Genomic DNA, 55,335 nt, shown 5'->3' with positions numbered 1-55,335 from the left:
CCGCCCCCGATCACCAGCGACGCCAGCAGCAACGCCCCGCCCAACGGCACCCACGCGTGCAGACCGCCGCCCCAGCCCGTACGCACCGCCTCGTCCGTACCCGGCTTCACCACCACCGGCAGCGTCTGCCCCTTCGCGGCCGCCACCGAGCGCTCGATCGTCACCGCGCTCCGCCGCGACCCCGGATCCGCCGGCACGTACCGGCCGCTGCACAGCTCGTCCGTGCACCCCGTCACCGTCAGCGTGCCGTGCTCCCGCCCCTTGGACAGCAGTACATGCTGCGCGGACCCCCATGACGACCACGTCCCCGCCACCACGAGCAGCAGGGCCACCAGCGTCATGGCGGCGCGACGGGAGTGCCGGAGGAGGACGGTGCGCTTCATGGGGCGGGATCGTACAGGCGTACCCCTACGAGCCGGCCACCCCTACGCGTTGTACGCCGACTGCGCCCGCTCCAGGCCCTCCGCCACCAGGCACTCCACCGAATCCGCCGCCCGGTCCACGAAGTAGTCCAGCTCCTTGCGCTCCGACGACGAGAAATCCTTCAGCACGAAATCCGCCACCTGCATCCGCCCCGGCGGCCGCCCGATCCCGAACCGCACCCGGTGGTACTCCGCACCGAACGCCTTCGTCATCGACTTCAGCCCGTTGTGCCCGTTGTCCCCGCCGCCCAGCTTCAGCCGCAGCGTCCCGTAGTCGATGTCCAGCTCGTCATGGACCGCCACCACATGCGCCACCGGCACCTTGTAGAAGTCCCGCAACGCCGACACCGGACCGCCCGACAGATTCATGTACGACATCGGCTTCGCCAGGATCACCCGCCGGTTCTCCGGCCCCGGCGGACCCATCCGGCCTTCCACGACCTGCGCCTGCGCCTTCTGCGCCCGCTTGAACTTCCCGCCGATCCGCTCCGCCAGCAGATCCACCGCCATGAAGCCCACGTTGTGCCGGTTGGCCGCGTACTCCGGCCCCGGATTGCCGAGGCCGACGATCAGCCAGGGGGCGTTCGCGTCGTCCGTCATCTGCGTCTCCAAAAGAAAACTGGACAGAAAGAAACGGGGTGACCGGCCGTGGCCCGTCACCCCGTCACGTCAAGCAGAGCCTACGGCTCAGGCCTCGGCGCCCTCGGCGGCCTCGCCCTCGGCGGCCTCGGCAGCCGGCTCCTCGGCCTGCGCGGCCAGGACCTGCAGCACGACGGCGTCGGCCTCGGTCACCAGGGTGACGCCCTTGGGCAGGACGATGTCCTGCGCCAGGATGGACGAGCCGGCCTCCAGGCCCTCGACGGAGACCGTCACGGCCTCCGGCAGGTGGGTGGCCTCGGCCTCGACGGAGAGCGTGTTGAGCACGTGCTCCAGCAGGTTGCCACCGGCCTTCAGCTCGCCCTCGGCGACGACCGGAACCTCGACGGTGACCTTCTCGCCGCGCTTCACCAGAAGCAGGTCGACGTGCTCCAGGAAGCCCTTCAGCGGGTCGCGCTGCGTGGACTTCGGGATCGCCAGCTCCTGGCCCTTGCCGTCGATGTCCAGCGTCAGCAGGACGTTCGGGGTACGCAGGGCGAGCTGCAGCTCGTGGCCCGGCAGGCTCAGGTGGATCGGGTCCGAGCCGTGGCCGTACAGGACACCGGGGACCTGGCCGTCGCGGCGGATCTTGCGGGCCGCGCCCTTGCCGAACTCGGTGCGGACGGCGGCGGCGAGCTTCACCTCGGACATATGGCACTCCTCGTAGTAAGTGACGGAAAACGACGGTCACCCGGCCACGACTGGCGATGGCCTGCTACGAAGAGCGCGTCGATAACGGACCGCCGAACCGCGCACACGCGGACGGCCTCCCTCGCCGAGCAACCTCAGCAGTCTACCGGTCGACGCCCGCCCCACCCAATTGGATCAGCCAGGGGTACGCGTAAGGGCCGCCCTCCATAGGAGAGCGGCCCTTACAGAACTCATGTCGACGGCCGAAAGTAATCGGCCTTCGCCGTGGCTCAGTGCTCCTCGAAGAGGCTCGTCACCGAACCGTCCTCGAACACCTCACGCACCGCACGCGCGATCGTCGGCGCGATCGACAGCACCGTGATCTTGTCGATGTCCAGCGAACCCGGCACCGGCAGCGTGTCCGTGAACACGAACTCGCTCACCTTCGAGTTCTTCAGACGGTCCGCCGCCGGACCCGACAGGATGCCGTGCGTCGCCGTCACGATGACGTCCTCCGCGCCGTGCGCGAACAGCGCCTCGGCCGCGGCGCAGATCGTGCCGCCGGTGTCCACCATGTCGTCGACCAGGACACAGACCCGGCCCTTCACGTCACCGACGACCTCGTGCACCGTCACCTGGTTGGCGACGTCCTTGTCGCGGCGCTTGTGCACGATCGCCAGCGGCGCGTCCAGACGGTCGCACCAGCGGTCCGCGACCCGGACCCGGCCGGCGTCCGGGGACACGATCGTCAGCTTCTCGCGGTCGACCTTGCCGCCCACGTAGTCCGCCAGGACCGGAAGGGCGGACAGGTGGTCCACCGGACCGTCGAAGAAGCCCTGGATCTGGTCCGTGTGCAGGTCCACGGTCAGGATCCGGTCCGCACCCGCCGTCTTCATCAGGTCCGCGACCAGACGGGCCGAGATCGGCTCTCGGCCACGGTGCTTCTTGTCCTGACGGGCATAGCCGTACGACGGGACGATCACGGTGATGCTCCGGGCGGAAGCCCGCTTCAGAGCATCGATCATGATCAGCTGCTCCATGATCCACTTGTTGATCGGAGCCGTGTGGCTCTGGATCAGGAAGCAGTCCGCGCCACGCGCCGACTCCTGGAAGCGGACGTAGATCTCACCGTTCGCGAAGTCGAAGGCCTTGGTCGGAACGAGACCGACGCCCAGCTGGTGCGCGACCTCCTCGGCCAGCTCGGGGTGGGCGCGGCCGGAGAAGAGCATCAGCTTCTTCTCGCCGGTCGTCTTGATCCCGGTCACAGCACTGTCTCCTCAGACGTCTTCTCCGGCCGCGAAACACGAGCGTCCCTTGCGCGTGAGCGAGCCGGCCGAATTTGTGTGCACGTATCACGGTACGCCGAGTTCGACGCACCCGTTTCCGGTCAGCTTTCGCCGTCGGACACCTCGGCAGCCGCCTGAGCGGCCTGAGCCGCCGCGCTGCCCGGACGCTTCCGCGCCACCCAACCCTCGATATTCCGCTGCTGGCCACGGGCGACGGCCAGCGCGCCCGCCGGCACGTCCTTCGTGATGACGGAGCCGGCGGCGGTGTACGCACCGTCCCCGACCGTGACGGGAGCCACAAACATGTTGTCCGAACCGGTACGGCAGTGAGAGCCGATCGTCGTGTGGTGCTTCTTCTCGCCGTCGTAGTTCACGAACACGCTCGCGGCGCCGATGTTCGAGTACTCGCCGATCGTCGCATCGCCCACGTACGACAGGTGCGGCACCTTCGTGCCCTCGCCGATCACCGCGTTCTTCGTCTCGACGTACGTGCCGATCTTGCCCTTCACGCCCAGCTTCGTGCCCGGGCGGAGATACGCGAACGGCCCGACGGAGGCGCGGTCCCCGATCACGGCGGAATCGGCGACCGTGTTGTCCACCCGCGCGCCGGCGCCCACCGTGGTGTCGTTCAGGCGCGTGTTCGGCCCCACCTCGGCGTCCTCGCCGAGGTGCGTGGCGCCGGTCAGCTGCGTACCCGGGTGCACGATCGCGTCCCGCTCGAAGGTCACCGTCACGTCGACGAGCACGGAGGACGGGTCGACGATCGTGACGCCCGCCGTCATCGCGCGCTCCAGGAGCCGCCGGTTCAGCAGGGCACGGGCCTCGGCGAGCTGCACACGGTTGTTGATGCCCAGGATCTCCCGGTGGTCGCCCGCGACCGACGCGCCGACCCGGTGACCCGCCTCGCGCAGGATCGACAGCACGTCGGTGAGGTACTCCTCGCCCTGGCTGTTGTCCGTGCGGACCTTGCCCAGCGCGTCGGCGAGCAGCCGCCCGTCGAAGGCGAACACCCCGGAGTTGATCTCCTTGATCGCCCGCTGCTCGTCGGAGGCGTCCTTGTGCTCCACGATGGCGGTGACGGCGCCGGTCCCCGCGTCCCGCACGATCCGCCCGTACCCGGTCGAGTCCGGCACCTCGGCGGTCAGCACGGTCACCGCGTTGCCGTCGGCGGCGTGGGTCGCGGCCAGCGCGGTCAGCGTCTCGCCGGACAGCAGCGGGGTGTCGCCGCAGACCACGACGACGGTCCCGTCCGGGGCCTCGCCCAGCTCCTGCAGCGCCATGCGCACGGCGTGCCCGGTGCCGTTCTGCTCGTACTGCACGGCGGTACGGGTCCCGGCGTAGTGGGCGTCCAGATGGGCGGACACCTGCTCGCGGGCGTGCCCCACGACGACGACGAGGTTCTCGGGGTCCAGTTCGCGAGCCGCGGAGACGACGTGTCCGACGAGCGAACGCCCGCAGATCTCGTGCAGGACCTTGGGAGTCTTCGACTTCATGCGGGTGCCTTCGCCCGCTGCGAGTACGACGACGACCGGGCGGTTGGCGCTCACAGGTATGCCCTTCGGCTTCGGGTGGTGGACGTCCGAAGGATACCGGGGGGTACTCACCCGGAAATGGGCACGGGTCCCGACCGGGGAGGTCGGGACCCGAATTGCTTGGCTCCCCCATCAGGATTCGAACCTGAACATACGGGACCAAAACCCGCAGTGCTGCCTGATTACACCATGGGGGATGGAACCTCAGCGAACCGGACATTTTGCTAGATCGTCGAGTCGGCAGCCCCTACTATGCCGCACCAGACCCCTTCGATGCGACGGTACAGATCCGCGACGGACTCGCCGGTTCGAGTGACAGATGAGCTGCCGGAAATTCGGTCGCCCCCGCCCGTAGTCTGGGATGCATGACCGCAACGGGGGCACATCAGGTCGCGGCGGGTGGGTCCGCGCGGGGCTGGTGGTGGTGGGGGAGACGCCGCAGTGCGGTGTTGGACATCGGTTTGGGGCTGGCGTCCGCGCTGGAGTGCGCGATCGAGGGGATACCGTTCGCCGCCGAGGCGGGCGTGCCGGTGCCGGTGGGGGTGCTGTTCGGGCTGGTCGCCGGGGCGGTGCTGATCCTGCGGCGGCGGTGGCCGATCGCCGTGGTGCTGGTGTCGATCGCGACGACGCCGGCGGAGATGGGCTTCCTGATGGGGCTCGTCGGTCTGTACACGCTCGCCGCCTCCGATGTGCCGCGGCGGATCACCGTGCTGCTGGCGGGGATGTCGACGGCCGCGGTGTTCCTGGTGACCGTGGTGCGGCTGCGGCAGGACGTCATGCAGGCGGACGTCAACCAGCAGGACTTCGATCCGAGCGGCTGGTACGTCCCACTGCTCTCGCTCGTCCTGACCCTGGGCATGAACGCTCCGCCGGTGCTGCTGGGGCTGTACGTCGGGGCGCGGCGGCGGCTCATGGAATCGCTGCGGGAGCGGGCGGACAGTCTGGAGCAGGAGCTGTCGCTGCTGGCGGACCGGGCCGAGGAGCGGGCCCAGTGGGCGCGTCAGGAGGAGCGCACCCGGATCGCCCGCGAGATGCATGACGTGGTGGCGCACCGGGTGTCGCTGATGGTGGTGCACGCGGCGGCGCTGCAGGCGGTGGCGCTGAAGGATCCGCAGAAGGCGGTGAAGAACGCGGCGCTGGTGGGTGACATGGGCCGGCAGGCGCTGACGGAGCTGCGCGGGATGCTGGGCGTGCTCCGCGAGGAGGCCCCGGCCCGGGCCCCCGAGCCCGTACCGCTGGCGGCGGTGGGTCTGGCCGCGGCGGCGGCCGCCGCGGAGGCGGCGGCGGAGGACGGGCCGTGTCTGGACGCCCTGGAGGAGCTGGTGGAGCAGTCCCGGCTGGCAGGGGTGGTCGTGGAGCTGGCGGTGATGGGCGAGGCCCGCTCGTACGCGGCGGAGGTGGAGCGGACTGCGTATCGGGTGGTGCAGGAGGCGTTGACGAACGTGCACAAGCATGCGGCGGGCGCGCGGGTCGTGGTGCGTCTGGCGCATCGGGAGGCCGAGGTCGCGATGCAGGTGGAGAACGGTCCGTCGGACGCGGGGGCGGCGGACGCCCAGTTGCCGAGCGGCGGGAACGGGCTGGTGGGGATGCGGGAGCGGGTGAACCGGCTGGGCGGGGTGTTCGTGTCGGGGCCGACGGACGCGGGCGGGTTCCGGGTCTCGGCGGTGCTGCCGGTGGCGCAGGGGGCGGTGGCGTAGTACGGCCCACGCCGGGGCGGCGCGGGGGCCGGTCGGCCTCTGCGTGGCGTCAGCGGTCCGTCGTCAGCCGTCCGTCGTCAGCCTCGTCGGCCGGGTGCCGGTGATCAGGCCGGTGAGCGCCGTGTCGATGTCACGGCCGAGGTACCAGTCACCGGTGTGGTCGAGGCTGTACACCCGGCCTTCGGAGTCGATGGCGAGTACGGCGTGGTGCTCGCCCTCCTCGCCGAGGGGGGCGAGTTCGGTGTCCAGCGCGCGGCCGAGGTCGCCGAGGGTGCGGGCGAGGTGCAGTCCGGCGAGCGGGTCGAGGCGTACGGCGGCGGGGGCGATGTGCCGGCCGGGTCCGGGGCCGGTGACGCCGAGGCCGCCGAACTCCGCCCAGGCTTCGACGGCGGCCGGGAAGACGGCGTGCCGGTGGCCGGCCGGGGAGACATGGGCGCGCAGGGCGTCGGCCCATTCCTCGGCCTGCTTGATGTCCCATCGGCCGGGCTGCCAGCCCGCCTCGCGGAGGGCCGCGTCGACGTTGACGGGGAAGCGGGTGGTGTTCAGATCGGGCATACGGTGCGGGTCAGCCGTTCTGGGCGGTGGGGTCGACGGGGCGTACGCCGAAGTGGGCGAGCATCGCCGTGCAGGAGCGGCAGGGGGCCGCGTAGCTGCCGTGGAGGGGGTCGCCGTCCTCGCGGATGCGGCGGGCGGTGAGTTTGGCCTGCTTCAGCGAGCGCCGGGCTTCCGACTGGGTGAGGGGTTTGCGCTGGGCGCGTCGGGAGCGGCCGTTCTCGGCGGCGGTGAGGTGGCGGGAGAGCAGGATGGCTTCGGGGCAGCGGCCGGTGAAGCGTTCCCGCTGGCCGCTGGTGAGGGTGTCGAGGAAGTCCTGGACGAGCGGGTGGAGGGCGGGGGCCTGGTCGCCGCGTCCGGCGGTGCAGGTCAGGGTTTCGCCGCGGACGGACAGCGCGGCGCCGACGGTGGGCAGGATGCCGTCGCGGCGGAGGCGCAGTACGGGTGCGCGGGTGGTGTCGGTGGCGCTCCAGCTGAGGCGTGGGTCACCCTGCGTGGGCATCGGCGCCGGTGGGCGTGCTGTGTGCATTGTGCTCGCTTCCCCTCCTGCAATCCCCCGAGTTGCGTGCACAGCCTGCCAAATGGGTTGCCCGGTGTGGAAGCTGGGTGGACAAAAGTGCCGTTCGGTGTGTCGCACTCATGACGGCTGCGTCATGCCGTCGTGACAGTTGGTCACGGAGGGGCGGCCGGTGGTTCCGGCCGGGGCGTCCGCCGGTGCCACCGCATAGGCTGTGCGGAATCAGCCAGCAGCCAGCTCAGGGGGCAACCGCCATGACGACAGGTCGGCTCGGGCAGGATGCCGCGCCACCGAACGCGGCCTACGCCGGGCAGGTCGTGCATTTCCCGGATCCGGTCCGGGCCTCCCGGCATCCTCGTGGGGTGCGGGTGGACGAGCACGGCTACCCGGACTTCTCTCCGTACGCCCGTGCGGCCGCGGAGATCGCGGAGCCGCCCGAGGGCTTCGGCGTGGACGAGCTGCGGCTGACGGACTACGTGTCCGCGAACGCGGCGCTGGCGGCGTCGGGGCACGAACTGTGGGACACGATCCCGGCGGTGGCGACTCCGCACGGCTGGACGTGGCATCACGTGGCGCGCTCCCGGCGGATGGAGCTGGTGCCGGTCGAGGTGAAGGCGTTGCTGCGGCACCACGCCGGTGTGGCGACGGCGGCTGTGGATCACGGCAAGCGCGGCACGCGGCCGCTGCAGGAGACCCGGCCGGCGCACTTCGGGCTGCCGAAGGCGCGGGTGTCGGTGTCGGAACAGCAGTTGCAGGGCGTGGAGGAGGACCTGGGGTACCGCCTGCCGGGCGCGTACCGGTCGTTCCTGAAGGCGGCGGGCGGCTGCGCGCCGCTCGGCGCGGCGCTCGACGCGGAGCTGGGCCTGCTCGTGGACCAGCCGTTCTTCACGGTGCGTGAAGAGGCCGGGGCCAACGACCTGGTGTACGTGAACAAGTGTCTGCGGGACCATCTGACGAAGGACTACCTGGGCGTCGCGTTCGTGCAGGGCGGCATCCTCGCGGTGAAGGTGCGCGGCGAGGGCGTCGGTTCGGTGTGGTTCTGCGCGTACGACGACGCCCGGGACCGGGACGGCCTGGGTGTGCAGGAGCGGGCGGAGCGGCTGCTGTTGCCGTGCGGCAGTGATTTCGACGATTTCCTGCAGCGGCTCGCGGGCAATCCGCCGGAGCTTGAGACGGTGGCGAACCTGATGGTCGACGGCGGCTTCGCGCAGGTCGTCGCGGTGGGGGTGTGAGCTCGATGGTGACGTTCGCCCAGGCGCAGGAGCGCGCCGAGGAGTGGATCAACGGCGACCTGCCCGCGTATCAGCACCGTGAGGTGCGGGTGCGGGAGTTCGAGCTGGGTTTCGTGGTGTGGGCGGAGGACCGTGAGGACGGTCCGACGTCGGACGGGGGCCGGCAGCGGCTGGTGATCGCCCGGGACAGCGGCGAGGCGACGTTGTGGCCGGGGTTGCCGGTGGGTGAGGTGATCCGCCGGTACGAGGAGGAGTACGGCGTGCCGGCCGAGGCGCCCGAGGCGGCGCCGGCGCCGCCGCAGCGGATCGATCTGAACCAGACGTCGTTCCTGCTCACTCCGCCGGAGTGGCTGCAGGAGGCGGCGGACCGGGCGGGGATTCCGGACGCGCGGAGCACGGGCGGCGGTGCGTCGCCGGCCGAGCCGGCGGCTGCCCCGGCACCGGCCGCGGTGCCGGCGCCTGCGCCTGCGCCTGTTCCCGCGCCCGCGCCTGCTCCGGTGCCTGCGCCTGTGGCCAGTACGCCGCCTCCGGCGCCGATGCCCCCGTCGGCGACGCCGCCGCCCGCTCCGTCGGCCGGCGGCAGCGGTGCGTGGGCGGACGTCAGCCCGACCGGCGGCGACGACGTGTCGGTGCCGCTGCCGGCGACGGTGTTCGCACCGCCGCTGTCGGGTGCTGACGACGACGACACCCCGCCGCCGGTGACCGGCGCGGACACGCCGACGGCGCTGATGTCGGGCGGCAGCCAGCTGCCGAGGACGCAGATCCACCAGCCGGGACTGCTGCCGGACGCGCCCCCGCCGAGCGCGCCGCAGGGTGCTCCTCAGGGCGTGCCGCAGGGCGTCGTGCCGCCGGGCGTGCCTCAGGGCGTGCCTCACGGCGCACCGACCCCGCCGCCCGTGCCCGGAGCGCCGGGCGTTCCCGGTGCGCCGGGAGCCGACGCGTACGTACCGACGCAACTGGTGTCGCAGCTCGGGCCCGACGGCCCGACGCCGCCCGGGCAGCCGAGTCCGCCCCCGCCGCCCGCGCAGCCGGTGCATCATGCGGCGACGATGCTGGCGAGCCCCAGCCAGGGTGGTCCCGGCACGCCGCTGCCGCCGGGTCCGCCCGGTGCTCCGGGTGCCCCGGGCACGCCTCCGCCGCCGGCGCCTCCGGGTGTCCCGGGCGGTGGCGGGACTCCGGCGCAGCCGGTGCACTACGCGGCGACGATGCTGGCGCACCCGAACCAGAGCGGGGGCGGGGCGACGCCGCCTCCGCCGCCGGGCCCGCCCGGCGCTCCGGGTGCCCCGGGCACGCCTCCGCCGCCGGCGCCTCCGGGTGTCCCGGGTGGCGGCGGTACTCCGGCGCAGCCGGTGCATCACGCGGCGACGATGCTGGCGAGCCCGAGTCAGGGCGGTCCCGGCACGCCTCCGCCGCCCGCTCCTCCGCCGGGCGTGCCCGGTGCTCCCGGCATGCCCGGGCCGGCCGGCGCCGCTCCGTTCCCGCCGCAGCCGACCGGTCAGCCGACCGTCGGCCCCGGCTACCAGGCGGTGCTGCGCTACCGCGCGCCCGACGGCTCGGAGGCGCAGATCATCCGGCGCTCCGCGCCCGGCACCCCGCACCCGGAGTGGCAGATCCTGCACGAGCTGCGGGCGATGAACGTGCCGCCGCAGCAGGTGCTCGAGCTGCACACGGAGCTGGAGTCCTGCGAGCTGCCCGGCGGTTACTGCGCGCGGATGATCCGTGAGACCTGGCCGCAGGCGCGGATCACCAACATCGCCCCGTACGGCCGTGACCACGCGGGCCGGCAGCAGGGCATGCAGCAACTGCTGACCCACCAGGGCGAGCTGCACCAGGTGGCGGACGGTCCGGCGCGCCCCGCGCCGGTGCGCGCGCCGCTGCAGCAGGTGCCGGCGGCGCCGCCGGTTCCGCCGGAGGGCGTGGCGCAGGAGCTGGCGGGCGCGTTCGGGCCGGCGATCTGCCGGTTCGACCAGCGGGCGGTGTCCCGTCAGGGCGTGCCCGAGGTGGTGGCGGTGACGCTGGTGTGGGCGGGTCTGCCGGCGGACTTCGGTCCGTTCTTCTGGGCGCAGCCGGCGCAGCCCGTGGTGCCGACGCTGGCGGAGCTGGCGGCGCAGCGGCAGATCCAGCCGCCGTCGGACGCGGGCTCGTACCTGGTGCTCGGTTCGGACTTCGGCAAGGCGATCTGTGTCCAGTACGGCACGGCGCACATCGTGGCGGTGCCGGTGGAGCCGGGTCCGGACGGGCGGTGCCTGCCGCCGCAGTTCGTGAACACGGGGCTGCCGGAGTTCACCCGCTCGATGGCGCTGCTGGGCCGGATGTGGCGGCTGCGGTTCGGTCTGACGCCGGAACAGGCGGGCCGGTGGACGGTCGACTTCCAGGCGCAGCTGGCGATGCTGGACCCGGCGGCGCTGGCGTCGCCGGAGAACTGGTGGTCGGTGCTGCTGGAGCAGATGTGGGATGGGCTGCTGTGAGGTGTGCCCGTTCGTGAGCGTGTGATTCGCGAGCATGTGATTCATGAGCGTGTGAAGGGCCCGGTCCGGTTGCGGACCGGGCCCTTCGGGTTGTCCGGCGGCGGTGTTCGCGTTGCCCCGAGTGTCGGGCCGTGAACGGTTCCGTGCGATCCCGCAAGATCGGAGCAGGGGGTTCCGCTCACGAGAGGGGCTCCGCCGATGAGGAAGCCGCACGCGAAGCCGCAGGCCTTCGCCGTCGTCCGAGGAGGGCGCGGATACCGGCCCGCGCAGGTGGACCGTTTCCTCGCCGCGCTCTGCGACGACCGGGACGCCGCCTGGGAACGGGCCGCCCGACTGACGGTGCTGGCGCGGGAGACGGAGGAGGAGGCGGCGCGGCTGCGCGAGCGCGCCGACGGGCTCGGACCGCAGCGGTACGCCGCGCTGGGCGAGCGGGCCCGGCAGCTGCTGGTCCTGGCGGAGGAGGAGGCGGCCGTACTGGTCGCGGCGGCGACCGAGGAGGCGCGGGCGCTGCGGGACGAGGCCGGGGCGGCGGCGGAGCACTGTGCGGACGCCGTCCGGGAGGAGGCGGACGAGGCGGTCGCGGCGGCGGACCTGGCCGCGGAGGAGCTGCTGCGGGTCGCGCACGGCGAGGCGGCGGCGGTACGGGCGGGGGCCCGCGGCGACGCGGCCGCGCTGCGGGAGGAGGCGCGTACGGCGGTCGGGGACGCGCGGCTGCGGGCGGCGGCGCTGGTGGATGCCCGGGAGCAGGAGCAGGCGACCCGGCGGGCGGAGGAGGAAGGGGCGGCGGGGGCGCGCGAGGAGGAGCGGGCCGCGCGGCACAGCGAGCGGGTCGCGGCGGCGCAGGCCGAACTCGCGGAGGCGGAGCGGGCCTTCGCGGAGGCGGAGGCGAGCGCGCGGCGCCGCCAGGAGGCCGCCGAGGTCCGCGCCGGGGAGCTGCTCGCCGGGGCCCGGGCGACCTGCGAGCGCGTGGAGTGCGAGACGGACCGCATCCTCGCCGAGCACACCACGGCCCGCGAGGCCACCCAGGCGCACATGACCCACGTCCGCAACAGCCTGGCGTCCCTGACGGGCCGGGTCCTGCGGGAGGAGGCCCCCGAGGACGCCGGGGGCGCAGGGGACGCGGGTGCGCCGGAGCCGGCGGAGGAGGCGGAGTAGCCGTACGAGCCGGGGTGGCCGTACGAGCCGTACCAGCCGGGGTGGCCGTACGAGCCAGGTGCCGTTACGCGGCCGGTTCCTCGGCCGGCTTGTCCGCCGCCGCTCCCTCCGTGGCCTCCTTCAGGACCGGGAAGCGGCGCGGGGCCAGGGTGAGGAGGGCCAGCAGGGACAGGGCGGCGGCGATGGCTGCGCCGATGTGGACGTAGTCGACGGCCGCGTCGACCGCGCGGCGCAGGTGGTCGGCGGCGGAGGCGGTGAGCGCGCCGGGGGTGTCGAGGGCGCGGGCCAGGGAGTCGAGGTCGCCGGCGCTGCCGAGGCGGGCGGCGAGGACCCCGTTGGCGATCGCGCCGAACAGGGCCGCGCCCACGCTCTGCCCGACCTGGCGGCAGAACAGCACGGACGCGGTGGTGGTGCCGCGTTCCCCGTACGGGACGGTCGCCTGCACGCCGACGATCAGCGGCAGCTGGAAGAAGCCGAGAGACGCGCCGAGCAGCAGCATCAGCAGCGCGGGCTGCCAGGGCTCGCCGGGGAACGGCAGCAGCGGGAAGGCGAGCAGGACGAGCAGCGCGGACGTCATGCCGAGGACGGCGGTGAGACGGAAGCCGATGCGGCTGTAGACGCGGTTGGCGAAGGCGGCGGTGACCGGCCAGCTCAGGGTCATCGCGGAGAGCACGAACCCGGCGGCGATCGGGCCGAGGCCGAGGACGGCCTGGGCGTACGTGGGCAGGAAGACGGTCGGCGCGACCATGAGCAGCCCGAGCGCGCCGAGCGCGAGATTGACCGCGGCGATGGTGCGCCGGCGCCACACCCAGCCGGGGATGATCGGCTCGGCGGCGCGCCGTTCGATGACGACGGTGACCGCGCCGAGGACGAGCGCGCCGGCGAACAGGCCCAGGGAGGGGGCGGAGAGCCATGGCCAGGCGACGCCGCCCTGGACGAGCGCGGTGAGCAGCAGCGCGCCGGTGGCGAAGACGGCGAGGGCGCCGGGCCAGTCGACGACGGTCCGGCGGGGCTCGGCGCCGTCGGCGGGCTTGGGTCGGGCGGGTTCGACGAGATGGCGGGCGACGAGCCAGAGCGCGAGGAGCCCGACGGGGATGTTGACGAGGAAGATCCACCGCCAGTCGGCGTATCCGGCGAGCAGACCGCCGGCGGCCGGTCCGGCGACGGAGGAGGTCGCCCACACGGTGGAGAGCCTCGCCTGGATCCTGGGCCGTTCCTTCAGCGGGTACAGGTCGGCGGCGATCGTCTGGACGGTGCCCTGGAGGGCGCCGCCGCCGAGGCCCTGCACGATGCGGAAGGCGATGAGGGAGGCCATGTTCCAGGCGGCCGCGCACAGCAGCGAGCCGATGAGGAAGAGGACGATGCCGGTGATGAGGACCGGCTTGCGGCCGAAGGTGTCGGAGAGCTTGCCGTACACGGGCAGGGTGACGGTGACGGCGAGCAGGTAGCCGGAGAACAGCCAGGAGAAGACGGAGAGTCCGCCGAGGTCGCCGACGATCTGCGGGACGGCGGTGGCGACGACGGTGCCGTCGAGGGCGGCCAGGCCCATGCCGAGCATGAGCGCGGCGACGACGGGGCCGCGGCCGCGCGGGGCCGTGGCGGTCGTGGTCGCGCTGGCGGTCGTGGTCGTCGGCTCGGCCACCGGAAGCTCCCCCTGCTCTGTCCGCGGGCAGCCGCCCGCATGCATTCCCTATGCATCTATTTCGTCGGGGGACACCCTCTCACTTGCACCTGACGCTGCGGGAGGGGGCAGGGTCGGGGAAAGCGCCCCCGAGACGTTCTCCGCCGAAGGGTGGAGAACCCCTAAGGGAGACTCCCCCGTTGCGCCCAGGGGGTGTTCGTCCCGGCGGAGGACGTGCCGGAGGCGGTCCGGTTCTTAACTTGTTCTTACGGGGGCGGCCTGAGGAAAACCGCAGGGCGAGTGTGCGGGGAACCTCAGCGCGCCGGGGGCGGGCGCTCGACAGACTCGAATCAGCGCAGAGATACGTACGCGAACCCACCGATAGTGCGACTCACCGATATACGCGACTCACTCATATAGGAGACATACCGTGACTTCGGCTGTGACCATTCCCAGGCACGGGGGTACTGGAGAACGAACGGCCGTCGCCGCGCGGGCGCGGCAGGTCGTGAAGGCGTACGGGCTGGGCGAGACCCGGGTCGTCGCGCTGGACGAGGTCGACGTCGACATCCACCGGGGGCAGTTCACCGCGATCATGGGCCCGTCCGGGTCCGGCAAGTCGACGCTGATGCACTGCCTGGCCGGCCTGGACACGGTGACGAGCGGTCGGATCTTCCTCGACGAGACCGAGATCACCGGTCTGAAGGAGAAGAAGCTGACGCAGCTGCGGCGGGACCGGATCGGCTTCATCTTCCAGGCGTTCAACCTGCTGCCGACCTTGGACGCGCTGGAGAACATCACGCTGCCCATGGACATAGCGGGCCGCAGGCCGGACCGGGAGTGGCTGGACCGGGTGGTCACCACGGTGGGGCTCGCCGAGCGGCTGGGGCACCGGCCGAACCAGCTCTCCGGCGGTCAGCAGCAGCGCGTCGCCGTGGCCCGGGCCCTGGCGGCCCGCCCGGAGATCATCTTCGGCGACGAGCCGACCGGCAACCTCGACTCGCGGGCCGGCGCCGAGGTGCTGGGCTTCCTGCGCCAGTCGGTCGACGAGTTGGGGCAGACGATCGTCATGGTCACCCACGACCCGGTGGCCGCCTCGTACGCGGACCGGGTGCTGTACCTCGCGGACGGCCGGATCGTCGACGAGATGCACAAGCCGACCGCCGACGCCGTCCTGGACCGCATGAAGGCATTCGACGCCCGGGGGCGTACGTCATGACCGTCCTGAAGACCTCGCTGCGCAACTTCTTCGCGCACAAGGGCCGCATGGCGCTCTCCGCCGTCGCCGTCCTGCTGTCCGTGGCGTTCGTCAGCGGCACGCTGGTGTTCACGGACACCATGAACACCACCTTCGACAAGCTGTTCGCCTCGACCGCCTCCGACGTCACGCTCAGCGCCCGCGCCGCCGACGGCGACGAGATGCCGGGCGCCGGGCGGCCCGAGGGCTTCCCCGCCGCGCTGGTGGACAAGGTCCGCCGGACCGAGGGCGTGCGGGAGGCGACGGGCTCGGTGATCTCGCTGAGCGTCACCGTCGTCGACAAGGACAACAAGAACCTGGGCCCCACCAGCGGCGCGCCGACCATCGCCGTCAGCTGGAACCGCAACGAGCTGCGGTCGGTCGACCTCACCTCCGGGCGGACGCCCAGCGGACCCGGCGACGTGCTGATCGACGGCACGACGGCGCAGAAGCACAAACTGAAGCTCGGCGACGAGGTGCGCACCATCGCCGCCACCGGAGACTTCCGGGCACGGATCTCCGGCATCGTCGACTTCAAGGTGACCAACCCGGGCGCGACCGTCGTCTACTTCGACGCCGCCACCGCGCAGCGTGAACTCCTCGGCAAGGAGGGTCTGTTCACGCAGATCGCAGCCGAGGCGAAGCCCGGCGTCTCCGACGGGCAGCTGAAGCGGAACATCGCGGCGGCCGTCGGCGACGGGTACAAGCTGCAGACCGCGGCCGAGGCCGCCGACGAGGGCCGCAAGGACGTCGCCGGGTTCCTCGACGTGATGAAGTACGCGATGCTCGGCTTCGCCGGGGTCGCCTTCCTCGTCGGCATCTTCCTCATCGTCAACACCTTCTCGATGCTGGTCGCCCAGCGCACCCGCGAGATCGGTCTGATGCGGGCCATCGGCTCCAGCCGCCGGCAGGTCAACCGGTCGGTGCTCGTCGAGGCGCTGCTGCTCGGCGTGGTCGGCTCGGTCGCCGGCGTCGGCGCGGGCGTCGGACTGGCCGTGGGGCTGATGGAGCTCATGTCCTCGATGGGGATGAACCTGTCCACGCAGGACCTGACGGTGAAGTGGACCACCCCGGCCGTGGGTCTGGTCCTCGGCATCGTGGTCACCGTCCTCGCCGCGTACATACCGGCACGGCGGGCCGGCAAGGTCTCCCCGATGGCGGCGCTGCGCGACGCGGGCACCCCCGCCGACGGGCGGGCCGGGACGCTCCGCGGGGTGCTGGGGCTGCTGCTGACCGCGGGCGGCGGGGCCGCGCTGTGGGCGGCGACGCAGGCCGACGAGGCCGGCACCGGCTCGCTGTGGCTGGGCGCGGGGATCGTGCTTTCGCTGATCGGCTTCATCGTGATCGGGCCGCTGCTGGCCGGCGGGCTCGTGCGGGGGATCAGCGTGGTCGTGCTGCGGGCCTTCGGGCCGGTGGGCCGGATGGCCGAGCGCAACGCGCTGCGCAATCCGCGCCGTACCGGGGCGACCGGCGCGGCCCTGATGATCGGCCTGGCGCTGGTGGCCTGTCTGTCCGTGGTCGGCTCCTCGATGGTCGCCTCGGCGACCGACGAGCTGGACCGTTCGGTGGGCGCCGACTTCATCGTCCAGTCGCCGACCGGTCAGCGCGTCGTGCCGCAGGCGCAGGCCGCCCTGGAGAAGACCCCGGGCCTGGACCACGTCACCCAGTACAAGACGGTCCCGGCGGTGATCACCGCGCCGGACGGGAAGAAGTTCGACAAGCGGGTGGTCGCCGCCGACCCCACGTACGCGCAGGACGTGCGCCGCGAGGTCACCTCCGGCCGGCTCGCCGACGCCTACCGCACGGACTCCCTGTCCATCGGCAGCGACGACGCCGCGGAGCACGGCGTGCGGGTCGGCGACGTGCTGACCGTCGCCTTCAAGGGCGGGAAGGCGGCGAAGCTGAAGGTCGCGGCGATCACCTCGGACGCCGGCAACGTCGACAAGGGAGCGATGTACACGGGCATAGGCACCGCGGCCCGCTACCTGCCGGCCGACCGGCTGCCGCAGAACCTGATCGTGTTCGCGACGGCGCAGGACGGCAAGGAGGCCGAGGCGTACACGGCCCTGAAGGCGGCGCTCGCCGACTATCCGCAGTACAAGGTGAGCAACCAGGCCGACTACAAGAAGGACCTTCAGAACCAGGTCGGCCAACTGCTGAACATCGTCTACGGGCTGCTCGCCCTGGCGATCATCGTCGCGATCCTCGGCGTGGTGAACACCCTCGCCCTGTCGGTGGTCGAGCGGACCCGGGAGATCGGCCTGATGCGGGCCATCGGGCTCTCCCGCCGCCAGCTGCGCCGCATGATCCGCCTGGAGTCGGTGGTGATCGCCCTCTTCGGTGCGCTGCTCGGTCTCGGGCTCGGCATGGGCTGGGGCACGGCGGCGCAGAAGCTGCTGGCCCTGGAGGGTCTGGGCGTCCTGGAGATCCCCTGGGCGACGATCCTGACGGTGTTCGTCGGGTCGGCGTTCGTGGGCCTGTTCGCGGCGCTGGTTCCGGCCTTCCGGGCCGGCCGGATGAACGTGCTGAACGCCATCGCCAGCGAGTAGCGGGTAGGCGCGGTGCGGCCGGGACGGGGCCGCTAGGTTGGTTCGCGACGGTCCCGGTGGATGTCCTCCATCCCACCGGGACCGTCGCGCGTGCGGCTGTGGGCGTCGGACCCACGTCGTACTCTGGAACCCCCGGCCCGTGAGACGTGTCGGGCTGTTCGCGTTGCCCGCCCCCGTAGTCCAACCGGGATGGAACCTCCTGATGAGCCTGCACGGTCTGCTCGACGCCGTCGTACGAGACGCGGCCCTCGCCGAGGCGGTCAAGGCCGCCCAGGACGGCAACCGCATGCACGTGGACCTGGTCGGCCCGCCCGCCGCCCGCCCCTTCGCGGTGGCCGCGCTGGCCCGCGAGGCCGGCCGTCCCGTGCTCGCCGTCACCGCCACCGGCCGGGAGGCCGAGGACCTGGCGGCCGCGCTGCGCAGCCTCCTCGACCCGGACACGGTCGTCGACTACCCCTCCTGGGAGACCCTGCCGCACGAGCGGCTCTCGCCCCGCTCCGACACCGTCGGCCGCCGGCTCGCCGTGCTGCGCCGGCTCGCCCACCCCTCGCCCGACGACCCGGCCGCAGGAAAGGTGTCCGTGGTCGTCGCCCCCATCCGCTCGGTGCTCCAGCCGCAGGTCAAGGGCCTGGGCGACCTGGAGCCGGTGGCGCTGCGGACCGGGCAGCAGGCGGACCTGAACGAGATCGTCGAGGGCCTGGCGGCGGCCGCGTACGCGCGCGTGGAGCTGGTGGAGAAGCGCGGCGAGTTCGCCGTGCGCGGCGGCATCCTGGACGTCTTCCCGCCCACCGAGGAGCACCCGCTCCGCATCGAGTTCTGGGGCGACGACGTCGAGGAGATCCGCTACTTCAAGGTCGCCGACCAGCGCTCCCTGGAGGTCGCCGAGCACGGACTGTGGGCCCCGCCCTGCCGTGAGCTGCTGCTCACCGACGAGGTGAAGCGCCGCGCCGCCGCCCTCGCCGAGGAGCACCCGGAGCTCGGCGAACTGCTCGGCAAGATCGCCGAGGGCATCGCGGTGGAGGGCATGGAGTCCCTCGCCCCGGTCCTCGTCGACGACATGGAGCTGCTGCTCGACGTGCTGCCGGCCGGCAGCATGGCCGTGGTCTGCGACCCGGAGCGGGTCCGCACCCGCGCCGCCGACCTGGTGGCGACCTCCCAGGAGTTCCTGCAGGCATCCTGGGCGGCGACCGCCGGCGGCGGGGAGGCCCCGATCGACGTCGGCGCGGCCTCGCTGTGGGGGATCGCCGACGTACGGGACCGGGCGCGCGAGCTCGGCGTGATGTGGTGGTCGGTCTCCCCGTTCGCCGCCGACGAGACCCTCGACGCGGACACCCTCAAGCTCGGCATGCACGCCCCGGAGACGTACCGCGGCGACACCGCCCGGGCGCTCGCCGACACCAAGGGCTGGCTGGCCGACGGCTGGCGCACGGTGTACGTGACGGAGGCGCACGGCCCGGCGGCCCGTACGGTCGAGGTGCTCGGCGGCGAGGGCATCGCCGCCCGCCTGGACGCCGACCTGGCCGACATCTCCCCGGCCGTCGTCCATGTGTCGACCGGCTCCATCGACTACGGCTTCGTCGACCCGGCGCTGAAGCTGGCCGTGCTGACCGAGACGGACCTGTCCGGGCAGAAGGCGGCCGGCAAGGACGGCCAGCGGATGCCCGCCAAGCGCCGCAAGACCATCGACCCGCTGACCCTGGAGGTCGGCGACTACATCGTGCACGAGCAGCACGGCGTCGGCCGGTACATCGAGATGGTGCAGCGCACGGTACAGGGCGCGACCCGCGAGTACCTGCTCGTCGAGTACGCGCCGGCCAAGCGCGGCCAGCCCGGCGACCGGCTGTACATCCCGACCGACCAGCTGGAGCAGGTCACCAAGTACGTCGGCGGCGAGGCCCCGACGCTGCACCGGCTCGGCGGCGCGGACTGGACGAAGACGAAGGCGCGTGCGAAGAAGGCGGTCAAGGAGATCGCCGCCGACCTGATCAAGCTGTACAGCGCGCGGATGGCGGCCCCCGGCCACGCCTTCGGCGGGGACACGCCCTGGCAGCGGGAGCTGGAGGACGCCTTCCCGTACGCGGAGACGCCCGACCAGCTGTCCACCATCGCCGAGGTCAAGGAGGACATGGAGAAGTCCATCCCCATGGACCGCCTGATCTGCGGCGACGTCGGCTACGGCAAGACGGAGATCGCGGTCCGGGCGGCGTTCAAGGCGGTCCAGGACGGCAAGCAGGTCGCCGTGCTCGTGCCCACCACGCTGCTGGTGCAGCAGCACTTCGGCACGTTCACCGAGCGGTACTCGCAGTTCCCCGTCGCCACCCGGGCGCTCAGCCGCTTCCAGTCGGACACCGAGTCGAAGGCGACGCTGGAGGGGCTGAAGGACGGTTCGGTCGACATCGTCATCGGCACCCACCGGCTGTTCTCCTCCGAGACCAAGTTCAAGGACCTCGGTCTGGTCATCGTCGACGAGGAGCAGCGGTTCGGCGTCGAGCACAAGGAGCAGCTGAAGAAGCTCCGCGCCAACGTCGACGTGCTGACCATGTCGGCCACCCCGATCCCGCGGACCCTCGAGATGGCGGTGACCGGCATCCGCGAGATGTCGACGATCACCACCCCGCCGGAGGAGCGGCACCCGGTGCTGACCTTCGTCGGCCCGTACGAGGAGAAGCAGATCGGCGCGGCGATCCGCCGCGAACTGCTGCGCGAGGGCCAGGTCTTCTACATCCACAACCGGGTCGAGTCGATCGACCGGGCCGCCGCCCGGCTGCGCGAGATCGTCCCCGAGGCGCGGATCGCGACGGCGCACGGCCAGATGTCCGAGTCGGCCCTGGAGCAGGTCGTCGTGGACTTCTGGGAGAAGAAGTTCGACGTGCTGGTGTCGACGACGATCGTCGAGTCCGGCATCGACATCTCCAACGCCAACACGCTGATCGTGGAGCGCGGCGACAACTTCGGCCTGAGCCAGCTGCACCAGCTGCGCGGCCGGGTCGGCCGCGGCCGCGAGCGCGGCTACGCGTACTTCCTGTACCCGCCGGAGAAGCCGCTGACCGAGACCGCGCACGAACGCCTCGCGACCATCGCCCAGCACACGGAGATGGGCGCGGGCATGTACGTGGCGATGAAGGACCTGGAGATCCGCGGCGCGGGCAATCTGCTCGGCGGCGAGCAGTCCGGCCACATCGCGGGCGTCGGCTTCGACCTGTACGTGCGGATGGTCGGCGAGGCGGTCGCGGACTACCGGGCGTCCCTGGAGGGCGGGGCGGAGGAGGAGCCGCCGCTGGAGGTCAAGATCGAGCTGCCGGTCGACGCGCACGTCCCGCACGACTACGCGCCGGGCGAGCGGCTGCGCCTCCAGGCGTACCGGGCGATCGCCTCGGCGAACTCGGAGGAGGACATCAAGGCCGTCCGGGAGGAGCTGACGGACCGCTACGGCAAGCTGCCCGAGCCGGTCGAGAACCTGCTCCTCGTGGCCGGGCTGCGGATGCTGGCGCGGGCCTGCGGCGTCGGCGAGATCGTGCTCCAGGGCCCGAACATCCGCTTCGCGCCGGTGGAGTTGCGCGAGTCGCAGGAGCTGCGGCTCAAGCGGCTGTACCCGCGGACGGTCATCAAGGCCCCGACCCAGCAGATCCTGGTGCCCCGCCCGACCACGGGCACGATCGGCGGCAAGCCGGTCGTCGGCCGCGAACTGCTCGCGTGGACCGGCGAGTTCCTGACGTCGATCCTCGGCTAGGCCGACGCGGTGGGCCGTCCGCCCGGGTACGCGCCCGGGCGGACGGCCTTGCTCGGCGGTGGACGGCCCTGCTCGGCGGTTACAGCTCGTCGAGGTCGAGCGCCGCGGCCATCGCGCGGTAGCCGGCGTCGTTCGGGTGGATGTGGTCCTTCGAGTCGTACGCGGGCAGGATCCGGTCGGGGTCCTGCGGGTCGCGGACGACGCGGTCGAAGTCGACCACGGCGTCGTACGCGCCGGAGGTGCGGACCCAGGCGTTGAACGCGTCCCGCTTGGCCTCGTTCACCTTCTGCGCGTCGTCGTAGAAGGAGCCCTTGATCGGGGTGAGCGTCGCCCCGACCACCTTGATGCCCTTGGCGTGCGCCTGCCGGATCAGCGCGCGGTGACCGGCGATGAGCCGCTCGACCGAGACCTCGGGCGTCGGCTGCCCGGGCACGCCCGCGCCGCTGCCGCCGATGTCGTTGATGCCTTCGAGGACGATGACGGTGCCCACGTTCGGCTCGCTCAGCACGTCCTCGGAGAACCGCTTCACGCCCTTCTCGCCCGCCCAGGACCAGTCGTTGGTGACCTGGTTGCCGGCGATGCCGTGGTTGAGGACGCTGCGCGGCCGGCCGGCGGCGGCGAAGCGCTCGGCCAGCTCGTCGGGGTAGCGGTTGTCGGCGTTCGCGGCGGAGCCGACGCCGTCGGTGATGGAGTCGCCGAAGGTGACGATGCCGTCCCGGCGGGCGGGCGCGCCGCCCGCGACCTCGACGCCGGTGAGGAAGTACCAGGAGTCGCCGGACTCGGTGAACGCCGCCCCGTCCCGGTCGGCGCGGTGGTCGCCGTCCGCGCGGTAGCTGGTGGCACTGGAGAACGTGTGGAAGGTGGCCGGGCCGGTCGGCTCGGCCAGGTAGAGGGTGACCGTCACCGACTCCAGCGCGCGGACCGTGAACGGCGCGCCGTCGCTGCGGACCGAGCCGCCGGCCGGGATCGTCACGGAGCGGCCCTTGCCGAAGGTGAGGTGGCGGACCGTGCCGGCCTTCACGGACGCGCCCTTGTCGGTCAGGGCGACGGTCGCGCCGGTGATCCGCAGCGGGCCGGTGCCGTACCGGTTGGAGAGCTCGATCCGGGCCTTGGCGCCGCCGGTGGTGACCCGGACGACCTGGCGGACGGTGTGGTTCGCGAAGCCCGACTGCGACCAGTTGGGGCCGAAGGGCGCCGACGGCATCTGCGGCGAAGTGGCCCAACCGCCGTGCCACGGGCTGCCCTTGTGCGCCGCGGAGGTGGTGGCGGTGGTGGCGGTGTCGGCTGCGGTCGCGGTGGCCGCGTGGGGGAGCGTGGCGAGGGTGAGGCCCGCGACGAGGGCAATACCGGCGCGCTGCAAGGTGCTTGAGGTGCTCATGAGTGTCCGCCCGTTCTGACGTTGCGTTGTCGGACGGCTCAAGTGGAGGCGGACTCCGGAAATTCCCCCGGTTCGCGGAATCGGTCAGAGAGTGGCCGGAAAAAGCACTCCGGTACAGAGCTCCGGCCGCGGGGTGCTCGAAGCACTCCGCGGCCGGGGTCGTCGGGGCTGCGGACGGCAGCCGCACGCGGGAGGTCAGGTCGGCGGCTGCTCCGGCCGGTCCGACATGCCGAGCGAACCCTCCACCTTCCGCTGGCCCTGATCGACCTGGGAGGTGTACTTGTCTCCGGTCCGCTCGTTGATCTTCTTCTCCGCGGCGTCGGACACCTGCCGGGCCTTGTCCTCGTGCTGGCCCATCAGGCCCTTCAGCTTGTCCATGATCCCCATGTGTGACTCCTTAGGAAGGGGACATACAGCGCAATCGACGCTACCCCCGCCCGCTCCGATGCGCGCGCCGGGCGCTTCGGATCCCGCACCCCGCCGGGTTTCACGGCGGGGCGCCCCGCCTAGGATCCCGGCGTGCACACCCACCGGAAGCCCCTGACCGCCGCGGCGCTCGCCGCCGCCCTGCTCCTGACCACCGCCTGCACCACGGACGGCGGCGGACGGAAGGACCGCGACTCCGGCCGGGAGCGGCCCGGGCGTTCGGAGCGGTCGGAGCGCGGCGCCGGCGGCCCCGCGCTCGCCGCCGTCGGTGAACTCGCCGTCAAGGGCCGCGCCCCCAGGACCGGGTACGAGCGCGCCGCGTTCGGCCGCGCCTGGGCCGACGTCGACCGCAACGGCTGCGGCACCCGTGACGACATACTCAAGCGCGACCTCACCGGGGTCGCGTTCAAGGACGGCGACTGCAAGGTCGCCTCCGGCACCCTCGTCGACGACCCCTACACCGGCCGCCGTGTCGCGTTCGTGCGCGGCCGCAGCAAGGTCGACGTCGACCATGTGGTCGCGCTCTCCGACGCCTGGCAGAAGGGCGCGCAGAAGTGGGGCGAGGGGAAGCGGCTCCGGTTCGCCAACGACCCGCTGAACCTGCTGGCCGTCGACTCCGTGACCAACCGCCGCAAGGGCGACGGCGACGCCGCGACCTGGCTGCCGCCGAACAAGGAGTACCGCTGCGCCTACGTCGCCCGGCAGGTCGCGGTGAAGCGCAAGTACGGGCTCTGGGTCACCCGTGGCGAGCAGGACGCCATGCGCCGCGTCCTCGGCCGCTGCCCCGAGCAGCGCCTGCCCTAGCGGGTGCCTCGGGTCTGACGTCCAGGCGGCCTGCAAAAACGATTGGTCCCGTCCCTGGACCCGTGGCTAGCCTGCGCCCCATGGAACTCACGATCACGACCCTCGCCGAACGCCCCGAACTCGAGGGGCCGATGTGGCAGATGAAGGATCTGTGGCCGGAGTTCATGATGTACGACCCGGTCGGCTGGGCGAACATGGGCCGCATCGTCCGCGATCTGCCCGAGTACGTCCTCGTCGCCACCGACGCGGACGGCAAGGTGGTCGCCCGGGCGTTCAGCGTGCCGTTCCAGCTGCACGCCGACGGCCGCGGCGAACTGCCCGACACCGGCTGGGACCAGATGCTGCTCTGGGCCTTCTCCGACCTCCGGCAGGGCCGCACGCCCGACACCGTCAGCGCGATAGAGGTCTGCGTGGACACCGCCGCCCTCGGCCGGGGCCTGTCGGCCACCATGCTCGGCGCGATGCGCGACAACGCCCGCCGGCTCGGTTTCTCCGAGGTCGTCGCCCCGGTCCGCCCCAACGGCAAGCACCTGGAGGCGGCGAGCTCCATCCACGAGTACGCCTTCCGCACCCGGGAGTCCGACGGTCTGCCGCACGACCCCTGGCTGCGGGTCCACGTCCGGGCGGGCGCGGTGATCGAGAAGGTCGCCCCGGCCTCCATGACCGTCGCGTCCTCCGTCGAGCGCTGGCGCGAGTGGACCGGCCTCCCCTTCGACGCGGACGGCCCGGTCGAGGTCGACGGCGCCCTGGTCCCGGTCCACTGCGAGGTCTCGCGCGGGTACGCGGTGTACGTCGAACCCAACGTCTGGGTCCGCCACCGGCTCTGAGCCCGTACCGGCACGGGGCCGGCACGCACATGCGAACGGGCCGGTGAGCCGCCCCCCTCCGGCGGCCCTCCCGGCCCGTTCGCCTGCCCGCGGGGCGCGGCCCGCGCCCCGCGATCCGCGGCCCGCGCCTCGCGTCAGTCCTCCATCTCGAAGACGTCCTTCGCGGCGGGCTGCCGGGCCGGCACCGGCTTGTCGTACGAGGAGAAGGCGATCGTCCCGGGCTCCTCCCCGCCCTTGGTGACGATCTTCAGCAGGTGCGGGGCGCCCTCGGTGGCCACGTACAGCGTGGTGCTCTCCGCGCCCGCGCCCTCGGTGAGCCGCAGCGCCCTACGGCCGTTCACGGTCGTCTCCCCGCCGGTGGTGGCGAAGTTGACGCCCTGCTCGAAGTCGGCGAGCAGCGCGTCCAGATCGCACAGCTCCAGGCTGTCCTTGGTCTCCGGGTCGGAGGCGTCGGACTTCACCCACTTGCCCTTGAGCTGCTTCAGGATCGCCACCTGCTGCTCGGCCGGCTCGCCCTTGCCCTGCTCCCGCAGGAACGCCTCGTCGAAGCGCATGTAGGCGGCGTTTCCGGTCTTGATCAGCTCCGCGGTGCCCGTCGCGCCGAGGGTCATGGTGCCGGCGCATCTGCCCTGCCGGTCGATGGCCAGGTACGCCTTCGTCGGGCCGTCGGCGGACGTGATGGCCAGGTCGAGCGTGAGGGACTTCGCGGTCTTCGTCGCGGCTATCGACTTGTTGAGGATCTGCGGACCCGTCAGGCCCTTGAAGGGGCCCGAGGCCTCCTGCTCGAAGGGCCCGCAGGCCGTGCCGCCGAACGCGACGGCCGTGACGACGAGGGCGGCGAGGGCGGCGCGGCGGCGGGGGGACGAGTGGCGGCGGCCGAGGGCAGACATGGGTCTCTCCGGTGGGACAGGCGCGATCGGGGGTGCGCCGGGGTTCGGGGGGAGGGTCGGCCGCCCGGGGGTGGCGGCCAAGCTCACGAGGTGGTGCTCAGAGGTGGGGGACCGGCGGCCACGGGGCCGTGGCCGGGGGGCGCGTCGTGCGGGGATCAGAGCTTCAGTTCCCACTGGGCGGCCTCGTGGTCGATGCCGGGGCTCACCTCGACGGTGAGGTCCTTGGCGTCGGCGGGGGCGTCGAAGCCGTAGACGACGGTGGCCTTCTTGCCGGGCAGGATCGAGCCGGTGAAGCCGGTGCCGACCTTGTCGTCGTAGAGCTGTTCGGCGGCGACGCCGTCCTTGCCGGCGCGGGCGCCCACGGTGACCAGCGCGGCGTCGAACTTCTTCGTGCCGCCGTTCTCGATGACCACGGTGACCTGGTAGGCCTTGTTGCCCTCGGTGTGCCCGGCGAACTCGCTCGGCTTGAACGTCTTCGGCGCGGAGACGGTGACCTTCAGCTTGTCGTCGTAGACGGAGGAGTCATCGGCGGCCAGTCCCTTTCCCTTGGCCGCGCTCCCGCCCTTGCCGCTCTTGTCGGCGCCCGGCGTCTTGGGTGCGGAGTCCTTGATCGTCTTGTCGAGCTCGTCCACCGCGTCGCTGACGGCCGCGAACGTGATGTACGCGCCGACCACGGAGAGGATCATCGCCACGAGGCCCAGGACCGCGCCCGTCGTCGCGACGCCCTTGTTGTTCGCCTCGCCGCGCTTGACGCGGCCGCGGCCGGACAGGCCCAGGATCAGGGCGATCAGGCCGAGGAGGCCGGCGAGCCAGAACATCAGCGGGATCACTCCGGAGAGTGCGCCGATGATGCCGAGGATCAGCGCGGTGGTGCCGAGCCCGTTGCGCAGGGCGCGGGGAGCGGGGGTCTGCGGCGCGTACTGGTGCGTGTCGTGCGACATGGAACTGCCCTCCTGGACATGGACGTGACGCGGTGTGCAACCGGCTCTCACGGAGTCCCGTGGAGCGATGAATCAATAACAACAGAAGCTGTGAACCGAGTCAACACGGTTCACGGGATTCGATCCTGTCCACACTGTGAAGTGGTGTCCGGCGTGTTCATCGGTAAGATCGGGGACACAGCGGGCGACGCAGGGGCGAACGCAGCGGGGCGTGAAGGGAGTCGGCCAGTGCCGGAGAGCGCAGCAGAGGTGACCGCGGCCGGGATCGCCCGGCTGGCAGGAGTCGGCCGGGCCGCCGTGAGCAACTGGCGCCGCCGCCACGCCGACTTCCCCAAGCCCGTCGGCGGCACGGAGACCAGCCCCTCCTTCGCCCTCTCCGACGTCGAGACCTGGCTGCGCGCCCAGGGCAAGCTCGCCGAGGTCCCGCTGCGCGAGCGGGTCTGGCAGCAGATCGCCGGACACCGCGCCGGCGCCGTCACCGCCCTCGTCCAGTGCGGCAGCGTCCTGCTCCTCGTGCACGAGCGCCCCGCCGCCTGGACCGCCCTCGCCGCCGTCTCCGACGAGCGGTTCACAGAAGTCCTGCCCGTCGCCCTCGAAGAGGTCCTGACCGAGCGGTACGGGCTTGAGCGCGCCGTTCGCACCCCCGCCCCCGCCGAACTCGCGGACGCCGTCCCCCTGTTGCGGTCCGTCGCCGACCTCGCCTCGGAGCTCGGGGCACGCCAGGCCTTCGAGTTCCTGCTCGGCCGCCACCTCGACGCCAACCCGCGCCAGTACACCCTCACCCCGCCCGGCCCGGCCGCCCTGATGGCCGCCCTCGCCACCGGCACCGGCGCGGGCACGACCGGCTCCGCCGCCGCTCCGCGCACCGCCGGCACCGTGCTCGACCCCGCCTCCGGCACCGGCACCCTGCTCCGCGCCGTCGACCGCCCCGCCGCCCTGTACGGCCAGGACGCCGACCCCGACCTCGCCGCGCTCACCGCGCTCCGCCTCGCCCTCGCCGACGGCGCCGAGATCCGCGTACGCCCCGGCGACAGCCTGCGCGCCGACGCCTTCCCGCAGCTCGCCGCCGACGCCGTGCTCTGCCACCCGCCGTTCAACGAGCGCAACTGGGGCCACGACGAACTCGCCTACGACCCGCGCTGGGAGTACGGCTTCCCCGCCCGCACCGAGTCCGAGCTCGCCTGGGTGCAGCACGCCCTGGCCCGGCTCCGCCCCGGCGGCACCGCCGTCCTGCTCATGCCGCCCGCCGCCGCCTCCCGCCGCTCCGGCCGCCGCATCCGCGCAGACCTGCTGCGCAAGGGCGCCCTGCGGGCCGTCGTCGCCCTGCCGGCCGGCGCGGCCCCGCCGTACGGCATCCCGCTCCACCTGTGGGTGCTGCGCAAGCCCGCGCCCGGCGTCCCCGCCTCCCCGGAACTGCTGCTCGTCGACACCGCCGAGCAGGCCGCCGCCCCCGCCGGTGGCGGTGCGGGGAGCGGCCGCGACAAGCTCGACTGGCAGGCCGTGCACACCGCCGTCCTCGAGGCCTGGCTCCCCTTCGACAAGCACGGCACCGTCGACGAGACCCCCGGCGCCAGCCGCAGCGTCCCCGTCATCGAACTCCTCGACGACGACGTCGACCTGGCCCCCGCCCGCCACCTGCCGCCGCCCGCGGCCGCCGCCGGCGCGGCCGCCCTCGCGGGCGTCCGTGAACGGCTCACCGAGACCCTGCGCCGCACCGCCGCGCTCACCCCGCCCGCCGAACACCCCTCGGCGCGCGCCGAGGCCCCCGCCCGGCTGCCCGTGGTCACCGTCGGCGAACTCGCCCGCACCGGCGCCCTGGAGCTGCGGGCCGGCGGCACGGGCGCCGGCGCCGGCCGGGTCCTCACCGACCTCGACGTCCTCACCGGCCAGGCCCCCTCCGGCACGCTGCCCGACGGCGCCGCCGAGGAGCCGGTGCTCGTCGCCGCCGGCGACGTCGTCGTGCCCGTCCTCGGCGGCGGCTCGGTCGCCCGCGTCGTCGACGAGGCCACCGCCGGCGCCGCGCTCGGCCGCAACCTCCAGCTGCTGCGCCCCGATCCGGCCGCCCTCGACCCCTGGTTCCTCGCCGGCTTCCTGCGCGGCACCGCCAACAACCGCCAGGCCAGCAGCTACGCCTCCACCGCCACCCGGCTCGACGTCCGCCGCCTCCAGCTCCCGCGCGTGCCGCTCGCCGAACAGCAGCGGTACGGGGCACGGTTCCGCGCGCTCGCCGAGTTCGAGGACGCGCTGCGCCTCGCCGGCCGCCTCGGCGAGGCCCTCGTCCAGGGGCTGTACGACGGACTGACGGACGGCACCGTGAAGCCGTGATCAGTTCGACAACGGATCCGTACAACCCAGGAGCCGTTGTCCGAGTCGGTGTATACGCTCGTCTCCGGGAATCGACTCGTCCCCGGGATATCGACTCGTCGCCAGGAGCAGGAATGTACGGCCACGGCCATCCGCCGCCGCAGCAGCAGCGCCCCGGGCAGGGGGCGCTGATCGCCCTGCGTGTGCTGTTCGTCGCCCTTCCGTTGCTCAGCTGCGGGTTCCTCGCCTGGGCCCCGCTACTGCGGACGGCGCTCCTGACGCGCAGGGTGCGGGACTGGGCGCTGTTCGGGCTCTTCCTGGCCGTCAGCGCCGGGCTGATCGTCTGGGCCGGCCTCACCGGTGACGAGGAGCCCGGCACACTGGAGTCGCTCATCGCCGTCGGCACGATGATGGGCCTGGTAGTCGGGTCGATCTCGTACTACCTCGTCATCGACATCCAGCACTTCGCGCGCCCCGCCGTGCCGCCCGCGCCGCCCGCGATGACCGGCGGCTACGGCTACCCGCACACCGCCGTCACCGTGCCGTCGCCCACGCCCGGCTACCCCCAGCCCCAGCCCCAGCCGCAGCCGCCCGTCCCGCAGCCCCAGTCGCCCGCCCCGCAGCCCGCGGCCCCCCAGCCGCGCATCGACCAGGTCCGCGCCGAGCTCGACGAGCTCAGCGACCTGCTCCGCAAGGAAGAGGGGAAGTGAACGGCCGGGTCGTCGGCGGGCGTTACGAGTTGGCCGGGCTGATCGGCCAGGGCGGCATGGGCCAGGTCTGGACGGCGTACGACGGGCGGCTCGACCGGCGCGTGGCGGTCAAGCTGCTGCGCCCCGACCACATGGCCGACCCCACCACCGCGAACGAGATCCGCCGCCGCTTCGTCCGTGAGTGCCGGGTCACCGCCCAGGTCGACCACCCCGGCCTGGTCACCGTCCACGACGCCGGCAGCGACGCGGACGACCTGTACCTGGTCATGCAGTACGTCGAGGGCGCCGACCTCGCCGACCACCTCGCCGAACACGACCCGTACCCCTGGCCGTGGGCGGTCAGCGTCGCCGCGCAGCTGTGCGCGGTGCTCGCCGCCGTGCACGCGGTGCCGATCGTGCACCGCGACCTGAAGCCGCGGAACGTGATGGTGCGGCCGGACGGCGCCGTCACCGTCCTCGACCTCGGCGTCGCGTCCGTCCTGGACACCGACACCACCCGCCTCACCCACACCGGCTCGCCCATCGGCAGCCCCGCCTACATGGCCCCCGAGCAGGCCATGGGCGGCGCGGTCGGACCGGCGACCGACCTGTACGCGCTGGGCGTGCTGCTGCACGAACTCCTCAGCGGCAACGTGCCGTTCGCCGGCTCCACCGCGCTCGGCGTGCTCCACCGCCACCTGTACGAGCCGCCGCTGCCGGTGCGGCAGATACGCCCCGAGGTCCCCGAGCCGCTGGAGGCCCTCGTGCTGCGGCTGCTCGCCAAGGACCCGCGGCACCGGCCGTCCGGCGCCCAGGAGGTGTACGAGCACCTGGTCCCGCTGCTGCCCGCGCGCGGCGCCCCGGCCGGACCGCTCGACCCGACCCGCCCGTTCCTGCGCCCGCACGCCCCCTGGCCCGACCGGGCCTCCGCCCCGGCGCCCGCGCCCGTACCGCCGCCGGCCCCGGCCGCCGCGGGCCGGCCCGACGTGGCCGCGGCCGTCGACGAGGTGAAGCGGCTGCTGGGGGAGGGCAGCATCACACAGGCCGTCGACATCCTCGGCGGCATCCTGCCCGCCGCCGCGGCCGAGCACGGCGAGCAGTCGCCGGTGGTGCGGATCCTGCGCAAGCAGTACGCGGCGACCCTGATGGACGACGGCCAGTACCGCCGCGCCCTGCCCGAACTGCGCCGGCTCGCCGACGACCGCGCGGCCGAGTCCGGCCCGGGCGACCCGCAGACGCTGCAGTTCCGCTACGACGCGGCCCAGTGCCTGGAGCAGCTCGGCGAGACGGCGGCCGCGCTGGCGGAGTACCGGGCCCTGCTGCCGTACTACGAGAACGCGATGCCGTCGGTGGCCGCGGACCCGGCCCGCGGCTTCGACATCCGCCAGCGCATCGGCCTGCTGCTGCTCGCCATGGGCGACCACGCGGCGGCCCGGCAGCACCTGCAGAGCCTGCTCTTCGACGCGGAGCGGCAGTACGGCCCGTACCACCCGCTGGCCGCGGAGCTGCGCCGGGCGCTGGACCGGCAGCAGCAGATGGGGCGTTAGGGCCCGTCCGATCCGCCGGGCAGGCGGCTAGGCGGGCTTCGGGACGAAGACCCGTTCCAGCAGGGCGTACAGGCGCTCCCGGTCCTCGTCGCCGAGCCCGTCCAGGCCGTCCTGCGTGGCGTGCATCCTCGCGCGGATCGCGTCGGTGACGCGCTCGCCCTCGGCGGTGAGGACGACGTTCTTGACGCGCCGGTCGGACGCGGCGGCCTCGCGGCGTACGAGGCCGCGCTTCTCCAGCCGGTCGACGATCCCGGTCACGTTGGAGGCGTCGCAGGTCATGGTCTCGGCCAGGGCGCGCATCGCGGCGGGCCCCCGGCGCAGCACGGTCAGCGCCTTGCCCTGGCTCGCCGTGAGGTTCTCACTCGCCGCCGCGACGGTGAAGTCGCCGTAGTAGACGCCGAGCGACACGGAGAGCAGCTCCATGAGCTGGGCCGTGTCGACGCGGGGAGAAGCTTCTGTCATGCGGACCACTCTATCCACCCTCCCCAGCAAAGCTTGACTATCTCAAATATCTAGCTCTACCGTCTTTCTCTTGCATGAAGTTTTCGAGCACCAAGGTTTTCACGCAGCCCTGAGGAGCCTCCCCGTGACCGTCACCGCGTCCCCCGCCTCCCGCGCGGCCGAGATCCTGTCCCGGCCCGTCGTGCTGAACGGCCTGACCGTTCCGAACCGCATCGCGATGGCGCCGATGACGCGCATGTTCTCCCCCGGCGGCGTCCCCGGCGAGGACGTGCGCTCGTACTACGCCCGCCGCGCCGCCGCCGGCGTGGGCCTGATCGTCACCGAGGGCACCTACGTCGGCCACGAGTCCGCCGGACAGAGCGACCGCGTGCCGCGGTTCCACGGCGAGGAGCAGCTGGCGGGCTGGGCGAAGGTCGCCGAGGCCGTGCACGCGGCCGGCGGCACGATCGTGCCGCAGCTGTGGCACATCGGCATGGTGCGGCAGCAGGGCCAGGCGCCCTACGCCGAGGCCCCCGCGGTCGGCCCCTCCGGCATCCGCGTCGACGGCACCGAGGGCACCGGCAAGGCGATGAGCCAGAGCGACCTGGACGACGTCGTCGGCGCCTTCGCCGCGGCCGCCGCGGACGCCGAGCGCATCGGCTTCGACGGCGTCGAACTGCACGGCGCGCACGGCTACCTCGTCGACCAGTTCCTGTGGGAGCGGACCAACCGCCGCACCGACGCCTACGGCGGCGACGCGGTGGCCCGTACGAAGTTCGCGGCCGAGATCGTGGCCGCGGTCCGCGCGGCCGTCTCGCCCGACTTCCCGGTGATCTTCCGCTACTCGCAGTGGAAGCAGGAGGCCTACGACGCGCGGCTCGCCGAGACCCCGCAGGACCTGGAGGCGATCCTGGCCCCGCTCGCCGCGGCCGGCGTCGACGCCTTCCACGCCTCCACCCGCCGCTACTGGCTCCCCGAGTTCGACGACTCGGACCTGAACCTCGCCGGCTGGACCAAGAAGCTCACCGGCAGGCCCGCCATCACCGTCGGCTCGGTCGGCCTCGACGGCGACTTCATCCGCGCGTTCACGGGCGAGGGCGCCGAGCTCGGCAGCCTCGACAACCTCCTCGACCGCATGGAGCGGGACGAGTTCGACATGGTCGCCGTCGGCCGCGCCCTGCTGCAGGACCCGGAGTGGGCGTCGAAGGTCCTCGCCGGCCGGACCGACGAGCTGAAGCCGTACTACGCGGATGCGCTGAAGACGCTGAGCTAGGGCGGGGCCCGAGCCGGGGCGGGGCCTGAGTTCAGGCCCCGGGTCGGCTCAGGCCGCGCGCAGGTAGCGGGTCTGGGCGATGCTGCCGGCCGAGGCCAGGGTCTCGGTGCGGGAGCGGTCGGTGGACGGGACGAGGACCAGCGCGCCCGGGGCGGCCAGGGCGGCGGCCTCGGCCAGGTCGTACGGGGCGCTGTCCTGCGGGGAGTTGACGACGACGATGCCGTAGCGGCGCTCGCCGAGCTCGGCGCGGACGCCGGGGTCGGCGAAGTCGCCGCGGACCAGACGGGCGGCGTGCGCGCCGTCCGCGCCGCCGAGCGCCAGGTTGCCGCGGATCAGCTCCGCACGGGTGGGCGCGTCGGCCAGCGGGTCGACGACGGTCAGCCGCGCCTCGACCCCGCCCCGGTGCAGCATCCGCCGCAGGGCGGCGGCGAACAGGCCGTGCCGGGTGCCGATCTCCAGGACCTCGCCGTTCGGCGGGGCCATCAGCGGGAGCGCGGCGAGCCGGCCGCACACGTCGGACAGGGTGCCCGCGAGCCCTCCGGTGCCCAGCGCCTCGACGGCGACGAGGTGGCGGTACGCCACGGTGACCTCGCGGCGCGCGTGGTCCTTGTCCCGGCCGGTGACGGCCGCGACCTCACGAACGAGGGTGTCGATCTGGGTGGCCGTCGGCATCCGGTCGCCGTCGCGGCCGGCCTGGTCGAGCAGGAGCGACAGCCCGTACTGCCGGCGGCGCAGGTCGGCGACCTCGTGGTGCAGCGCGTCGAGGTCGTTCTGGAACGCCGTGGTGATGCGGTCCACGCGCTGCTCGACCAGGGAGAACGCCGGGCGTAGCACCCGCTGTGCGAGCCGGTTGCTCAGAAGGGAGGGCATGGCGGGCAAGGTACGCCGCGGCGCGGGGCCACGGGGCGACGACACGTTGCCCTTCGGGTGAACCGTTCATGTCCCTTGGGTGTCGGGGTGCGCGGCGTCGGGTGTTCGGCGCTCGGAAAAAAGATCGACGCGTACCGATGAGTTCTGCAGGATGCCGCAGTCTTCACAGACGTCAGAGCGCACAACAAGCAGTGCAACACCCTTAAGGACGAGACGACATGACGAACCAGCAGCCGGTCAAGGGCCCCGCGAGCTACTTCCCCTCCATCGAGAAGAAGTACGGCCGTCCGATCGAGGAGTGGAAGGAGCTCATCCGCACCTCGCCGCTGACGAAGCACATGGAACTCGTGGCCTGGCTGAAAAGCGAGCACGGCCTGGGGCACGGCCACGCCAATGCCCTCGTCGCCCACACGCTGGCGGAGAAGGCCTGACGCGACGGTGAGCCGGACGGGCTGGTGGGGCGCGACCCTGATCGGCTTCCTGAACAGCCAGTCCTGACCCCGGGGGGGCTGGTCAGTCGAAGAGAGCGACGACTCCGTTCACCCAGACCGCGAGGAACGCGAGAACCCCCACCAGGCAGCCGACGCCCGCCAGCACACCGCCGACCGACCACGGCTCGGAGGGTGCCTCGTCCTCCTCTGCCGCGTCGTCCCGGTAGGAGGCGGGGTCGTCCCAGTCGACGGCGCGCCCCAACCCCTCGGCGCAGGCGGTCCGCACCGCGACCAGCTGCCCCTCCGCAAAGGCGGTCGCAGCCAGCGCCTCGGGCCCGCGCCATGCGAGGGCCTGCATCCGCCGCCCGGGAGACCCGTACCGCGCCTCGAAGGCGGCGGTCTCGCCGGCGTCGCGGTCCTCTTCCAGGTACATCCAGCGTCCGGCCTCGGCGGCGTCACCGTAGAGCCGGTACACCTCGGCCAGACGCCGGCGGAGCGTCAGGTCGTACGGGAACGACGAGACGAGACCACGCAACCGCTGGCGCGCCACGGGAACCCGGCCGGCGGCCAGGTCGGCATCGACGCGGGCAAGGGTCTCTTTCAGGGGCATGAACGCATGATCGGGCACCGCACCGATCCGCGTCGACCTCATTGCGGCGGCATCAGATCGCTCTCGCTGACGGTGTACGTCAGCAGGGGGTACGTGAAGTCCGTTTCGTCGTTCTCGCGACGCCGCAGCCGGTAGAACTCGCGCCGCTGCTCATCATCGGCCGGCATGAGGCGCGCACCCTGCGGGAGGTGCGCATGTCCGTCGCGAAACCGGACGAGGGTCTTCGACGTTCGGAAGGTCACGCCCAGCCATTGGTTGTCCGCCGCCCGGTCGGGCCTATCCAGCACGATTTTGTGCCTGAGCCGACGATTCGATTCGACGGAGAACGCGACGATGCCGTGGTGGGCGAGGGGGACCTCGAACGTCTCGCCGCCGGACACCTTCGACTCGAAGATCAGCTTCCTCGGCGGACTCGCTTCGGGACGGCGGTAGCAGGAGAAGACGGCGATGAACGAATCATCGGCCAGATCGAGGGCTTGGTCGGAATGGCCGCCCATTCTTCTGTAAGCGTTCGTGTAGGTCTCGATCAGCGCGTTGTTGAAGCCGACCGAAACCCCCGCCCGTTCCTGAACCTGCCGAGCCAGCCGTTCGTGCACGGCCCCGAAACGCTGCGTCGGGTTGCCGTACCGAGTCGTCGTCCGTACGAGAGGCACACCACCCGCCTCGTCGATCTTGGCGAGCACGGCGCCTTGCCGGCCTTTTCCCACGTCTTCCCAACGAGTTGACGCGTACAGCTCGGCAAAGAGATTTTCATCGGCCGACGGCGGCGACACAGCGCACGAGAGGATCTCGTCCGAGATCCTAGACTCCGGGGGCAAGGTAGTCTCCCGTGTTCATGCTGAAGAGGAATTCGTCGCCGTAGTCGATGAAGGACGAAGTCCTGTTCTCCTCGGCGTACAGCCTGCGCAGCTCGTTCATGCCGTCCGGAGTGGGCTGTCCCAGCTGCACCAAACCGCCGGCCGCTTTGAGGAACGTGCGGTCGTTCTTGTGCACGGCTTCGGCGCTCGAACAGCGCACCACGTATCCCAGGCGGGTCGGCAGCAACTCGGCGTCCAGCGCCGAAGGCCGGATTTCGTGCGTGTACAGGCGGTTGGTGGACAGCGGCATGAGGAACGCGGAGCCGGGATAGAGCGTCAGGGTGAACTGCGGGGGGAGCGCGACCCCGTCGCGTACCTCGGCAGGCTCCTTGAGACGGAAGTGGAGTCTGGTCAGCCCGCTGACACCCTTCACGCCGTGGTCGAAGGCGTCGTCGGCCAGGGGCTGCAGCTCGTCGAGCCGGTCGTAGAAGGTGCAGAAGGCCATGATGCCGTTGACGGGCATGTCCTTGGTCTTGTCGGCATGGGCCGAGATCTTGGCCTTGGACTGCTTGCGCTCGGCCGTGGCAAGGGTGTTGTGGTAGATCTGCGCGAGGACATGATTCAACGGCGCCTGGTTCCGGAAGACGGCGGCGGCCTCGCGGTTCAGAGCCTCGACGATGCCCGTGTCGGTCGGGCGGAAATTCTCGGTCGGCCCCGAGAGATTCGTGGAGCACCGGAGCAGCCGGAAATGCAGTTCGTCGCCGTCCTGTGTGACGGGCGTCAGATAGATTCCGCTGCGATGGGCTGTTCCGGGCTTGGTGGACTCCGTCAGGGACTGGAACGTGTGCTCCGCACTGATCCGCCCGAAGTGATCGGCGTCGAGCCCGAAGAAGCGGCGGTAGTACACGCCGACGCCGTGTACGCGGACGGGAACGCGGCCGAGGTCGACGAGAGGCCAGGGTGCGTCGGTATGGTCCTGGTACCCGTGCGACAGCTCCCGAACGACGAATACCCGGTCAGCCGCATGCAGGTGGCGGCGGTTCATTCCGGATATGTCGCCACACAGATAGACGGTCTTCCGCGCGAGGTCGGGCGAACCAGAAGCAAGCTCCTCCGGCGTGATCACGACCCCGAAGAAGTCCCGGATCACGTCATCGTCCTGCAGCATCGAAGGCGCAACCAAGATGTTGCCCGCATCCTCGACGGAGGCCATGGAGGCTATGGAGGCTTCTGTCAGCTCTGTTGTGTCCATCAAACCATTCGCAGATCTTGGTGGGTTGCTCAAAATCGTGGACATGGCAGCGGCCCGCACTCATTCATTCGCGATGCGGACCGTAGAACCTCGATGCTCCCACGGGGCCCGACAGCGGGCAACGAGGTTCCGGGCCCGAGCGGTCACGGGGTAGCCCGTCTGTCAGACCCGCCTGGGATGCTCCGAGCATGGAGATGACCGTGCAGCTGACGATCGACTGCTCCGATCCGCAGAAGATGGTGGCTTTCTGGGCCGAGGCCCTGGGCTACGTCCCGGAGCCTCCGCCGGGCGGGCACGCCACATGGCGTGCCTACTGGGCGGCGGTGGGGGTTCCCGAGGAGGAGTTGCCGGCCGGAGCCGGGGACATTCCGGAGTCGATCATCGATCCCGCGGGACGTGGACCGAGGGTGTGGTTCCAGCAGGTTCCGGAGCCGAAGGTCGCCAAGAACCGCTGGCACTTCGACCTGAAGGTCGGCGGGGGCCGCGACGTCCCCCTGGACGTCCGCACCCAGCGGGTCAAGGCAACGGTGGAACGACTGGTCAGAGCGGGTGCCACCGTCCTGCGGATCAAGGACGAGCCGGACACGGGCTTCTATGCCACCGCCATGCAGGACCCCGAGGGCAACGAATTCGACGTCGTCTGAGGGCCGCTGCGACGCTGCCGGTGGCGGAGATCGTAGGGGCCTGACGGTAGCGTCGGTCACTGCTGGGATGCGATGAACCGGCGCAGTTCGGCTCGCGGGTTGGGGCCCCGGCCGTAGTTCCAGGTCCGATTCAGCCATTCCTGCGACTTGATCCCTTCAAGGAACATGTCGCGCATCTCGGAGACGGCCGCCTGCTTCGCGGCTTCGCTGCGTCGGCGGCCGGCCTCGCTCCCGTCGTCGGCGGCCAGGACTTCGGCGAGCCGGCGCTCCCAGTCATCGACGCAGTCCCACGCGTGCATCTCCATGTGCCCGGAGCCCACGTGCTGGAGGCCGACCAGAACCCAGCCCTGCGCCTCCGACAGGGGCTTGCTCCCTGAGACCCACTCGGTCGCCAACTCGGCTGCTGCGAGCGCCAGTTCCGCATCGGTCTCGTTCTGTGAATCCGTCATGGCTCGACCATACCCTATTATCGTCACTCTGACGGTAACGCGATTCAGGGAGTGGGTGGGGTCGATGATCAGCGGGCTTCCGGCAGAGTTCTGGACCGTCCGGTACGTGGGTTCGCGTTTCCCGGGCGCCGCGTCCGTGGCCGCCCGGCCGGGCCTCGCGGACGGCGCCAACTGCCAGTTGTACGCGTACGAGGTGCTGCGGCACTTCGGCCTGACGCCCCCGGACCTGCGCTCCTCCGAGCTCTGGAGCGACACCGGGAGCACGGTCCACGTGGCGGACGCGCAGCCCCTCGACCTGGTCCTGTTCAGCTCCACGGCCAGTGCGTACGGGGCTCATGTCGGCGTCCACGTCGGGGACGACGCGATCCTCCACCTGTGCGCGGAGGTCGGGCACCCGACGGTCTGGGCGGCGGCGGAGTTCGCGGCACGAGAGCGCTACGCCGTCCGGCTCGGCGCCAAGAGGGTCCTCCCCCGGCCGACCTGAGACGCCGCCAGGTCCGTCCCGCCCGTACCATCGGGCGCGTGACCAGCGCAAAGTTTGTTCTCTTCGACGTCGACGGCACCCTCATGGACGCCGTCTCGAACCAGCGCCGCGTCTGGCACGAGTGGGCCGCGCGGTACGGGCTCGACGGGGACGAGGTGTACGCCGTCGCGCTCCGGACACGGCCGGTCGAGACCTTCGCGGCCGTGGCCCCGGACCGGGAGCCGGGGGAGTGCCTCGCCCTCCTGCACGCGCTGGAGGACGAGGACGTCCGCACCGGCTCGTACGCGGCCTTCGACGGCGCGGCCCACCTGCTGAACGCGCTGCCGGCGGGCCGGTGGGCGCTCGTGACGTCGAACTACGAGCACCGGGTGCGGGGACGGTTCGAACGGACCGGCCTCCCGATGCCGGGGCTCGTCGTGGACGCGGCGTCGGTGGCCGAGGGGAAGCCGTCCCCGGTGCCGTACCTGCTCGCCGCCGAGAAGCTCGGCGCGGACCCCGCGGACTGCCTGGTGATCGAGGACGCGCCGTCCGGGGTCCGCTCCGGGCTCGCCGCCGGAATGACGGTCTGGACCGTCAACACCGAGGCCCCGCACCCCGAAGCCCACCGCCACTTCCCGACGCTCGCGGCGGCCGCACCGCACGTCCTGGCCGCGCTGGCCTGAGGGAGCGCTCCCCGAAGGGCGGGTGCTACTCGGCGGACAAGGCCGCCTCCCGTATGGCCTTCACGGCCCCGGCGGGGTCGTAGCCCTCGGGGACGCCCTCGACCAGGATGATGTCGCCGTCGATGTGCCGCGAGCGCAGCGGCGCGATCTCCCGGTACGCGGGGGAGTCCCACCAGGCCCGCGCCTCGGCGGTCCCGGGGAAGCCGATCATCACGACCGCGCCGTCCCAACTCCCCTCCTTCACCTCATGCTGCGTCATGTGCACGAGATAGCGGCCTCCGTACGGCTCGAAGGTGCCGGGGAGACGCTCGATGTACTCGGCGATCTCCACGTGCGGCGCGGCGTCCTGCAGGCGGGCAATGACGTAGGCGGGCATGGCGTCGTCCTTCGGTTCGGCTCGGCTCGGTTCGGCTTCCCTACGCCGGCGATCGTGGCAGCCGGAGGCGTCGGGGTCGATGACCTCGCAGGTCATCGACAGCGCCTTGTACTGGTACCCGCTACTGGAAGCGGGAGACGAAGCGGCGTTGCCAGGGCGTCTCGACGGCGCGCGGAGCGTAGTGCTCCCGGACGTAGGCGACGGCTTCACGGTTGGGCACTCCGTCGAGCACGGCGAGGCATGCCAGTGCGGTGCCGGTTCGTCCGTGACCACCGGCGCAGGCGATCTCGACGCGCTCGGTCTCGGCGCGAGCCCACGCCTCGCGCAGCGCGTCGGCGGTCGTGGCGCGGTCGGACGGCAGCCAGAAGTCGGGCCAGCGGAGCCAGCGGCTCTCCCAGGCGACCGGCGGTGGCCGGTGGCCCAGCAGGTAGAGCGCGAAGGTGGGTTGCGGCCCCTGCGGGAGCGGCCGGCGAAGCCCCCGGCCCCGGACGAGCCGGCCCGAGGGCAGCCGCAGCACCCCCGCCGTCGTGGGCTCCCATGCAGCAGTCATGGTGCGAGCGTAGCCCGGGGGCGTTTGTCGGGGTGGGGGTTGCTGGTGGGCTTCTGGTGCGGCCGCCCTCTTGTCGAGTGTGGCCCCCTCCGTCGGGCCGTCAAGGGCGCTCCTGCGTCGCGTCGCTTCGCGATTCCGCTGTCGCTCCACCCTTGACGGCCCGCCGGAGGGGGCTGTTTCACACTCGGAGGGCGGCCGGGGGGCGGGGCCGCGCAGGGCCTGTGCTGTGGCTGGGGTTCGGCGGGCGGCCGGCGGGCCGGCGGGGGGCGGGAGGCGCGGCAGTTGAATGGGGTGCCCAATCCCGTCTCGGCGACCACCGGCCGTCGCGGGGCGGGGCTTCATGCCCGGCTGGTCATTGCCCGGTGGGGCGGGAGGGGCTGGTGGGGAGGGGTGGGGAACCGGACTCCGTCGTTTCGCGCCACTGGAGCGAGGGGTGAAGTCTCGCCAGTCACATGGGACTCGTCTGGTCACGTCCGTATCGCTTGGCGGAGTTAAGAGCATCGAAACGACAGCCAACCGCTGTCGGCGTTCGCGTGAAGGTGCACAGGACGGTGCGCGGAAAGGTGCACGGCCGGGTGGCCGTAGACTCGCGCGCCATGGCAGAGATGTTTGAGCTGGGGACCATCAGTTGCCCGTCCGGCACCCTGGTACTCATTGACGGTGGTCACCTGGGCCTGTGGAGCGGGGACCGGTCGCCGGCGGACATCGATCCGGCTCTCCTGGGTGTCGAAGACGCTGCCATGGCCGCGGGCGTCACGGACGCCGTCGACTTCGTGGTCACCGGGCCGGACGCCTGCGAAGCCGCTCGGACCTTTGACCGGCAGCCAGGCACCAGGCTCCATGACATCCCGGCCTCGAAAGCCGCCGAATTCGAGGCGACTTTCGATGGACACTGCCGATCTGCCGGCCTCGACGCCCGGCTGGAGGCCCTGCCGGTTCGGGAGGCACATGCCCACAGGGCCCGCCGGACGGGCGAAGAGGGCGGTGGCAGCTTTTTGATGTTCGGGGTGCCCGTCGTTGCAGTAGGTGGCGTACCCCGAAGCCGGCACCTGCCCGTGCTGGCTACACGGGTCGATCACGGCGACGGTGTCGGGGAACGGTGGTCCGAGATCTCGATCCGGATGGGCGAGGGCCAAGTGACGTCATCGGTTTCCTTGGGTGACATCGGCGTGGACTGGGCGCGTGTGCTTTTCGGCGATGTCGACGCCCTGAACGTCTGGCAGCACGATGAGCCGGTGGACGGCTTGGCCGATGTGGCGTTCTGGGGTGCCGCGGCAGACGCAGCGGCCGCGACGTTCGCCGCACCCGAACTGGGTGAGCCCGGCGAGGACGGTACTCGCGGGTGGACCGGCCTGCCCGTCTCGGAGGCAATGGACAGAGCACGCGCTCTGTTGAGATGGAAGAGCGAGACCGGACGGCGCATGGCGGTGGACTTCCGACCGCACTCCCATCACTGGCAGATCATGCGCGAGGTACGTGCTTCGCACGTCGAGGCCGGGTCCATGGAACTTGGTGATGCCCGAGTGCTGTGCGCAATGACGAGCTGGGGCGATGGATTCTTCCCGGTGATCGCCGACCTGGATGCGTCGGGCGGCCTCCTCGCAGTGCGAGTGCGCTTCTCCGACGAGCCCTGAACAGCCGGCCCAGAGCGCGCAAGACGGGTACGTAGCGCCGTACCTTCGTGAGCACTTTCTTTCTCGCCCCCGCGGACATTGACCAGCGGGGCATGCGGCTCCGCCCCGCGACGGCCGGTGGTCGCCGAGACGGCATTGGGCACCCCATTCAACTGCCGCGCCTCCCCGACCCCCACCCAACGGCCGGTCGCCTTACTTGCTCAGGCACCCCCGCGCCCCCTGCGTGGGCCCGGCCCCCGGGCCGCCCTCCGAGTGTGAAGCAGCGGGTGGAAGGGGTGGGTCAAGGGTGGAGCGTCAGCGGAATCGCGAAGCGACGCGACGGAGGAGCGCCCTTGACGCTCCCCTTCCAGTCGCCACACTCGATCAGAGGGCGGCCCCACCAGAAGCCCACGAGCAACTCCCGCCCCGAGAGCCCGTCCCTACGGGCGATCAGCCGGGGCGTTCACTATGAGGCCCGTGACGAACGACGCCCACGCAGCCGGCTCGAAGAGCAGGACGGGGCCGGCGGGGTTCTTGCTGTCGCGGACGGGGACGAGGGGGAGGTTGTCGGCGACTTCCAGGCACTCCCCGCCGTCGGGGTTGCTGTAGGAGCTCTTGCGCCACGTGACAGTGCTCAGATCAACTGATCGCACGCTGCTTCCTCCACCATCTCCGCGATGAACTTCCGTGAATCTACCGGGGAAAGGGCCAGATCACGGACCTGATCGTAGCCGAGCTGAAGGCGCTCGACGGAGGCCGTTTCCTCGACGAGATCGCCGGAGTACGCGGTCTCCACCCACGCAACAGTGCGGCCGTCAGTGAGCTTCAGGAACATGGTGTGCGTGTTCGTCAGGGCGGGAAGTCCGGCGGATTGCCGTAGCACTTGGAGCGTGATGTTGCGGCGCTCTCCCATGGCGAGCAGGTGCTCCAGCTGCTCGCGCCACTCATTCCTGTCCGTTAGAGGTGTGCGCAGCACCGTCTCCGACAGGATCGAGCGGAACGGTGGTGCGGAATCCCCCAGCAGCAGATCGCGTCGCCCTATGCGCGCGCCGACCTCGCGGGTCAAGTCCTCTCCGCTTGCACCGCCCAGTGCCAGTACCTCGCGTGCGTACGCAGCGGTCTGAAGCAAGCCAGGCACGATACTCACCGCGTAGTGCCAGAGGCTCAGCGCCTCGGCCTCCAACAGCATGTATCGCCGATACCGCTCCTTGAACTGCGACTGATCCCCCGCCGCCAGCTCCCACAGCGCCAGCAGCAACCCCGGCGTCCCGTAATACGTGTCCAGCGCCTGGACGACCTCCGGGCCGCCCAATGTCTCGTTCTTCTCCAGCTTGGAGAACAGCGTCGCGTCCCAGCCCAGCGCGTTGCCCAACGCTCTGAAGCTCAGCTTGCGTTCCAGCCTGAGCTTCCGCAGCTCCTCCGCGAACCGCTTGCGCGGTTCCTGGCTGCGTCCCGTGACCACCCGCCTCGCCGGCATCGCGCACTCCCCTTGTGGCACGTGTGGAACATGTGGAACTACCGCCGCGACCTGGGAAGCACCGCCCGTCCGCGCTCTTCGTTCCCCGTTTCCGGGGCCATTCTCGTAGCGCCCGGGTCACTGAGCGTAGTTCACGCGGAGGAGCGGAAGCCATGGAATGCGGAGATGTGCTGTACGACGAAGCCGCCTGTGTGGTAGGCGAGTTCAGAGGGATCGCTGGGCCCTTCGCCCTGCTCCGCCCGCTCGGCGGCGGCGGCCCCGAATGGCAGGCCGATCCCGCCGACCTCCGCCCCGCGTCCCCCGAGGAGCGGCTGCGCGCGGGTGTCCGTGCCGCCAACGGGCGTACCGCCCGCGAGGCGGCCGCCGGGCCTCAGGAGCCGGTGCCGGATCTGGGCCGGCCGCCCGAGCCGCTGCGTCACTGCGTGCCCTGCGCGCTGCTCGCCGAGCAGCGTCGGGCGGCGCGGCTGCGGGGTGACCGGAGTGCGGAGACGGACGCGAACGTCCTCCTGCGCCGCCACTTCGCGCAGGAGCATTCATAGAGGACGCCCGGGGAGGGGGAGCCGACTCGCGTCGCGCATGACCTCACGCGGATGCGGGGCTCCTCGTTAGACTCGACGCATGAGCGTGGCCCATGACCATTACCCGGAGCTCCACCGCCTGATCGACAGATTGCGGCCGGAGCAGGCAGAGGCTGTGCGGTCCGTGGTCCTGCAGCTTGTCGTGGACAATACGGATAGCACGGACGGCATGCGGGACGGGGACATGGACGGGGAGGCCGACGCCCTCACGGCCGAGCAGCCGAGACGCAGGCGCCTGTCTTTCGCCGGGGCGATCGAGGCGGACGCTGATCTGGCCACTCGGTCGTCCGACATTCTTCGTGAGGAAATGGGCGGCCGAAGTCAGTGATCGTCTGCGATACGGGCCCGATCGTCGCCGCCTTCAACGCGAAGGACGATCGGCACCAGGAGTGCGTGGATCTCCTGGAGAGTCATCCGGGACCCTTGCTGGTGCCGGCCCCCGTGCTCACGGAGGTCTGCTATCTCCTGGCGAGCCGCAGTGGCGCACGGGCCGAGGCCATGTTCCTTCGGGCGCTCGAGTCGGATGAGCTGAGCCTGGTGCCGCTGGTGGCGGCGGATCTCTCGCGCATGGCCGCTCTGGTGGAGCAGTACGCGGACTTTCCCCTCGGGGCTGCTGACGCCTCAGTGATCGCTGTTGCTGAACGGCTCGGTGCGGTGGACGTCGCGACGATCGACCACCGGCACTTCCGCGCTGTGCGGCCTCGGCACGTCGCCGCGCTCACCTTGCTTCCGTGACCTGCTGCGCCCGCCGAAGTCCCTCGGCGCACCATGCACCAGCGCCAACATCAGCACCACCCCCGCCACCCCTGCCACCCCCAGTCCCGCCCGTAGGCCCGGGGGGCGGAAGGTGCAGTGGACCGACGGTCGGTCGGCGGGCGGGTGGACGGCCAGGAGGCCGCCGTACGACTCCGTCGGGAGGTTTCCGCAGTGCCAGCCGGGGATGCGGGGGGCCGCGATGACGACCGTTCCCCGGGTGCCGCGGCGCAGTCGGGCGGTCACTCCGGTGTCCGTGACCTCGACCGAGGCGGGCGCCGTCGCCCGCAGTCCGCGCACCGCCGCACGCAGCCGGGCGTGGTCCAGGCAGCCCACGCCCGCCGACGGGCCCGTGCCGTCCAGGGTCGGCTTCGCGCCCGCTTTCTCCTGGACGCCCAGCGACGTCAGCGCCGCTCGCCTCTTCGGGGCGCCGCCCTTCAGTTCCACCGGCCTTCCCGTCGGGCCCAGTCGCGCCGTGCCCGTGAAGTCGGGGGCCCAGAGGTAGACCTCCGTGCCCACCCGGCACACTCCGTCCGCCGGCTCGTCGTACATCCGTGCCCCGAGCAGCGCCTCCTGGTTGCGGAAGGGGGAGTTCCCGTACCGGATCGCCTCCGACCCCGCCCCTTCCCTTCTTACCGTCACCAGGGGCAGCACGTCCTCCGTCCGTACGACCGCCCCGTCCCGCCACCGCGCGCCCACGCCGAACAGCGCGTCGGTCACCGGGTTGTCCAGGCTCTGGAGGTTGCGGCCGCGGGAGGTCCAGCCCGCGCCGAGGGCCGACCAGGTGCGGGTGAGGACGTCCGGGGTGTGGCTGCTGTAGTAGCCCGCGCCCTGGCCGCCGAGCAGGAGCGGGTCGTTGCCGGTGAGCTGGAGGCGTCCGGGGTCCGTGCGGTACGCGGGCCAGCCGTCCGCCGCGGCGAGCGCCGTCGCCCGCGCGTCGTGCTCCTCGCCCCAGGCCGGGTAGTCGTCCAGCCGGGCGCGCTTCGCCCGGTCCGCGTACGCCGTCGTCACCGCGGACTGCCCGATCAGCGCCCCGGCCACGAGCGTCAGCGCCACCACGGCCCGCCCTCGTCTCCCCGCCCCCGCCTGCGCCACCCGGCCGCCGCGCCGCCCCGCCCCCGCCAGTACCAGCCCGGCGACCGTCGCCGTCAGGCCCGCCGCGAAGAACGGGTACGTCCACACCGACACCAGCTCGCTCGCCGCCCCGCCCGCCGCGAGGACCGTCACCACTCCCGCGCCGCCCAGCAGCGCCCGCCGGTCCGGCAGGCCGTACGAGAGGCCCGCCCACGCGGTCAGCACCAGCACCCCGGCCAGGACGAACGACTGCCGGTACGGGCTGCCGTTCGGCGTGGCGAACACGTGCCAGACCAGATGCGTCGGCTGCCACTGCAGCGACAGCGCCACCCCGGCCGCAAGACCCGTCCACAGCAAACGTTCCCGCCGCGGCACGTCCCGGCGGAACGGCAGCGCGCACGCCAGCAGCAGCGCCCCCGTCCCGAGGAACAGCGCCGGCGAGGAGAAGCCGTACGTCGCGGGCAGCGTGCGCGCCAGCGCGTCCGGCAGCGACGCCGCCTCGAACCCCCGCGTCCAGCCCGGGTACGCCTGCCGTGAGCTGAGGAACACCGGCACCAGCACCGGCGCGGCGAGCCCCACGCCCAGCAGCACCGTCCCCGCGGCCCGCGCCACGGTCCCCGGCCGCAGCTCCCGCGCCGCCGCGAGCCGCACCAGCAGCACCAGCGCCGCGGCGAGCGTCGCCATGTACGCCGTGTAGAAGTTGGCGACCCACGCCAGGGCCACCGTCGCCGGCCCGAGGACCGGGCGCCGCCCGGCCCGTACCCATTCGCCGACCAGGCACAACAGCGGGAAGGCGATCAGGCCGTCCAGCCACATCGGGTTGTAGTTCGCCTCGATCAGCGACCAGCCGCACAGCCCGTACGAGGCTCCGAGGACCGCCGCGCCCCACCACATGCCTGGGCGCATGGCCGGCAGTAGGGCCGCCATCACCGCCGCGGCCGTCGCCGTCTTCAGGACCGTGATCACGTACACCGCGAGGTCCACGTCCGCGCGCGGAAACAGCCCGACGAGCAGCGCGAACGGGCTGGTCAGGTACGTGCCGAGGTCCGGCAGGAAGCTGGTGCCGAAGCCGGAGCCCCAGTTCAGGAGCAGGCCGCCGTCGGCCTTCCCGTGCAGCAGGTCCCACAAGTGCGCGTGGTACGGGACGAACTGGTTGCCCAGGTCGTTGACGGCGCGGGTGCGGGACCCGAAGGGGAAGGTGCGGCCGGCCGCGTCGCCGAGGCACAGGGCGAGGGCGGTGATCAGCCCGGCCACGACGGCGGGACGAGCAAACGGCGACGGCGACGGCGATGGTGCCGACAACGTCGGTGAAGACGCCGGCGAAGGTGACAGTAGTGACAGTGACGGTCTGCGCATGACAGCTCGAATATGACAGCGGTGATCGCTGAATGGTCCGGAAATCGGGCCAGTTCATGCAATCGTCGTCTGCTCGTGGGACACCCGCCATGTGTCGAATCCGCCTGCGACATGCCCGTGCACTGTCGTTTCCCCGTGCTGATCTCGATTGTGGTCCCGTGCTTCAACGAAGAGGAGATCATCGGTCGATTCCACGACCATGTGACGGCGGAACTCTCCACCCTCGACGGAGAATTCGAGCTGATCTACGTGGACGACGGAAGCCGCGACCGGACGCTCCCCATACTCGAGGAGATAGCGGAGGCCGACTCCCGCGCCCGCTACGTCTCCTTCAGCCGTAATTTCGGCAAGGAGGCGGCCATGCTGGCCGGCCTCCAGCACGCGGGCGGCGACGCCGTCGTGATCATGGACGCCGACCTCCAGCATCCGCCGGAGCTCGTGCACCGCATGCTCGCCCTGTACGCCGAGGGATACGACCAGGTCATCGCCAAGCGCACCCGCAAGGGCGACCGGGTCACCCGCACGCTCACCGCCCGCGCCTACTACTGGCTGATCAACCGGCTGGTGGACGTGGAGCTGGTCGACGGCGTCGGCGACTTCCGGCTGCTGTCCCGGCGCACGGTCGACGCGATCCTGGAGCTGACCGAGTACAACCGCTTCTCCAAGGGCCTTTTCGCCTGGGTCGGATTCCGTTCCACGACCTTCGAGTACGAGAATGCGGTGCGCGAGCAGGGCCGCTCCAAATGGAGCTTCGGAAAGCTGCTCAACTACGGACTCGACGGGCTGCTCTCGTTCAACAACAAGCCTCTCCGCGCCGCGGTCTATCTCGGTCTGATCCTCGTTTCCGTGGCATTGGCGTACGCGGCCTGGATCGTCGGTGTCGCCCTGGTGAACGGAGTCGACACCCCCGGTTATGTGACTCTGCTCGTCACCGTCACCGCGCTTTCCGGCGTGCAGATGGTGATGCTGGGGCTGGTCGGCGAGTACGTCGGGCGTATCTACTACGAGGTGAAGCGCCGGCCGCACTTCCTGGTGAAGGCGACGAACACGGGGACGGTGCCCCAGCAACAGAGGAAGCAGGACAGGCAGGAGCTCGTACGCCGATGACCGCAACCGGCGCAACCAGTACAACCCGCACGACCTGGCAGGTCGTCCGGTTCGCGCTGGTCGGCGCGGTGAACACGGGCACGTACTACGGGCTGTACCTGATGTTCGGGCTGCGGCTGCCGTACCTCGCCGCGCATGCGCTCGCGTTCCTGCTGTCGATGGTCGGCTCGTTCTTCCTGACCTCGTACTTCACCTACCGCACCCGGCCGACCTGGCGGAAGTTCCTGCTCTTCCCGCTCACCAACGCGGCCAACTTCGTGATCACCACCGTCGGCGTCTACGTGCTCGTGGACCTGGCCGGGTTCTCCGCCAGGTACGCGCCGCTCCTCGCGGCCGCGGCCGCCGTCCCCGTGACGTTTCTGCTCTCCCGAACGATCATGCTTGGAGCCGACACCACCCGAACGCACGAGTCGTTGGTCGAGACAGTCGCGACGAAGTAGTGGCCCGGGCCACGGCGACTGCCTAACATCGATCACCGCAAGGTCGTAATTCGATCAGGACGACGAACGACCCACGCCGGGAGGCTCCTTTGCACCGCCGCACTGCGCTCTCCGTCTCCGCCGCGCTCCTCGTCGCGGCCCCCCTTCTCACCGCCTGCGGCTCCGACGCGCACCCAGGCGCGGCGGCCGTCGTCGGGGGACAGCGGATCGAGGTCTCCAGTCTCCAGGCGCAGGTGAGCGACGTGCGGGCCGCGCAGCAGGCCTCGCCGCAGGCGGCGCAGCTGTTGCAGGCCACCGGCGACCTCAGCCGCGAGAAGCTCAACGGCATGATCTTCGACCGGATCGTGGAGCGGGTCGCGAAGGACCACGGTGTCAGCGCGACCCGCGCCGAGATCCAGCGGACCCGCGCCCAGGCGGCGGCGCAGGCCGGCGGCGAGGAGCGGCTCGCCACGATGCTGCTCCAGCAGCAGGGCATCGCGCCGGACCAGATCGACGCGGCGGTGCGCCGCCAGATCCTGATGAACAAGGTCGCCGAGAAGATCGGCGCGACGGACTCCCCCGAGGGCCAGAAGAAGCTGACGGAGGTGTTCACGGAGGCGTCGAAGTCGCTCTCGATCGACGTGAACCCGCGGTACGGCACCTGGGACGACGCCAAGATCCAGCTCGGTACGTACGACGCGCCGTGGATCCGGCAGCGCACGCAGCAGGCCCCGGCGATCCAGTCCTGAGCGCGCGGTAGGTTCGAGGGGTGAACGCTGAAAGCCCCGGCCGCATCGTCCTGCTCACCGCCAGCCACCGCGTGGCCCCCGGACTGCTGTCCTGGCCCGCGTGGCAGACGCTGCACGCCGCGGACCGGGTGCTGTGCGCCGACGAGCACCACCCCCAGCTGCCGTATCTGCGCGAGGCCGGGGTCGCCGTCGAGTACGTCGGCCCCTCCGCGCAGGACCTCGTCGACGCCTGCGCCGGCGGCCGTACGGTCGTGGTGCTCGCGTCCGGCGAGGGCGACCAGCCGCTGACCGACGGGCTCGCCCGGCTGGCGGGCTCCGGCCGGGTCGCCATGCCCGACCTGGAGCTGCTGCCCGGCTCGTACGATCTGCCCGGCGCCCGGCTGCTGGACCTGGTGCAGGTGATGGACCGGATCCGGCGCGAGTGCCCCTGGTCCTCGCGGCAATCGCACAAGGGCCTGGCGAAGTACGGCATCGAGGAGGCGTACGAGCTCGTCGAGGCGATCGAGGACGGGGACCGGGACGAACTGCGCGAGGAGCTCGGCGACGTGCTGCTTCAGGTCGTCTTCCACGCCCGGATCGCCGAGGAGTACGAGGACCCGGACGAGGCGTTCTCGATCGACGACGTCGCCGGGGGGATCGTCGAGAAGCTGATCCACCGGCATCCGCACGTCTTCGGCGACGCGCACGCGGAGACGCCGGAGGACGTCAAGGAGCACTGGCTGCGCACCAAGGCCGTCGAGAAGCAGCGCGACTCCGTCACGGAGGGAGTCCCGCTCGGCCAGCCCGGTCTGGCGCTCGCCGCCAAGCTCGCGGGCCGGGTCCGTACGGCGGGCCTGGACGTGGCCCTGCCGTCCGGCGACGGCATCGGCTACGAGCTGCTGGCCCTCGCGGTCCGTGCCGAGGCCGAGGGCGTCGACCCGGAGGCCGCGCTGCGCGCCGCCGGCCGGGCGTACCGCGACGCGATCCGCGCGGTCGAGCAGGGGTAACGTCGCAGGGTGAGTCAGAGCCCTGCCCCCGAACTCTTCAGCTGGGAGTTCGCCACCGATCCCTACCCCGCCTACGCCTGGCTGCGGGAGCACGCGCCCGTGCACAGGGCGACGCTGCCCAGTGGCGTGGAGGCGTGGCTGGTGACGCGGTACGGGGACGCGCGGCAGGCGCTGGCGGACCAGCGGCTGTCGAAGAATCCGGCGCATCACGACGAGCCCGCGCACGCCAAGGGCAAGACCGGCATTCCGGGCGAGCGCAAGGCCGAGTTGATGACGCATCTGCTGAACATCGACCCGCCGGACCACACCCGGCTGCGCCGGCTCGTGTCGAAGGCGTTCACCCCGCGCCGGGTCGCCGAGTTCGAGCCGCGGGTGCAGGAGCTGACCGACCGGCTGATCGATGACATCGTCTCCAAGCACCACGGCGGCGAGAAGGGCGCGGTGGGCACGGCGGACCTCATCCACGAGTTCGCCTTCCCGCTGCCCATCTACGCCATCTGCGATCTGCTCGGCGTCCCCCGCGAGGACCAGGACGACTTCCGGGACTGGGCCGGGATGATGATCCGGCACGGCGGAGGTCCCCGCGGGGGAGTGGCGCGCTCGGTGAAGAAGATGCGCGGCTACCTCGCCGAGCTGATCCACCGCAAGCGTCTCGATCCGGGCGACGACCTGATCTCCGGTCTCATCCGCGCCTCGGACCACGGCGAGCACCTCACCGAGAACGAGGCCGCCGCGATGGCCTTCATCCTGCTCTTCGCCGGCTTCGAGACCACCGTGAACCTCATCGGCAACGGCGTGTACGCGCTGCTGCGCAACCCGGAGCAGCGCGAGCGCCTGCAGGCGTCCCTGGCCGCCGGTGAGACGGAGCTGCTGGCCACCGGCGTGGAGGAGCTGCTGCGGTACGACGGTCCCGTGGAGCTGGCGACGTGGCGGTTCGCCACCGAGCCGCTCACCCTGGGCGGGCAGGACATCCGGCCCGGCGACCCGGTCCTGGTGGTGCTCGCGGCCGCCGACCGGGACCCGGAGCGGTTCGCCGAGCCGGACATTCTCGATCTGTCGAGGCGCGACAATCAGCACCTCGGGTACGGGCACGGGATCCACTACTGTCTGGGCGCCCCGCTGGCCCGTCTGGAGGGCCAGATTGCGCTCGCGTCGCTGCTGACTCGCTTGCCGGACTTGCGACTTGGGGCCGATCCGGCCGAACTGCGGTGGCGCGGCGGGCTGATTATGCGTGGCCTGCGCACGCTTCCGGTGGAGTTCACCGTCCCGTACAACTGACGGCGCGTCATGAATGTGATCTTTACGTGATCTCCGCTGCATCGACTTGTGACTCACGTTCGAATGCCGCTACTTTCACCGACACCTCAGCAGTCACGCGAAAGGCACTCCCCATGCGCTCCGGGAACGGACGACACCGCAGACCCCGTCAGGCCCCCGCTCTCGTCGTCGCCGCGGGGGTGACCGGATCCGCCCTCGCCCTTCCGCTGCTCGCCGCGGGCTCCGCCTCCGCCGCCGACGGGGCGACGTGGGACCGGGTCGCCGAGTGCGAGTCGGGCGGACTGTGGAGCGCCGACTTCGGCAACGGGCTGTACGGCGGGCTGCAGTTCACCCAGGAGACGTGGGACTCGTACGGCGGCACCGAGTACGCCGCCCGCCCGGACCTCGCCAGCCGCGCCCAGCAGATCGCGGTCGCCGAGAAGGCGCTGGCCGCGCAGGGGGCGAAGACGTGGGCCACCTGTGCCGCGATCGTCGGCCTGAAGGACGACGGCACGCTGAAGCCGTCCACGAAGCCCGGTGGCGTGCTGCCCACCGCTCCGACGACTCCGTCCACGTCGGCCGATGCGGACGCGAATCAGGACGACCGCGGGGAGGACTCCCCGGGCAAGGTGAAGTCCGACAAGTCCCTTCTGCCCGATGCGTCCGGTCAGCCGGGCGACGAGTCGGCCGAGAGCGGCGCCCCGGCCACCCCCACCACGCCCGCCGAGGACCACGCCACCCCCTCCGACCCTTCCGCTCCCGGCACGGGCAAGCACCGCGGCGACGCCGCGACCGAGAACCCGGATGAATCGGGCGACTCGTCCGAATCGGGGCGTCACGCCGCGCCGGCTGACGATGCGACACGCGACGCCGGCCGCACCGACCTCGACGAAGCGGGCGTTAATGGTACGGACGAGACCAAGGACGCCAAGGGTAAGAAGGCGGACACTTCGGACGAGTACACCGTCCAGCCCGGCGACAACCTCACGCAGATCGCGGCCGAGCACGAGCTCGACGGCGGCTGGCGCGCCCTCTACAAGGCCAACAAGGAGACCGTCGGGGGCGACCCGGACCTCATCCTCCCTGGCCAGAACCTGGAACTGACCGACCGGCAGAAGTAGGAGCGGCGGGCAGTTCGACGCCTTATGTCCGGTTCTGCGCAAATGAGACATGAGTCTCTTCGCCCCAACTGGCGTGTCCTGTCCGCAAAGTTTGCTTCCGTCACCTCCCACCAGCACAAACACCTCCGGCGGTAAGGCAAGTACGGGCGATTTTCCCGGGATGTCGGTCTTTGAACTTCCGGAGGGTCTGTGTCTACGGTCGTGACCGCTCGCCACCGCGGGCCCCGCCGACCGGAACGCCGAGTCCTGCCGCCGGCCGTCGGGAACAGTCGTCGCGTCAAGCGCCGAAGGCAGGAGCGGGGGACCCAAGGTAAGTGCCGGTCCCGGCCGTCGAGAGATGACGGCCGAACGACCGGCTCGGGGTGAAGCCGCGTGCGAGAGCACGCGGCCGGGCAACTCTTCCGGCCCGAACCCGACAGCTCACCTCGCAGGCGTCGGTGAGGAGACTTCCATGCTGTTTTCCGGCAAGGGCAAACACCGCCGTTCCTCCAAGGCCACCCGCGCCGTCGCGCTCGCCGGCATCGCCGGTGTCGCCGTCGCCGCGCCGCTGATGGCCGCGGGCAACGCGTCCGCCGCCACCGCCTCCGAGTGGGACCGCGTCGCCCAGTGCGAGTCCGGCGGCAACTGGTCCATCAACACCGGCAACGGCTACTACGGCGGCCTGCAGTTCTCGGCCTCCACCTGGGCCGCCTACGGCGGCACCGCCTTCGCGGCCACCGCCGACCAGGCCTCCAAGGCCCAGCAGATCCAGATCGCCGAGAAGGTCCTGGCCGGCCAGGGCAAGGGTGCGTGGCCGAGCTGCGGCGTGGGCCTGTCCAACGCCGCGTACACCGGCGGCGCCGCCGAGCAGGCGCAGCCGGAGCGCAAGGCCGAGCAGCCGACCACCCGCAGCGAGCAGCGCACCGCGCCGAAGCCCGTCGCGAAGGCCGCGAAGAAGGCCGCCAAGGCCGACGCCAAGAAGACCGTCACCACCCCGACCGGCAAGAAGGTCAAGAAGGGCGACGGCGAGTACAAGGTCGTCGCCGGCGACACGCTGAGCAAGATCGCCGCCGCGCACGACGTCAAGGGCGGCTGGGAGAGGCTCTTCCAGCTGAACAAGGACGTCGTCGAGGACGCCGACCTGATCTACCCGGGCCAGCAGCTCCACCTGAAGTGAGCCTCGCGGCCCGGGTGGGTCCGGCGGCCCACCCGTGCCGTGCGACCCTCCCGCGGTGACCACCCCGGCCCTGCGCGCAACTCCCCCCGTGTGCGCAGGGCCGGGGTTTCCGCATGGTTACTTGCGAGTAGTACGAGATCTTTCGCCCGGGATGCCCGCGCTCGGGTCCTTTTTCGTCCCAGGGGGCGGGCACCGACTGGCCGGGCACCCCGAGCCGGATAGGCTCATGTCGCAAGGCCAAGAGACCTTCGCACCTCTTCTCACGTCACATCCCAGAAGGAGATGCTCGTGCCGTCCATCGACGTCGTCGTAGCCCGGGAAATCCTGGACTCCCGAGGCAATCCCACGGTCGAGGTCGAGGTCGGCCTCGACGACGGCAGCACCGGCCGTGCTGCCGTTCCGTCCGGCGCCTCCACCGGTGCGTTCGAAGCCCTCGAGCTCCGCGACGGTGACAAGAGCCGTTACGGCGGCAAGGGCGTCGAGAAGGCCGTCCTCGCCGTGATCGAGCAGATCGGCCCGGAGCTCGTCGGCTACGACGCCACCGAGCAGCGCCTCATCGACCAGGCGATGTTCGACCTGGACGCCACCGACGACAAGTCCTCGCTCGGCGCCAACGCCATCCTCGGCGTCTCCCTCGCCGTGGCGCACGCCGCCTCCGAGGCCTCGGACCTGCCGCTGTTCCGCTACCTCGGCGGCCCGAACGCGCACCTGCTGCCCGTTCCGATGATGAACATCCTGAACGGCGGCTCGCACGCCGACTCCAACGTGGACATCCAGGAGTTCATGATCGCGCCGATCGGCGCCGAGTCCTTCTCCGAGGCGCTGCGCTGGGGTGCGGAGGTCTACCACACCCTCAAGTCCGTCCTGAAGACCAAGGGCCTGTCCACCGGCCTCGGCGACGAGGGCGGCTTCGCCCCGAACCTCGGCTCCAACCGTGAGGCGCTCGACCTCATTGTGGAGGCCATCAAGCAGGCCGGCTACGTCCCGGGCAAGGACATCGCGCTGGCGCTCGACGTCGCCGCGTCCGAGTTCTACAAGGACGGCGCCTACGAGTTCGAGGGCAAGTCCCGCACGGCCGCCGAGATGACCGAGTACTACGAGGAGCTCGTCTCCGCGTACCCGATGGTCTCCATCGAGGACCCGCTGTACGAGGACGACTGGGCCGGCTGGAAGGTCCTCACCGACAAGCTGGGCACCAAGGTCCAGATCGTCGGCGACGACCTGTTCGTCACCAACCCGGAGCGCCTGGCCCGTGGCATCGAGGAGGGCACCGCGAACGCCCTGCTGGTGAAGGTGAACCAGATCGGTTCGCTGACCGAGACCCTCGACGCCGTCGAGCTGGCTCAGCGCAACGGCTTCAAGTGCATGATGTCCCACCGTTCCGGCGAGACCGAGGACGTCACCATCGCCGACCTCGCGGTCGCGGTGAACTGCGGCCAGATCAAGACCGGCGCCCCGGCCCGCTCGGACCGCGTCGCCAAGTACAACCAGCTGCTGCGCATCGAGGAGATCCTCGACGACGCCGCGGTCTACGCCGGCCGCAGCGCCTTCCCGCGCTTCAAGGGCTGACGCCAAGCCGTAGGGCAGCTTCCCCGCGTCCCCGCACTCGGTCCCGTACCGTGTGCGGGGACGCGCGTGTGACCAGGGGACCAGGGGAGGCGTACGACATGGCCGCGAAGGACCGGGACCGGTTCTCGACCGCGACCCGGCTGCGGCTGCTCGGCGAGCAGACCGCCGCCCGTGTCTACCGCTCCCAGACCCGCCGGCAGGCCCGCCGCTC

Annotated in this window: 53 protein-coding genes, 1 tRNA gene and 1 riboswitch (2 of these 55 only partly in view); of the genes, 30 read left to right on the top strand and 24 right to left on the bottom strand. The window is 71.7% G+C overall.

The annotated features are described in order from the left end of the window. The 6 genes from ACGFMM_RS07205 to ACGFMM_RS07180 all read right to left on the bottom strand — a co-directional run. Positions 1 to 383 carry the 5' portion of a hypothetical protein gene (locus ACGFMM_RS07205; protein ID WP_393643956.1) on the bottom strand. The gene continues 79 nt to the left of window position 1, outside the view, so 383 of the gene's 462 nt are visible here — the first part of the coding sequence; it begins with the start codon at positions 381 to 383; its stop codon lies off the left edge, out of view. Positions 384 to 425: 42 nt separating this feature from the next. Further along, a complete protein-coding gene (gene pth, locus ACGFMM_RS07200; RefSeq protein ID WP_393643954.1) occupies positions 426 to 1,022 on the bottom strand; it encodes an aminoacyl-tRNA hydrolase in 597 nt (198 codons plus the stop codon). An 87-nt stretch (positions 1,023 to 1,109) separates the two neighbouring features. Beyond that, positions 1,110 to 1,709 carry a 50S ribosomal protein L25/general stress protein Ctc gene (locus tag ACGFMM_RS07195; protein ID WP_393643952.1) on the bottom strand — a complete coding sequence of 200 codons (600 nt, stop codon included), beginning with the start codon at positions 1,707 to 1,709 and terminating at the stop codon, positions 1,110 to 1,112. A gap of 269 nt (positions 1,710 to 1,978) precedes the next feature. Continuing rightward, entirely contained in the window at positions 1,979 to 2,953 is a 975-nt protein-coding gene (locus ACGFMM_RS07190) for a ribose-phosphate diphosphokinase (RefSeq protein ID WP_393643950.1), read from the bottom strand. Between the two features lie 122 nt (positions 2,954 to 3,075). Continuing rightward, a complete protein-coding gene (glmU, locus tag ACGFMM_RS07185; RefSeq protein WP_393643948.1) occupies positions 3,076 to 4,521 on the bottom strand; it encodes a bifunctional UDP-N-acetylglucosamine diphosphorylase/glucosamine-1-phosphate N-acetyltransferase GlmU in 1,446 nt (481 codons plus the stop codon). A gap of 106 nt (positions 4,522 to 4,627) precedes the next feature. After that, a tRNA-Gln gene (locus ACGFMM_RS07180) sits at positions 4,628 to 4,703 on the bottom strand. 168 nt (positions 4,704 to 4,871) lie between these two features. Between ACGFMM_RS07180 and ACGFMM_RS07175 the strand changes: the two genes are divergently transcribed. Further along, complete coding sequence (locus tag ACGFMM_RS07175) at positions 4,872 to 6,203, top strand: sensor histidine kinase (RefSeq protein WP_393643946.1); 1,332 nt, start codon at positions 4,872 to 4,874, stop codon at positions 6,201 to 6,203. Positions 6,204 to 6,266: 63 nt separating this feature from the next. Here ACGFMM_RS07175 and ACGFMM_RS07170 read toward each other — a convergent pair whose 3' ends face one another. Then, entirely contained in the window at positions 6,267 to 6,758 is a 492-nt protein-coding gene (locus ACGFMM_RS07170; RefSeq protein ID WP_393643945.1) for an SUKH-3 domain-containing protein, read from the bottom strand. Positions 6,759 to 6,768: 10 nt separating this feature from the next. After that, a complete protein-coding gene (locus tag ACGFMM_RS07165; RefSeq protein ID WP_393643943.1) occupies positions 6,769 to 7,284 on the bottom strand; it encodes a YwqJ-related putative deaminase in 516 nt (171 codons plus the stop codon). A gap of 242 nt (positions 7,285 to 7,526) precedes the next feature. Between ACGFMM_RS07165 and ACGFMM_RS07160 the strand changes: the two genes are divergently transcribed. From ACGFMM_RS07160 to ACGFMM_RS07150, 3 genes are all read left to right on the top strand, one after another. Next, complete coding sequence (locus ACGFMM_RS07160) at positions 7,527 to 8,504, top strand: SMI1/KNR4 family protein (protein WP_393643941.1); 978 nt, start codon at positions 7,527 to 7,529, stop codon at positions 8,502 to 8,504. 5 nt (positions 8,505 to 8,509) lie between these two features. Further along, on the top strand, positions 8,510 to 10,972 hold the full coding sequence (locus ACGFMM_RS07155; RefSeq protein ID WP_393644699.1) for an SUKH-4 family immunity protein: 2,463 nt from the start codon (positions 8,510 to 8,512) through the stop codon (positions 10,970 to 10,972). A gap of 198 nt (positions 10,973 to 11,170) precedes the next feature. Beyond that, positions 11,171 to 12,127, top strand: coding sequence for a cellulose-binding protein (locus ACGFMM_RS07150; RefSeq protein WP_393643939.1), 957 nt, complete (start codon positions 11,171 to 11,173; stop codon positions 12,125 to 12,127). A gap of 64 nt (positions 12,128 to 12,191) precedes the next feature. On the opposite strand, the gene ACGFMM_RS07145 is transcribed toward ACGFMM_RS07150, so the two are convergent. Further along, the gene (locus ACGFMM_RS07145; RefSeq protein ID WP_393643937.1) at positions 12,192 to 13,769 is read right to left on the bottom strand and encodes an MFS transporter; all 1,578 of its coding nucleotides are present in this window, start codon (positions 13,767 to 13,769) and stop codon (positions 12,192 to 12,194) included. A gap of 409 nt (positions 13,770 to 14,178) precedes the next feature. On the opposite strand from ACGFMM_RS07145, the gene ACGFMM_RS07140 reads away from it, so the two are divergent. The 3 genes from ACGFMM_RS07140 to mfd all read left to right on the top strand — a co-directional run bounded on the left by ACGFMM_RS07140 (position 14,179) and on the right by mfd (position 21,264). After that, entirely contained in the window at positions 14,179 to 14,967 is a 789-nt protein-coding gene (locus tag ACGFMM_RS07140; protein WP_393643935.1) for an ABC transporter ATP-binding protein, read from the top strand. Next, a complete protein-coding gene (locus tag ACGFMM_RS07135; protein ID WP_393643933.1) occupies positions 14,964 to 17,534 on the top strand; it encodes an ABC transporter permease in 2,571 nt (856 codons plus the stop codon). The genes ACGFMM_RS07140 and ACGFMM_RS07135 overlap by 4 nt, the downstream gene beginning before the upstream one ends. 202 nt (positions 17,535 to 17,736) lie before the next feature. Continuing rightward, positions 17,737 to 21,264, top strand: a complete 3,528-nt coding sequence (gene mfd / locus ACGFMM_RS07130) for a transcription-repair coupling factor (protein WP_393643932.1) — start codon at positions 17,737 to 17,739, stop codon at positions 21,262 to 21,264. Positions 21,265 to 21,343: 79 nt separating this feature from the next. Here mfd and ACGFMM_RS07125 read toward each other — a convergent pair whose 3' ends face one another. Further along, positions 21,344 to 22,642, bottom strand: coding sequence for an SGNH/GDSL hydrolase family protein (locus ACGFMM_RS07125; protein ID WP_393643930.1), 1,299 nt, complete (start codon positions 22,640 to 22,642; stop codon positions 21,344 to 21,346). Positions 22,643 to 22,837: 195 nt separating this feature from the next. Then, a complete protein-coding gene (locus tag ACGFMM_RS07120; protein ID WP_393643928.1) occupies positions 22,838 to 23,029 on the bottom strand; it encodes an antitoxin in 192 nt (63 codons plus the stop codon). Between the two features lie 132 nt (positions 23,030 to 23,161). Here ACGFMM_RS07120 and ACGFMM_RS07115 point away from each other — a divergent pair, with 132 nt between their 5' ends. Together ACGFMM_RS07115 and ACGFMM_RS07110 are read left to right on the top strand one after the other, a co-directional pair. Further along, complete coding sequence (locus ACGFMM_RS07115; RefSeq protein WP_393643927.1) at positions 23,162 to 23,872, top strand: HNH endonuclease family protein; 711 nt, start codon at positions 23,162 to 23,164, stop codon at positions 23,870 to 23,872. Between the two features lie 80 nt (positions 23,873 to 23,952). Further along, a complete protein-coding gene (locus ACGFMM_RS07110; protein WP_393643925.1) occupies positions 23,953 to 24,699 on the top strand; it encodes an N-acetyltransferase in 747 nt (248 codons plus the stop codon). A 134-nt stretch (positions 24,700 to 24,833) separates the two neighbouring features. On the opposite strand, the gene ACGFMM_RS07105 is transcribed toward ACGFMM_RS07110, so the two are convergent. Together ACGFMM_RS07105 and ACGFMM_RS07100 are read right to left on the bottom strand one after the other, a co-directional pair. After that, positions 24,834 to 25,589 (bottom strand): hypothetical protein, encoded by a 756-nt coding sequence (locus ACGFMM_RS07105; RefSeq protein ID WP_393643923.1) that lies wholly within the window; start codon positions 25,587 to 25,589, stop codon positions 24,834 to 24,836. 155 nt (positions 25,590 to 25,744) lie between these two features. Continuing rightward, positions 25,745 to 26,530 carry a DUF4352 domain-containing protein gene (locus ACGFMM_RS07100; protein ID WP_393643921.1) on the bottom strand — a complete coding sequence of 262 codons (786 nt, stop codon included), beginning with the start codon at positions 26,528 to 26,530 and terminating at the stop codon, positions 25,745 to 25,747. A 228-nt stretch (positions 26,531 to 26,758) separates the two neighbouring features. Between ACGFMM_RS07100 and ACGFMM_RS07095 the strand changes: the two genes are divergently transcribed. The 3 genes from ACGFMM_RS07095 to ACGFMM_RS07085 all read left to right on the top strand — a co-directional run bounded on the left by ACGFMM_RS07095 (position 26,759) and on the right by ACGFMM_RS07085 (position 31,070). Beyond that, positions 26,759 to 28,855, top strand: a complete 2,097-nt coding sequence (locus ACGFMM_RS07095; protein ID WP_393643919.1) for an N-6 DNA methylase — start codon at positions 26,759 to 26,761, stop codon at positions 28,853 to 28,855. 113 nt (positions 28,856 to 28,968) lie between these two features. Beyond that, entirely contained in the window at positions 28,969 to 29,544 is a 576-nt protein-coding gene (locus tag ACGFMM_RS07090) for a hypothetical protein (RefSeq protein ID WP_393643917.1), read from the top strand. Next, the gene (locus tag ACGFMM_RS07085; RefSeq protein WP_393643915.1) at positions 29,541 to 31,070 is read left to right on the top strand and encodes a protein kinase; all 1,530 of its coding nucleotides are present in this window, start codon (positions 29,541 to 29,543) and stop codon (positions 31,068 to 31,070) included. Before ACGFMM_RS07090 ends, ACGFMM_RS07085 begins: the two co-directional genes overlap by 4 nt. A 27-nt stretch (positions 31,071 to 31,097) precedes the next feature. Here ACGFMM_RS07085 and ACGFMM_RS07080 read toward each other — a convergent pair whose 3' ends face one another. After that, a complete protein-coding gene (locus ACGFMM_RS07080) occupies positions 31,098 to 31,493 on the bottom strand; it encodes a MarR family winged helix-turn-helix transcriptional regulator (RefSeq protein WP_393644697.1) in 396 nt (131 codons plus the stop codon). A 163-nt stretch (positions 31,494 to 31,656) separates the two neighbouring features. On the opposite strand from ACGFMM_RS07080, the gene ACGFMM_RS07075 reads away from it, so the two are divergent. Continuing rightward, on the top strand, positions 31,657 to 32,784 hold the full coding sequence (locus tag ACGFMM_RS07075) for an NADH:flavin oxidoreductase (RefSeq protein WP_393643913.1): 1,128 nt from the start codon (positions 31,657 to 31,659) through the stop codon (positions 32,782 to 32,784). A 48-nt stretch (positions 32,785 to 32,832) separates the two neighbouring features. On the opposite strand, the gene ACGFMM_RS07070 is transcribed toward ACGFMM_RS07075, so the two are convergent. Then, positions 32,833 to 33,654: a class I SAM-dependent methyltransferase gene (locus tag ACGFMM_RS07070; protein ID WP_393643912.1), complete on the bottom strand. Its 822-nt coding sequence runs from the start codon at positions 33,652 to 33,654 to the stop codon at positions 32,833 to 32,835. A 218-nt stretch (positions 33,655 to 33,872) separates the two neighbouring features. Between ACGFMM_RS07070 and ACGFMM_RS07065 the strand changes: the two genes are divergently transcribed. Further along, positions 33,873 to 34,085: a DUF4287 domain-containing protein gene (locus tag ACGFMM_RS07065; protein WP_393643910.1), complete on the top strand. Its 213-nt coding sequence runs from the start codon at positions 33,873 to 33,875 to the stop codon at positions 34,083 to 34,085. Between the two features lie 82 nt (positions 34,086 to 34,167). On the opposite strand, the gene ACGFMM_RS07060 is transcribed toward ACGFMM_RS07065, so the two are convergent. Genes ACGFMM_RS07060 through ACGFMM_RS07050 form a run of 3 tightly spaced genes read right to left on the bottom strand, consistent with a single transcriptional unit; the run spans position 34,168 to position 36,744 of the window. Next, entirely contained in the window at positions 34,168 to 34,695 is a 528-nt protein-coding gene (locus ACGFMM_RS07060; RefSeq protein ID WP_393643908.1) for a DUF6584 family protein, read from the bottom strand. 38 nt (positions 34,696 to 34,733) lie between these two features. Then, complete coding sequence (locus tag ACGFMM_RS07055; RefSeq protein WP_393643906.1) at positions 34,734 to 35,513, bottom strand: hypothetical protein; 780 nt, start codon at positions 35,511 to 35,513, stop codon at positions 34,734 to 34,736. After that, complete coding sequence (locus tag ACGFMM_RS07050) at positions 35,497 to 36,744, bottom strand: hypothetical protein (protein WP_393643905.1); 1,248 nt, start codon at positions 36,742 to 36,744, stop codon at positions 35,497 to 35,499. Before ACGFMM_RS07050 ends, ACGFMM_RS07055 begins: the two co-directional genes overlap by 17 nt. Before the next feature lie 188 nt (positions 36,745 to 36,932). Here ACGFMM_RS07050 and ACGFMM_RS07045 point away from each other — a divergent pair, with 188 nt between their 5' ends. Continuing rightward, positions 36,933 to 37,388, top strand: coding sequence for a VOC family protein (locus ACGFMM_RS07045; RefSeq protein WP_393643903.1), 456 nt, complete (start codon positions 36,933 to 36,935; stop codon positions 37,386 to 37,388). Positions 37,389 to 37,444: 56 nt separating this feature from the next. On the opposite strand, the gene ACGFMM_RS07040 is transcribed toward ACGFMM_RS07045, so the two are convergent. Further along, entirely contained in the window at positions 37,445 to 37,837 is a 393-nt protein-coding gene (locus tag ACGFMM_RS07040) for a hypothetical protein (RefSeq protein WP_393643901.1), read from the bottom strand. 64 nt (positions 37,838 to 37,901) lie between these two features. Here ACGFMM_RS07040 and ACGFMM_RS07035 point away from each other — a divergent pair, with 64 nt between their 5' ends. Next, positions 37,902 to 38,321 (top strand): hydrolase, encoded by a 420-nt coding sequence (locus ACGFMM_RS07035; protein WP_393643899.1) that lies wholly within the window; start codon positions 37,902 to 37,904, stop codon positions 38,319 to 38,321. Positions 38,322 to 38,359: 38 nt separating this feature from the next. Continuing rightward, positions 38,360 to 38,983, top strand: coding sequence for an HAD-IA family hydrolase (locus ACGFMM_RS07030; RefSeq protein ID WP_393643897.1), 624 nt, complete (start codon positions 38,360 to 38,362; stop codon positions 38,981 to 38,983). A gap of 25 nt (positions 38,984 to 39,008) precedes the next feature. Here the strand turns inward: ACGFMM_RS07030 and ACGFMM_RS07025 are convergent, their stop codons facing one another. Both ACGFMM_RS07025 and ACGFMM_RS07020 read right to left on the bottom strand, forming a co-directional pair. Further along, positions 39,009 to 39,359, bottom strand: a complete 351-nt coding sequence (locus tag ACGFMM_RS07025; RefSeq protein ID WP_393643895.1) for a DUF1330 domain-containing protein — start codon at positions 39,357 to 39,359, stop codon at positions 39,009 to 39,011. A 121-nt stretch (positions 39,360 to 39,480) separates the two neighbouring features. Continuing rightward, positions 39,481 to 39,909 carry a protein-tyrosine phosphatase family protein gene (locus ACGFMM_RS07020; protein ID WP_393643893.1) on the bottom strand — a complete coding sequence of 143 codons (429 nt, stop codon included), beginning with the start codon at positions 39,907 to 39,909 and terminating at the stop codon, positions 39,481 to 39,483. Positions 39,910 to 40,505: 596 nt separating this feature from the next. Between ACGFMM_RS07020 and ACGFMM_RS07015 the strand changes: the two genes are divergently transcribed. Continuing rightward, a complete protein-coding gene (locus tag ACGFMM_RS07015) occupies positions 40,506 to 41,543 on the top strand; it encodes a hypothetical protein (protein ID WP_393643891.1) in 1,038 nt (345 codons plus the stop codon). 419 nt (positions 41,544 to 41,962) lie between these two features. Here ACGFMM_RS07015 and ACGFMM_RS07010 read toward each other — a convergent pair whose 3' ends face one another. Both ACGFMM_RS07010 and ACGFMM_RS07005 read right to left on the bottom strand, forming a co-directional pair. Further along, positions 41,963 to 42,175: a DUF397 domain-containing protein gene (locus ACGFMM_RS07010; RefSeq protein WP_393643889.1), complete on the bottom strand. Its 213-nt coding sequence runs from the start codon at positions 42,173 to 42,175 to the stop codon at positions 41,963 to 41,965. After that, on the bottom strand, positions 42,157 to 42,999 hold the full coding sequence (locus ACGFMM_RS07005) for a helix-turn-helix domain-containing protein (RefSeq protein ID WP_393643887.1): 843 nt from the start codon (positions 42,997 to 42,999) through the stop codon (positions 42,157 to 42,159). The genes ACGFMM_RS07010 and ACGFMM_RS07005 overlap by 19 nt, the downstream gene beginning before the upstream one ends. Before the next feature lie 152 nt (positions 43,000 to 43,151). On the opposite strand from ACGFMM_RS07005, the gene ACGFMM_RS07000 reads away from it, so the two are divergent. The 3 genes from ACGFMM_RS07000 (at position 43,152) to ACGFMM_RS06990 (ending at position 44,312) form a co-directional block, all read left to right on the top strand. Then, a complete protein-coding gene (locus tag ACGFMM_RS07000) occupies positions 43,152 to 43,538 on the top strand; it encodes a hypothetical protein (protein ID WP_393643885.1) in 387 nt (128 codons plus the stop codon). Positions 43,539 to 43,617: 79 nt separating this feature from the next. Further along, the gene (locus tag ACGFMM_RS06995) at positions 43,618 to 43,905 is read left to right on the top strand and encodes a hypothetical protein (RefSeq protein ID WP_393643883.1); all 288 of its coding nucleotides are present in this window, start codon (positions 43,618 to 43,620) and stop codon (positions 43,903 to 43,905) included. Beyond that, positions 43,902 to 44,312, top strand: coding sequence for a type II toxin-antitoxin system VapC family toxin (locus ACGFMM_RS06990; RefSeq protein WP_393643881.1), 411 nt, complete (start codon positions 43,902 to 43,904; stop codon positions 44,310 to 44,312). Before ACGFMM_RS06995 ends, ACGFMM_RS06990 begins: the two co-directional genes overlap by 4 nt. On the opposite strand, the gene ACGFMM_RS06985 is transcribed toward ACGFMM_RS06990, so the two are convergent. Further along, the gene (locus ACGFMM_RS06985; protein ID WP_393643879.1) at positions 44,199 to 46,760 is read right to left on the bottom strand and encodes a YfhO family protein; all 2,562 of its coding nucleotides are present in this window, start codon (positions 46,758 to 46,760) and stop codon (positions 44,199 to 44,201) included. The genes ACGFMM_RS06990 and ACGFMM_RS06985 overlap by 114 nt on opposite strands. Before the next feature lie 135 nt (positions 46,761 to 46,895). Between ACGFMM_RS06985 and ACGFMM_RS06980 the strand changes: the two genes are divergently transcribed. From ACGFMM_RS06980 to ACGFMM_RS06940, 9 genes are all read left to right on the top strand, one after another. Beyond that, positions 46,896 to 47,867, top strand: coding sequence for a glycosyltransferase family 2 protein (locus tag ACGFMM_RS06980; protein ID WP_393643877.1), 972 nt, complete (start codon positions 46,896 to 46,898; stop codon positions 47,865 to 47,867). Further along, a complete protein-coding gene (locus tag ACGFMM_RS06975; protein ID WP_393643875.1) occupies positions 47,864 to 48,307 on the top strand; it encodes a GtrA family protein in 444 nt (147 codons plus the stop codon). The genes ACGFMM_RS06980 and ACGFMM_RS06975 overlap by 4 nt, the downstream gene beginning before the upstream one ends. 89 nt (positions 48,308 to 48,396) lie before the next feature. Then, on the top strand, positions 48,397 to 49,035 hold the full coding sequence (locus ACGFMM_RS06970; protein ID WP_393643873.1) for a SurA N-terminal domain-containing protein: 639 nt from the start codon (positions 48,397 to 48,399) through the stop codon (positions 49,033 to 49,035). 20 nt (positions 49,036 to 49,055) lie between these two features. Next, positions 49,056 to 50,021, top strand: a complete 966-nt coding sequence (locus ACGFMM_RS06965; RefSeq protein WP_393643871.1) for a nucleoside triphosphate pyrophosphohydrolase — start codon at positions 49,056 to 49,058, stop codon at positions 50,019 to 50,021. A gap of 9 nt (positions 50,022 to 50,030) precedes the next feature. Further along, on the top strand, positions 50,031 to 51,299 hold the full coding sequence (locus ACGFMM_RS06960) for a cytochrome P450 (RefSeq protein ID WP_393643869.1): 1,269 nt from the start codon (positions 50,031 to 50,033) through the stop codon (positions 51,297 to 51,299). Between the two features lie 113 nt (positions 51,300 to 51,412). After that, positions 51,413 to 52,399 carry a transglycosylase family protein gene (locus ACGFMM_RS06955; protein WP_393643867.1) on the top strand — a complete coding sequence of 329 codons (987 nt, stop codon included), beginning with the start codon at positions 51,413 to 51,415 and terminating at the stop codon, positions 52,397 to 52,399. Between the two features lie 272 nt (positions 52,400 to 52,671). Further along, positions 52,672 to 52,848: riboswitch (cyclic di-AMP (ydaO/yuaA leader) on the top strand. A gap of 2 nt (positions 52,849 to 52,850) precedes the next feature. Beyond that, positions 52,851 to 53,555 (top strand): transglycosylase family protein, encoded by a 705-nt coding sequence (locus tag ACGFMM_RS06950; protein WP_393643865.1) that lies wholly within the window; start codon positions 52,851 to 52,853, stop codon positions 53,553 to 53,555. A gap of 282 nt (positions 53,556 to 53,837) precedes the next feature. Then, positions 53,838 to 55,124: a phosphopyruvate hydratase gene (eno, locus tag ACGFMM_RS06945; RefSeq protein WP_393643863.1), complete on the top strand. Its 1,287-nt coding sequence runs from the start codon at positions 53,838 to 53,840 to the stop codon at positions 55,122 to 55,124. Positions 55,125 to 55,222: 98 nt separating this feature from the next. Further along, positions 55,223 to 55,335: the 5' portion of a septum formation initiator family protein gene (locus ACGFMM_RS06940; RefSeq protein WP_393644695.1), read on the top strand. The gene runs 361 nt beyond the window's last position; only the first 113 of its 474 coding nucleotides appear in the window; its start codon is at positions 55,223 to 55,225; the stop codon falls past the right edge of the window.

The sequence above is a fragment of the Streptomyces sp. NPDC048604 genome, assembly GCF_043199435.1.
Lineage (GTDB): Bacteria > Actinomycetota > Actinomycetes > Streptomycetales > Streptomycetaceae > Streptomyces.
Note: the sequence above shows the minus strand (reverse complement) of the source record. Positions and strands in the feature narration are given on the sequence as shown.

What these genes read in the sequence shown, in the direction of transcription:
- pth (WP_393643954.1), bottom strand. Translation starts at nt 1,022, where the DNA reads ATGACGGACGACGCGAACGCCCCCTGGCTGATCGTCGGCCTCGGCAAT.
- ACGFMM_RS07195 (WP_393643952.1), bottom strand. Translation starts at nt 1,709, where the DNA reads ATGTCCGAGGTGAAGCTCGCCGCCGCCGTCCGCACCGAGTTCGGCAAG.
- ACGFMM_RS07175 (WP_393643946.1), top strand. Translation starts at nt 4,872, where the DNA reads ATGACCGCAACGGGGGCACATCAGGTCGCGGCGGGTGGGTCCGCGCGG.
- ACGFMM_RS07170 (WP_393643945.1), bottom strand. Translation starts at nt 6,758, where the DNA reads ATGCCCGATCTGAACACCACCCGCTTCCCCGTCAACGTCGACGCGGCC.
- ACGFMM_RS07165 (WP_393643943.1), bottom strand. Translation starts at nt 7,284, where the DNA reads ATGCACACAGCACGCCCACCGGCGCCGATGCCCACGCAGGGTGACCCA.
- ACGFMM_RS07160 (WP_393643941.1), top strand. Translation starts at nt 7,527, where the DNA reads ATGACGACAGGTCGGCTCGGGCAGGATGCCGCGCCACCGAACGCGGCC.
- ACGFMM_RS07155 (WP_393644699.1), top strand. Translation starts at nt 8,510, where the DNA reads ATGGTGACGTTCGCCCAGGCGCAGGAGCGCGCCGAGGAGTGGATCAAC.
- ACGFMM_RS07150 (WP_393643939.1), top strand. Translation starts at nt 11,171, where the DNA reads ATGAGGAAGCCGCACGCGAAGCCGCAGGCCTTCGCCGTCGTCCGAGGA.
- ACGFMM_RS07135 (WP_393643933.1), top strand. Translation starts at nt 14,964, where the DNA reads ATGACCGTCCTGAAGACCTCGCTGCGCAACTTCTTCGCGCACAAGGGC.
- mfd (WP_393643932.1), top strand. Translation starts at nt 17,737, where the DNA reads ATGAGCCTGCACGGTCTGCTCGACGCCGTCGTACGAGACGCGGCCCTC.
- ACGFMM_RS07125 (WP_393643930.1), bottom strand. Translation starts at nt 22,642, where the DNA reads ATGAGCACCTCAAGCACCTTGCAGCGCGCCGGTATTGCCCTCGTCGCG.
- ACGFMM_RS07120 (WP_393643928.1), bottom strand. Translation starts at nt 23,029, where the DNA reads ATGGGGATCATGGACAAGCTGAAGGGCCTGATGGGCCAGCACGAGGAC.
- ACGFMM_RS07110 (WP_393643925.1), top strand. Translation starts at nt 23,953, where the DNA reads ATGGAACTCACGATCACGACCCTCGCCGAACGCCCCGAACTCGAGGGG.
- ACGFMM_RS07105 (WP_393643923.1), bottom strand. Translation starts at nt 25,589, where the DNA reads ATGTCTGCCCTCGGCCGCCGCCACTCGTCCCCCCGCCGCCGCGCCGCC.
- ACGFMM_RS07100 (WP_393643921.1), bottom strand. Translation starts at nt 26,530, where the DNA reads ATGTCGCACGACACGCACCAGTACGCGCCGCAGACCCCCGCTCCCCGC.
- ACGFMM_RS07090 (WP_393643917.1), top strand. Translation starts at nt 28,969, where the DNA reads ATGTACGGCCACGGCCATCCGCCGCCGCAGCAGCAGCGCCCCGGGCAG.
- ACGFMM_RS07080 (WP_393644697.1), bottom strand. Translation starts at nt 31,493, where the DNA reads ATGGAGCTGCTCTCCGTGTCGCTCGGCGTCTACTACGGCGACTTCACC.
- ACGFMM_RS07070 (WP_393643912.1), bottom strand. Translation starts at nt 33,654, where the DNA reads ATGCCCTCCCTTCTGAGCAACCGGCTCGCACAGCGGGTGCTACGCCCG.
- ACGFMM_RS07065 (WP_393643910.1), top strand. Translation starts at nt 33,873, where the DNA reads ATGACGAACCAGCAGCCGGTCAAGGGCCCCGCGAGCTACTTCCCCTCC.
- ACGFMM_RS07060 (WP_393643908.1), bottom strand. Translation starts at nt 34,695, where the DNA reads ATGCCCCTGAAAGAGACCCTTGCCCGCGTCGATGCCGACCTGGCCGCC.
- ACGFMM_RS07050 (WP_393643905.1), bottom strand. Translation starts at nt 36,744, where the DNA reads ATGGACACAACAGAGCTGACAGAAGCCTCCATAGCCTCCATGGCCTCC.
- ACGFMM_RS07045 (WP_393643903.1), top strand. Translation starts at nt 36,933, where the DNA reads ATGGAGATGACCGTGCAGCTGACGATCGACTGCTCCGATCCGCAGAAG.
- ACGFMM_RS07040 (WP_393643901.1), bottom strand. Translation starts at nt 37,837, where the DNA reads ATGACGGATTCACAGAACGAGACCGATGCGGAACTGGCGCTCGCAGCA.
- ACGFMM_RS07035 (WP_393643899.1), top strand. Translation starts at nt 37,902, where the DNA reads ATGATCAGCGGGCTTCCGGCAGAGTTCTGGACCGTCCGGTACGTGGGT.
- ACGFMM_RS07025 (WP_393643895.1), bottom strand. Translation starts at nt 39,359, where the DNA reads ATGCCCGCCTACGTCATTGCCCGCCTGCAGGACGCCGCGCCGCACGTG.
- ACGFMM_RS07020 (WP_393643893.1), bottom strand. Translation starts at nt 39,909, where the DNA reads ATGACTGCTGCATGGGAGCCCACGACGGCGGGGGTGCTGCGGCTGCCC.
- ACGFMM_RS07015 (WP_393643891.1), top strand. Translation starts at nt 40,506, where the DNA reads ATGGCAGAGATGTTTGAGCTGGGGACCATCAGTTGCCCGTCCGGCACC.
- ACGFMM_RS07005 (WP_393643887.1), bottom strand. Translation starts at nt 42,999, where the DNA reads ATGCCGGCGAGGCGGGTGGTCACGGGACGCAGCCAGGAACCGCGCAAG.
- ACGFMM_RS07000 (WP_393643885.1), top strand. Translation starts at nt 43,152, where the DNA reads ATGGAATGCGGAGATGTGCTGTACGACGAAGCCGCCTGTGTGGTAGGC.
- ACGFMM_RS06995 (WP_393643883.1), top strand. Translation starts at nt 43,618, where the DNA reads ATGAGCGTGGCCCATGACCATTACCCGGAGCTCCACCGCCTGATCGAC.
- ACGFMM_RS06985 (WP_393643879.1), bottom strand. Translation starts at nt 46,760, where the DNA reads ATGCGCAGACCGTCACTGTCACTACTGTCACCTTCGCCGGCGTCTTCA.
- ACGFMM_RS06975 (WP_393643875.1), top strand. Translation starts at nt 47,864, where the DNA reads ATGACCGCAACCGGCGCAACCAGTACAACCCGCACGACCTGGCAGGTC.
- ACGFMM_RS06955 (WP_393643867.1), top strand. Translation starts at nt 51,413, where the DNA reads ATGCGCTCCGGGAACGGACGACACCGCAGACCCCGTCAGGCCCCCGCT.
- ACGFMM_RS06950 (WP_393643865.1), top strand. Translation starts at nt 52,851, where the DNA reads ATGCTGTTTTCCGGCAAGGGCAAACACCGCCGTTCCTCCAAGGCCACC.
- eno (WP_393643863.1), top strand. Translation starts at nt 53,838, where the DNA reads ATGCTCGTGCCGTCCATCGACGTCGTCGTAGCCCGGGAAATCCTGGAC.